Source organism: Winogradskyella marina, from assembly GCF_015645385.1.
GTDB lineage: Bacteria > Bacteroidota > Bacteroidia > Flavobacteriales > Flavobacteriaceae > Winogradskyella > Winogradskyella marina.
Window position 1 is genome coordinate 173,014 of record NZ_JADOET010000005.1, and the last position, 57,671, is coordinate 230,684.

The window sequence follows — 57,671 nt, forward strand, 5'->3', positions numbered from 1 at the left end:
CTGGCCAAAGTCCTAAAGGAATAAAGGCTGCAACCGTTGTTGCTGTAGAAATAATGATAGGAAAGGCGATTTCTCCAATTCCTTTTTTAGCCGCTTCAATGCGACTCATGCCTTCATCTTCCATTAAACGATAGACGTTTTCAACCACCACAATACCATTATCTACCAACATACCAAGTCCCATAATAAGTCCAAAAAGCACCATGGTATTTAAACTATATCCAATCATACCTAAAATCATTAGCGACATAAACATAGACATTGGGATAGCGAACCCAACAAATAGGGCGTTTTTAAATCCTAAAAAGAACATTAAAACGGTTACAACCAAAATAACACCAAAGATGATGTTGTTGACTAAGTCATCAACCTGTCCGATAGTAACTGATGATTGATCGTTTGTGATACTTACTTCTAAATCTTGTGGGAACTCATTTTCAATGGCATCTTGCACAATGACTTGTATTTGCTCAGAAGCAGCAACCATGTTTTTACCAGCACGTTTCTTAACGTCTAGCATCACTACAGGTTTACCAGATTTTCTTGCAAATGTTGTATGGTCCTCTTCTTTAAAAGACACCGAAGCAACATCTCTTAAATATATAGGATTGTTGTTATCCGATTTCACTACAAAATTTTCGAGTTCAGATGGTTTTTCAATTTCTCCTATAATTCTTATCGTACGTCGTTGTCCACTTGCTTTTAAGTTTCCGGCAGATTGTGTAACATTTCCATTACTAATAGCACCAAGAATATCATTAAATGTCACCTTTGCTGCCATCATTTTATAGATGTCTACTGCAACTTCTACTTCTTTTTCTTGAGCACCACGAATATCTGCTTTTTTAATTTCTTGTAAATCTTCTATTTCATCCTGAAGATACTCAGCATAGTCCTTTAGTTTTTCAATAGGATAATCACCAGAGATATTAATGTTTAAGATTGGCATTTCTTCAGAAAGGCTCAACTCAAAAACATCTGGCTCTACTTTAGCTCCGTTAAATGTTGGCCAATCTTCGCCAGCTGTTTCAGAATCAATTTCGTCTTTAACCTTTTGCTTGGCTTGTTCTACAGAAATATTTTCATCAAATTCTATGATAACCATAGAATAATCTTCTTGAGACGTTGAGGTGATTTCTACAACATTACTAACGGTTTTTAGTTTGTCTTCAACAGGATCTGTGATAAGTTTTTCAATATCTTCAGCTGTGTTCCCAGGGTAGATAGTGCTGACGTATATTTTAGTCTCATTGACCTCTGGAAAAGATTCTCTAGGCATGTCGAAAAATGCAGAAATTCCCAAATAGAAAAAGACAGCAATAAGGACATACATGGTGGTTTTATTGTTAATTGCCCATGATGACCATGCAAATTCCTTTTCGGTATTTTTTTTGTTAGTATTAGTCATTAGATGTTAGTCTTTAGTCGTTAGATAAAAGTTGTTTCGCTTTAATCTTTAGAATTGTTGGTTGCTATTTAATATACTAGAAGCATTATTCTTCTATCTGTAAAACTTCAACAGATTGTCCGTCTCTTACACTTCTTGCTCCTTCTTTGATTATTTCGGCTCCATCTTCAAGTCCTTTTAAGACTTCAATAATATCATCTTGGGTTTTTCCAGTTTCAATAATAATACGCTTTGCTGTTCCTATATTGTTATTGTTTCTTTCTACGACAACATAGACATATTGTTCGCCTTCTGAATTTTCTGAAACGACACTTTGCGGAATTAATATGGCACTTTCGCTTGTGTAATCATTGATTTTTAAACGCGCAGATAAGTTTGGTTTAATTGTTTTGTCTGCATTTGGAATGCCAACTTCAACTTTAAAAGTTCGGTTTGCTGGATTTATAAAATCTCCAGCCTGACGAATTTTAGTTTCTAATGTTTTTCCTAAAACAGGAATATTTACACTTACATGTTTTCCTTTGGTAACATCGGAAACGTAACGCTCTGGTACTTCTGTTTCAATATACATATTGTCTAAATTTACAATACGCATTAATGGTGATTGACCTGCAGCAACAACACTTCCTTGTTCTGTAATAATATCGTCGATAGTTCCAGAAAAAGGTGCTTTTACTGTGGTTTTAGCAATTTGTTGCTGTAATTGATTTACGGCTTCTTCTTGCGACTCATAAGTAGATTTTGATTGTAAAAATTGAATTTCACTACCAATATTCTGTTCCCAAAGACGTTGTTGACGCTCGTATGTGGTTTTAGCTAATTCTGCCTGAATTTTTAATTGTGCCAATTGTTGACTTAAGCCACCATCATCAATCTTGGCGAGTGTTTGCCCTTTAGAAACTTTCTGGCCTTCCTTAACAAATACTTGGGTTAAAATGCCGTTGTATTCTGGTGTAATGGTTAAAAGATCTTTAGTTGTAACATTTCCTTGTAGTTCTAATACGTGATTAAAAACTTCAGTTTTAGCTTTAAAAGATGTAATCAATGGTACATGTTTTACGGTATCTAAGGTTTGTATTTTTTCATCTAAGCGCTTTATTTTGTCGTTAATGGCTTGTTGTTCTGCAACAAGTTCTCCTCGTTTTACTCTTATGGTTTCAAGGTTGCCATTTTCTATGACGCTTTCTACAGAATTCTTCTTTTCGCCTGAGCACGAAACCGTAAAAATTGCTATGATTAATAGTGGAAATATATATTTCATTTTTAATAGTGATTTATTAATTATTGATTGGTGTATTTAAAACGGTTTCTAATGCAGCTTTAGAGTTGACGACATCTAACATGGCTTGTAGTAACTCTTGTTGTGCAGTATATAATTGTGTTTGTGCTTGTCTGAGTTCAAAACTAGAGCCAATACCTTCAAAAAATTTGGTTTGGTTTTTAGTTTCAATACGTTCGGCTAAGGCGAGGTTTTGTTTTTTATTTTCGTAATCCTCAATGGCAAACTGATAGTCATTTTTAGCAGAAGCGATTTCTAGTTTTATGCGCTGTTCTGTTTCTGTTAATTCTGTTTTAGCTTTTTCTAAATTAATCTTAGCACGCTGTGTGGATGCATTTCGCATGCCTGAGCTAAAAATTGGGATATTTAGGCTAATGCCAAACACAGAGGACCCAAACCAGTCTTGACTTTTCTTTGTAAACGTAAATTCATCTGCATATGCAGAATAGCCACCATTTATAAATGCGTTTAAGGTTGGTAATGCTTTGCTTTTTTCAAGTTTTAACAATAATTCTTTAGAGGTTTTATCGTTTTTAGCGATTAAGTAATCTATGGTGCTTTCTGGATTATTTTCAGATTCTAACATGGATAAAGTGATGTTTTGATCTGTCAATGTTTCTAAATTATCCTTTAACACTATAGCATTGTAAATATCTAAACCTAAAGTGATATTCAACATTTGATAAGCCAACGTTTTTAGTCTTTGAACATTATTTAAATTACTTTTTACTCCAGATAACGTAATTTGTAGTTGCTCAACACTTTCTTCTTCACCTAACCCATTTTCGTAAATTTTTTGAGTTTCAAAGAGGTTTTTATCAAGTACTTCAATGTTTCGTTCAAAGATTTTAATACTTTCTTCTGCTAATAGAACATTCCCGTAAGCTTCAATTACTGCTTTTCTGATTTCTAAGTCGGTTTTTACTTTCGCGTTTTTCGAGATTTCTAAAAATACTTTAGCAGATTGTAAACCTACAATATAAGAGCCGTCGAATATCTTTTGATTTAGGGTCGCAAAGCCAGTCATGCTTTGTTTAGTTCCAAAAATGATTTCTGAAAATTCGCCAGGTTGACCACCAAAAAACTCAGCAGGAATCACTTGAACCTGTTGTTTTAAGTTGTTCTGGTAATCTAAACTAGCACTAATTTGAGGTAATCCGGTCGCTGTTGTTTCCCATTTTTGCTGTTCAGCAGCTTCAATATCGCGAGTAGCATTTATGGCAGTTCTATTGTGTTCCAAAGCATAGTCAATAGCTTCTTCTAGCGAAAGACTTATAGGTTGTTCTTGTGAAAAGCCTATTTGAAAAATAATAAAACCTATTAATAATGGAATTGCTTTTTTCATAGGTTATTTTAGATTGGTATTAAGTTGTTTAAGTGTTTTTAGCCCTTCTGAAGAACAGATGCCTCTTAAATGGTATTCTATATAATTATTCATTAACATGGACATTGAGAAATTTTCAAGCGGAAAAACATCCTGATCTTTTAAGGAGACCATACTATTAAAATAGAGTCGTGCTATAAAATCGATGTCAATAGAGCTTCTATAAAGGTTTTTTGCAACTCCGCGTTCTAAATTTTGAGTTACACAACCTATCATTTTGTCAAATTGCATACGTTTTAATGTACTGTAAATTTTTGGGTAATATTTTTGAAGCTGATATTGAGGTGATGATTTTTCATCTTTTAAATGGATTAATACAAACTTTTTGATTTCATAAATCTCCTCAATTGGGTTTTTGTCTGACTCGCAAATACAATCAATGCCATAAGAAATACGTTCAAAAACACGCATTACAGTAGCCTCAACGAGTTTAGTTTTATTCTTAAAATGCTGATAAATGGTTTTTTTAGAAATACCCATTTCATTAGCAATATCATCCATGGTAACGCTCTTAAACCCTAAGTTTAAGAACATGTCAGATGATTTTATTATGATTTTGTCTTTCATTTTTTGGTATTTCGCAATATGGTAATCTATATTATGATCGCGCAAAATTACGCCAGGAAACTTTAAAAACCAAAAAAGTTTCCAAAGTTTTATAGGTTTTTTAACAGGCTTAACATTAGCTTAAAATATGTTTAAAACATTATTTTTGCCTTATGCAACATATCGAACAGTATCAAAAGCCATTTCTAAAGTATTTAGAACGTTTTACAGTAGAGCGAGAGCCAAAGAATTTATACAGTCCTATTAATTATATATTGGAACTAGGTGGTAAACGCTTACGACCAATTTTAACCTTAATGACAGCTGAAGTATTTGATGAACATGCTGAAAAAGCTATGGATGCCGCTTTGTCTATTGAGGTTTTTCATAATTTCTCTTTAGTCCATGATGATATTATGGATGATGCACCTTTAAGAAGAGGACAGCAAACGGTTCATGAAAAATGGAACTTAAATACAGGAATCCTTTCTGGTGATGCCATGTTAATTTTGGCGTATCAATTATTTGAGAATTATGACGCTGAAACATTTCGAGATTTAGCAAAATTATTTAGTAAAACAGCATTAGAGGTTTGTGAAGGACAACAATATGATATCGATTTTGAAACACGAGATGATGTTACCATTCCCGAATACCTTAAAATGATTGAATATAAAACAGCGGTTTTAGTGGGAGCTGCCATGAAAATGGGTGCCATTGTTGCAAAAGCATCAGAAGCAGATCAAAATTCTATTTATGAATTTGGTAGGTTCTTAGGAATTGCTTTTCAGTTACAAGACGATTATTTAGATGCGTTTGGAAACCCTGAAACTTTTGGTAAACAAGTAGGAGGCGATATTATTGAAAACAAAAAGACGTATTTGTACCTAAAAACTATAGAACTTGGTTCTAATGACGACGTTTTAAATTTAAAGACCTTTATGTCTAATTTAGAGCTTCCTAACAGTAATAAAGTTGAAAAAGTAAAAGCCTTATTCCATAAAACTGGTGCTGCGGAAGCTACTCAAAATGCTGTTAAGGACTACACTAATAAAGCTTTTGAAGTTTTAGAAACCTTACATATTTCTGATGATAAAAAGCAATCCCTTAGATTATTTGGAGAGCAATTAATGAATAGACGTGTTTAATTTCTAATGAATTTACCATCAAACTTTGAAGATTTAATTGTTGAAGCAGAAGGCTTACAACTTTATAAGAAACTCATCATACAGCTCAATAAAGATTTATTGTATGCTAATATCGATTTAGAGTTTGATGAAGAAACATTGCCAACAAGTTTAAAACTCGTATTTCAGGAAACGGTTTTTTATCTTATAAATTCTAAATTTTCGGACTACCTTAACTTACTTTATATTGTAGATGTACCCGAAGCAAAAATTAAAGCATTAGATGGCAGTGATGTTTTAAAACTCTCTGAAGACGTGACGTTTATTATTTTGCAACGTGAATGGCAAAAAGTATGGTATAAATCTAAATATTCTTAGAATAATTTATATCGGATAAAATTATCCTATATAAAATAATAATTGTACCTTTGTCATCTAAATAATATTAAAAGATGTTTTCTAAAGCATGTGAATACGGTATAAAAGCGGCAATATTTATTGCTATTAATTCTTCTGAAAACAGACGTGTAAGTCCTAAAGAAATTGCAGAAGAGATTGATTCTCCACAAGCTTTTACGGCTAAAATACTACAAGCCTTAGTTAGACATAATATGATAAAATCGGTTAGAGGAGCACAAGGTGGTTTTGAAATCGATAAAGACAAAATTGCAACCACCAAACTATCTCAAATTGTTTATGCTATTGATGGTGACAAGATTTATAATGGTTGTGGCCTTGGATTACATACTTGCGATGAAAACCATCCGTGTCCTGTACACGATAAGTTTAAAGTTGTTAGAGATGAACTTAAAGATATGTTAGAAAACACAAGTTTAGAGCAGTTGGCATTAGATATAAAATCTGGAGTCTCATTTTTAAAGGTGTAAAAAAAATTTAATTATAAATAGGATAAAATTATCCGAAATAAAAAAACGATATGGAAGTACTAGAAAAAAACACAAAAAAGGAAATAGGCCAATATGTTGCCGAAGATTTTAGAACCGCAGCAATTTTCTCTAAACACAAAATTGATTTTTGTTGCCAAGGCAATAGAACAGTAGAGGAGGCTTGTGATAAAAAAGGTATTGATAGCAATCAGTTAATCGAGGAGTTAAATCGCGTTTTAAATTCTAAAGGAGGAGAAACTATTGATTATAAATCTTGGCCGTTAGATTTGTTAGCCGAGTATATTGAGAAAAAACACCATAGATACGTAGAAGAAAAAATACCAGTGTTACGTCAGTTTTTAGATAAGTTATGTAAAGTACATGGAAGCCGTCATCCAGAATTATTTAAAATTAATGAACTGTTTGTGGCGTCTGCTGGCGAATTAGCATCGCACATGAAAAAAGAAGAACTCATTCTTTTTCCATTCATAAAAAAGATGGTAAAAGCTAAAATAGAAAATGGAGCGGTACAATCACCTCAATTTGGTACGGTTGAAAATCCAATAGCCACGATGATGGAAGAACACGATAACGAAGGTGCTCGTTTTAGAGAGATTGATGCACTTACTAATAATTACAATCCGCCTGCAGATGCTTGTAATACGTATAAAGTGACGTTTGCAATGCTAGAAGAGTTTGAAAAGGATTTGCATTTACACATTCATTTAGAGAATAATATTTTATTTCCTGAAGCCATAAAGTTAGAAGAGCAGTTTGGATAATAGTAACCCTTAGTTAATTTTCAAATTAGAGAAAATCCTGAGATGTTATATCAGAACATTTTGGGATTTTTATCTTGTAATAAGTATATTTCTAAATCGTAACCTATAACGATGCCAAAAAAGTTAGTCCTCGTATGTTTAATCAATTTTCTAATTGCAGCCTTAATGGGTTTGGCTTTGCGTTTCTCGTTTTTAGAATCTATTGGTTTAAATTATAGGTTTTTAACGCATGCGCATTCTCATGTTGCCATGTTAGGTTGGGTATATTTAATGTTATTTACGCTCTTTGTTCATTATTTTATTCCAGATAAACCCAAAAGCTTTACACGTTTGTTTTGGCTAACCGAGTTTGCTGTTGTTGGGATGATGATTAGTTTTCCTATTCAGGGTTATGGGGCGATATCTATAGCATTTTCAACACTACACATTTTTTGCAGTTACTATTTTGTATATCTCATTTGGAAACACCAAAGGGCAAACACTACAGTAACTCAAAAACTACTGAAATTGGCACTTGTGTTTATGAGTGTTTCTACATTAGGTGTTTGGTGTCTAGGACCAGCAGTTTCAATACTAGGATCAGCTTCTGCATTTTACCAAATTGCAATTCAATTCTTTTTACATTTTCAGTTTAATGGTTGGTTTTTAATTGGAGTTATAGCGGTGTTTTTTCATATTTTAAACATTGAAGACTCTAAAACGTTTCGGCATTTTTTTGCCTTGTTGATGACTTCAACGGTGTTGACATTTGCTTTGCCAGTGCAGTGGTTTGCACCTCATACGAGCTTAATGTGGATTAATGGTTTGGGGGTTATACTTCAAGTTTTAGCACTTTTAAAATTCTTTCAGCTTATAAAACAGAAGCTAAACGTATTGGATAAACCTAAAAACATGTTCGTGTTTTATATGTGTTGTTTTGCATTGGTTTGTTTTATTCTTAAAGTTGTATTTCAATCCTTATCCATTTTGCCAGAATTTTCGCAAGTTGTTTTTAATCATCACAATTTTGTAATTGGTTTTATACACTTGCTTATGTTGGGGGTAATTTCTGGATTTCTATTTGCTTTTATGTTAAAAAGTAATTTATTCAGTACGTCTAAAACCTTAGATTTTGGTATTTATAGTTTTCTTTTAGGCTTTGTTTTAACCGAATTATTGTTGTTAATTCAAGGTGTTATGTTTTATTTAGGACGCGGTATTATTCCAAATTATTACAGCTTACTTTTTCTATTTAGTATCTTACTGCCTTTAGGCATCAGCTTCTTATTAATTAATATTAGTAAACATAAAAATTATGCATCAAAAACCACAAAAACGACATAAAGCATTGCAGCCCTTGAGTAGAGAACATCATCATGGCTTATTGTTATCTTGGAAAATTAGAGCAGGATTTAGTAAAGACGTCGATCCAAAACGCATTAGAGCTTATGCAGATTGGTTTTTTAAACATCATTTGATTCCACATTTTGAACTAGAAGAAATGCACATTTTTCCTATTCTAACCAATGATGAAAACGACTTAGTGAAACGTGCTTTAGCAGATCACAGACGGTTAAAACGTTTGTTTGAAGAACGCGAAGATGACATCAAGACTTTAAGTAAAATTGAAGAAGAGTTAGATAAACATATTCGGTTTGAAGAACGTGTTTTGTTTCCTGAAATTCAAAACGTAGCAACAGAAGAAGAGTTTCTTCAAATTGAAAAAATCCATCAGCCAGAACAATTTACAGATAACGAAAAGGATGTCTTTTGGAAGTAGTAATTTTAATATATGATTAATATCATTTTTCTTAATAATAAGATTCGGTAACTTTAGAGACAAGTTCGATTATTATGAAAAAGGTACTTTTACTTACGGATTTTTCTAAGAATGCTACAAATGCAATTTCTTATGCGATGCAGTTTTTTGCCTCCAAAACATGTACATTTTACATTATGTACGTGCATAAAGTAGGTGGTTATGTGTCGGACGATTTGTTAATGTCTCCAAAAAATTCTATTCATGATTCTATAACAGAAAAACCAAAAACGAAATTAAAAGCTTTAATCGAAGCGTTGAAAACTGATAATAAAACCAAAGATTATCAGTTTGAATATGTTATAGATTATGACGTGTTTACAGATGCCATTAATCAAGCTGTGACTAAATATGCAATAGATTTTGTGGTTATGGGAAGTAATGGTGCATCTAATGTTAAAGAGGTTATTTTTGGCAGTAATACGATTAACGTCATCAAAAAAGTGAACTGCAAAACTTTAGTCATTCCAAATAATTTTAGCTTTTTACCTGTTAATGAGTTTTTGGTTTCTCTAAATGCAGACGATGTTATAGACACTGATTTACTAGAAAATATAATAGATTTTATAGAGGGTTTCAAATTGAAACTTCATGTCCTGAGAATAACTTCAGAAAGTGAACAACCTAATCTCGCTTTGAAAGATAAAGAAAGACTAGCACTTTTAGATTCTAAGTATCACCTTATTGAACATGTTCCGGTAGATTACGCAGTGTCTAGTTATCTGCAAACCAATACCATTGATATAACTGCTTTTATAAAAAAAGATAAATCCTTTTTAAATCGTTTATTTAATGATTCACCAAGTAAAGAATTAACGTCTCGAATGAAGTTGCCGTTATTAGTACTACACTGTCATTAGTTTAGTATTGATGTTAAATATTAACACCTAATAAAATTATGATAAAGTCCTTAAATAGAGAAGAATGTGAGTTGGTATTAGGCCGAAGTTACATAGGTCATTTGGCATATATATATCAAAATAGACCTTTTGTTGTGCCAATAACCTATTTTTATTCAGAAAAGGACAATAGGATTATTTGTTATTCTGGTGATGGTCATAAAATAAATGCATTACGTCAACAAAAGGCAGTAGCATTAGAGGTAACAGAAATAACAACCATAACCAATTGGAAATCTGTTGTTGCTCATGGTCAGTATATAGAACTTGAACGCAGTAGTGCCAAAGCCTTATTACACGAGTTTTCTTTGGGTGTAAAAGATGTTGTAATGCGAAAAGAATTACGCGATTTAGATTTTATTAGTGAGTTTTCAGCGAAAATAGAATCTGACGAAACACCTATTGTTTTTGTTATCGAAATTAAAGAACTCACAGGGAAATTGAAACATGATTAAGTGGTTTTTCCTAAGTTAAAAAACTAAAGCCACTACTTTTTAATCATCAAACGTCGTTTTAAATAGACTTGGTTTAATAGTGATCATTACCCAAGCCCAATTGTTGGTATTGTCTTTATTGCCCGCTTTTAAAACCTCCATGGTTTCTGTTGCAAACATCTGCGAATAGCCGGCATTAAAACTGATGTCTTTTGTCCATTTATAGCCTATAATTAAATCCAATTCGGTTCCTAAGCTATTACTCATTTCATTATTTGTATTATCAATAACCGTAGCAGCAGAAGAAAATAGATGAGGTACTAATGTTGCAGAAAACTTATCTTTCTGATAGCCAAATGTGGCATTTATATCTAATAGACCAACGGAATTAGTATGATTTCCAACATAAAAATAATCCATTAAGCCATTAAACTTGTGGTTGGTGCCAAACCAAGGATTGAATGATTTTAATGTGTTTTCTGTTGCGTTCATATCTGTTCCAGAAAGATACTCTGCACCTAAACCTATTTTAAATTTAGCGTTAATTTTGTAAGATGCATTGGCTGCAACATTAAAAGCACTGAGTTCTGTATCGGCAATTTTCCCTGTTTGAAAATAGACTGAAGCATCGGCATTAAATTTGTCTTTTTCAAAGGTAAACCGAGAACCAATGGTTTGATTATAATCCACCTTCTGTTCATTATTAGTATCCTCATAGGCTAAGCCATTATTCAATAGTAAAAAACTTAATCCTACGGCATCTATAGATGTGTGATACCATACATATTGAAACGCTTTATAATTATTTACAGTGTAGTTTGTTTCAAATAGTGTTTCTGCCGTTTCATTCATTGCCAAACCTAAATCTAAACGATTATTAGCGTTGGGTTTATAAGTTACAATTAAAGCATCATGACTTCTAGCTTGTTGTGCCCAACCAACACTACCAAATAATCTTTGGTCGTCATAATTAATTTCTTGCCGTCCTAATTTTAGTGATAATTTTGAATTGAATAGCAATTGCGCCCAGGCTTCATGTACTGTAATTCCGTTTTTGTCTGTCAGCGATGTTGTTGTTACATCTCCCCAAACACGCACATTCTGAAATGCTACGTATGCGTTTAATTTATCGCTTTTGTAATTAAAATTTAATCGCGTGCGTTGTGATATAAATGATGCTGCATCAATGTCATTTGGGATTAAGGTTTTGTAACCATGTCTATATTCAAAACGAGGTCTTAGTTCTGTAGACATTTCAAATTCTTGGGTGTAGGAGGTCATTACAACTCCCAGAAATAGGATTGTTAGAATGGTTTTCATAATAATTTTGGTTGTTATATCTACAAGGTTTTGACTTCGACTACGCTTAGCCGCCATAAAACCTCATAGGATGCTTATTTGGTTAGCTCCAGAATGGTTTCAATAGTTTCTTTGTTATTAACACCTAACCCTTCTTGTTGGTGTTTTAGTTCGCCTCGAGAATTAAACACACTAATAATATTTGAATGTGAAAAATCTATAGGAGAAATCTCTTTGTATTTTACAGAAAGGACATTAGCAAATTCGCGAACACCACTATCTGTACCTTGTAAAAATGTCCACTGTTCACCATCCATCGCGTTTTCAATAGCAAAAGCTTTTAAGCGTTCTGGTGTGTCTGTTTCCGGATCAATAGATACTAATGCAAATTGTACATTTTTAATATTTTCAGCTGGAATTTGAGCTTCAATATTTCGCATGTCGGCTACTAATCTTGGGCAAGCCGCTTTACAAGACGTGTAAATCATTACCATGACTAAAGTTTTTCCTTTTAAATCTTCGAGTACAATTTCATTACCTTCTTCCGTATGCCATTTACTGGTTAAGTTAAAAATGGATTCCTCTGAAATTTCATTGGTTTCTAATGCTTTTGAATCGTTTTCAAGTTGTTTTAAATCCATTTTACACACAGGACAAGTGCCTATTTCATCATAAGTTTTGTCGCCTTCACATTGCATAGGGCATTGATAAGCGGCCAATTCGTGTTCGGTGTTTTTAGAGTGGTCAGATTTACAAGATGTTACAACGACCAGTAGTAAAAACGTTGATAGTATTAGTCTTATATGTTTACTCACGTTTTTCATAGTAATTACCTTTTCGTGATTTTTATTTACAATTATCATTTCGTTTCTTCTTTAATATCTTGAACACAGCGAAAGCCTAAGTTTTTCATGGCGTATTTAGCTTTTAAGCTGCCTCTTGTGGCATAGCGCATAAAGGCTGCATAATTCATTAAATCGGTTGCATTTATAGCTGCACTTCCACAAAATAGGTTGTTGTCATTATCCATGTCTTTACGAGACTCACCTGTTATTAAAACCGAATTAAAATCTAGCGTCCACTCCCAAACCAAACCGTGTAAATCGTAAACTCCCCAAGCATTCTTAGGGGTTTCGCCAACGCTATTTTCTTTTGTTCTTGGCGCTTCGTACCAGGCTAGTATTTTTTCGTTATAAGATGGTTTTATGCGTGCATCTTTTGTGGTTTCGTCTGCCATGGCAACATATTCCCATTCGTCTACTGTTGGTAAACGTTTGTCTTGGCATTCGCAGTAAGCTTTGGCGGCAAACCATGATACATAATTAACCGGACTTTTAGGATTGATAGCGTCGTTGGGTTCTAAATCGTTTTTCCAATTAGTTAAATAACTTTTGTCTGCAAAAAGCTTTACAACTTTAGATTTTGTCCACTTTGGATTCTCTTTAAGAAATTGCTGATATGCTTCAATAGTTACAGGATAGATATCCATTTTAAAATCCTGGACTTCCACAACTGTAGAGTCTCGGCCGTATAAAGGAATGTATCGGCTACCTTCAATGACAGCCATATCTTTAGCTTGCCCAAACATAAAGGACTGTATCGCCAAGCTTACTAAGAACAAACTAAAGATTTTGGTTGTCATAACTTTGAGTTTATTGGTTTTTTACTTTTTCAACCATTTCTTTGGTGACTACTTCTTTAGAGTTTCCCCAACTGTTATAGACGTAAGTTAAAACGTTAGCTACATCGTCTGAAGAAATCATTTGCTTGGTCATTACACTGTTATATGTGTCTCCATTAACTGTAATTTCACCACTTAATCCATTGACTACAACACCAATCGCACGATTTACATCTGCATTTAAGTAATCTGAATTAGCCAAGGGTGGAAATGCATTAGGAATACCTTGACCTTCTGATTGGTGACATGCAAAGCAGGTTTGCATATATACTTGTTTACCAAATTTCATTTGTTCATCAAATGATTTTGCCGGAATTTCAGATTCTACAATTTCGTCAGTTGTTGGCATGTTTTGTATACCAGGACCTTCAGGCAAATAAATTCCTTCTCGTATCTCACCAGAATAAATTTTCTTGTCCTCTTCACCTTCAACATTTAAGATGCCTAAAGCTCCTTTATTAAAGGCTCTAAAAATGGAATGATCTACTAAAACTAATGAACCTGGTACATCTACACGAAACTCTACAATAGATGCTCCACCTGCAGGTATCAATGTAGTTTGAATGTTTTCATTTATTAATTCACCACCTTCTACATGTACTTTATCAAATATCTCACCAATTACATGGAAAGAAGAGACTAAGTTAGGACCTCCATTACCCACATAAAGTCTAACAGTTTCACCAACTTTAGCGGTTAATGCATTATCTCCAGTTAATCCATCGACGCTTCCATTAAACACAACGTAATCGGCTTTTTCGTCAACTGCTTTCTGCATATCAAAAGGTTGTAATCCACGTTCACCATTTTTGCCTTTGGTGTAAAAATCACCTTGCATAACGTAATATTCTTTATCTACTGGTGGTAATCCGCCTTCTGGCTCAACAAGAATTAATCCGTACATACCGTTGGCAATGTGCATACCAACTGGTGCTGTAGCACAATGGTAAACGTAAAGTCCAGGATTTAAGGTTTTAAATGAAAATGTTTTTTCGTGTCCTGGTGCTACAAATGAAGATTCTGCTCCACCACCTGGCCCTGTAACCGCATGTAAATCGATGTTGTGAGGTAATTTATTATCTGGATGGTTAGATAATGTAAATTCCACTTCGTCACCAACGCGTGTTCTTATAAAGCTTCCAGGTACAGAACCACCAAAAGTCCAATACATGTATTTTACACCTCCTGTTAATTCGCCCTCTTGTTCAAGAATTTCCATATTAACAATGAGCTTTTTGGCTTTTCGTCTTCCTACTGGTGTTGGTACATTAGGAGGACTTGTTAATTCTGCGATCATTTCTCTACTTACAGGAATTTCTGCGGTATTAGATCCTTCTTTTTTAGCGTTCTCTTTGCAAGATGTAAAAGATAATATTCCAATTAAAAGAATACTTAAGGCTAGTTTAAAATGTTTCATTTTGATGTGGTTTTAGTGTTTAATTCTCTTTCAAAATTTAATTAAGATGTTTTTATCCTAATTGAATTCAAAAGTAATTTAGTCTGTACTATAAAATCATGACATTTGTCATATCACTTTTAAAAAATACAAAAAAATTAACAGTTGTTAAACAAAGGATACGATATTATGTGAGTTCATCAATAAATAAATAGAAGGATGTGAAATAGAAGGATGTGGTGTTGTAAATGAAATCTACCGAAAAACAAAAGACAGATTCACATAAAAATTACATCCTTGTCTGGGAACGTTATTCCAATCTGCGTAGGTGGAATAGTTGGTGTCTAACATATTTTCAACACCGTATTTAAGGATTGTTTTTCCGAGTTTATGATAAAATACATTGCCTAAATTAAGATTCAAAATAGCATAATCTGCCGTTTCATTTTCGCCGTACAAACGACTATAATTACTTTGGTTACCGTTACCATCTAATTGTAATGCAGCATTGAATTTTGGTGTGTTATAATTGAATTCAGCAAAATATGAAACCGGTTTTATAAGTGGTAGGTTTTCGCCATTATTACCTTTTCCGTAGTTATAGCCAATGGTTCCGTTTACGGTAAAACGTTTAGATATTTTATAACTACTATTAAGATACGAGCTAAAAATAGAAGCATGGTCTAAAGCCGTATAAACGCGTACACCATTGGCTCCAATGGTCATTGAACTTACATTTGGTGTTAATTCTCCAATAATATAATCCATTATATAGAAGTATGAGGTTTCTAAGCCTATTTCAAAATCATTGAATTTTTGTTTGAAGTTAAGGTTGACATCTAAGGCTTTTTCATCTTTTAAATTTGGGTTGCCTATATAATCGTAATTATCAAAACTGTTAAATAAATAAAAGCCATAACCTTCACTAACCGAAGGTGCACGTTCACCATAACCTAAACCCAAAGATAGGTTGTAATTATCTTTTTTAAGTTGATAGGTTGACGCTAAACTAATGAGGAATCGGTCGTTTTGTTCATCTACATTGCCATGAAAAATCTCAAGACTTTGAACTCCGACGTCTTTAGCTATTTCGCTACTATGATACCCTAATCTTAACGAAGAGGCCAGTGTTTCATGCTCACTAAAATGAAAGTCATCTTTTATAAAAATACCAGAATACAAGGTTCTAATATCTGGCCATGTATACATAAACATATCTGGTTCTTCGGGATTATTTGAAAACATGGTCATTTCTGCTAGAGACTTGTTATAAAATCCATTTAGGTTAAGTGTAAAGTGATGTTGGTTTTTGATGAGTGCCGCTTTACTGTAAAATCCATACGTATCACTCCAGCCTGGCATATCCATTCTTATCGGAACTATAGGTCGCTTAGTGTCGTCCATAATATGAGTTATGGTATTGAAATACAATTTGGTTTCTAAAGACTTGAATACTTTACCCTCAGATTTATAGTAATGGGTTAATGATGTAATTAATGCTTCTGCTAAAGATACATCCATTGGTAAGGCAGGGTAACCGACATCTGTGGCTTTATCATAAATAAGATTGACATCTATGCTTTGAGTATCAGAAAATTTGTAACCCGATTTTAGAGACATATTATATTTTTCGAACTGAGAGTACAAGATTTCTTTGGTGTTTCCTGCATCGTAATTATCAGATTTTCTATAAACCCCATCTGCATTAATAAAAAATGAATGGCCTGTGTATCCTAAATCTAAACCAGTAGCTTTATAATTACCGTTGGTTTCATATCCTAAGTCTAATCCTGATTTATAACCAGAACCATTGAATTTAGGTGTTGGTAATTTTAAGTCGATCCCACCACCTATTGAGTGACCATGTTCTGTGCCTTCTTGTCCAGAACCAATGGCTACTTTTTCGAGATTAGAGACATCCACATAAGAAGTTATTGGGTCCATTTTATCTGTACAGGCACCAAAAATTTGCATGCCATCAATCGTAACCACTAAACGTTCACTAGCCATATTATTAAGTGTTGGTTCCCAAGCATAATTACCACGTTTTATCATGGTTATTTTGTTTGATTTTTCCAAGTAATTATCAATGCTAGATAATGTTTTTTCTTGTCTATGGTTACTTAATTTACGTCTAGATAGTACTAGAACTTCATCAAGTTTTGTAGTATCGTTTTTAATCGTGTTCATTTCTTCTTGTGCAAATCCAAAAGAAGACATTAAAACACCTATCATGATAGTTATTAGCGTTTTCATGGCTAAAGGTTTTAGCGTTTTAAATTATTAAGAAAATAGCTTTTGCTACTGTTGGTGATTTTTTACCAACAGTTTCCTTTTTTGATCCCGAAAATTGTTAGTGGGAAAGACGAACGACGGCTACGTATTTTGGGAATATATCTGTCATATTAAGCGCAGTTGAATTGTACTTATAAAAATACATTGGTTATGGTTTTTCAACTGCACTCAATAAAAACAGTGAGGCAGACATTAGAATTCCAATTCTAAATACAAGCTGCTAGATTCATTATTCTCTGTAACGTCTTCACCTTTTAAAACAGTGCCGTTTTCGTTTAAGAGTTTTAAGTTCAGTTTCCAATAACCCGTCATGGTTAACGATACATCTCCATAGTAGAAATTATCTGCATTATTGTACGTAAGATCTGTATTATTTGGTGAGCTATGGTTTCCCATGCCTGGCATACGTGGGTCTAAAGCAATGGTGTAATCTTCCACAACCGGAAACGCCATCATATTTTCCATTTTAAAGAGACCAACCTTCATCGTGTTTATAGCAATAGTTGGGTCTTTTGGTTCAATTAATGCGAGAATATATTTAGTATCATCACTTCCCATAAAACTTACTGAATTTTGATTTTCATATTGCATTACGCTAATAGTTTCTGTGACGGAATAATCTATGCCATCTATCGTATAATTGAGTGTTAATGACCAGCCAGAACCATCTTCATAAGTCATTTGGTAAATTATAAAACCTTCGTAAACCGTGTCTTTTCCTAATGCTTTTGTAATAACAGATTTAGGACAAGAATGCTGCATCGTTGGCATTTGCATTACGGGCATCCACGATAGTGTTGCATTTTCAATATAGGTGTCTGTGGTATTGTTTTTAATTCGAAGACTAACCTGATTATATCCGGTTTCAAATTGTCCTTTCTCGTTGTAAAGTTCTATAGTTTCGTTACCGTTAATTATGGTTTGAATTAGTTCTAAACCTTCAACTTCATTAATTTGTGTTGCGTCGTTATCGTCGTCTGTTGAGCATGAAAAGAATAAGGCTATAAAGGCGATTGGTAATATATATTTAAATTTCATCTGAATGTTTTTGAGTTGTTTTTGAATGTAATTATCCTGTTTGAAACCCTTTTGGGTTTCAAGAAAAGAATTTTGCGCATTGGTAGCGCATCATAAAAACTAGCTTAAATTTGGTGGAGGGGTTTCGATGTCGTAAAAGCCAGAAAAAGGCTGTTTTAATCTATAATAGAAAGTGTTTTGAAAGCTTGAAATTTTAGAAAAATCATTAACAGTATGTTCTAAAGTTGAATTGAGAACAAAGGCATCTAAACCTGTTTTATCAACTAAATTCATTGGTGTATCTGAATTAGAATCCGTGTTGTTTTGAGTTAATTGTTTTGTTAATTGGCATTTACCATTACAACCTTTTTGATTACCTTTTTGAATACAAAGTGTTTTAGCGATAAAATCTTGGTTAATCACAAAATCGGTTACAATAACCACGTTGTTTATAGTGTTCATCATTAAAACGAACGTTAAAAACAAGGCCGTAGCTTTATATATAACCTTTAATATCATAACGCTAAATTCGGACTAATTTGTCTTTAATTATATGATTTATGTCAGCTAACCTTAAATTTTAAAATATTGAAAGTAGGTAGCGGTTAAGCGTTTTAAGGTTGTGACTTTTTTCTTAAGTTCTAAAGCATTTTCTACATCTTTTATATCTGTAATTTCTTCTAAAATAGGAATTAATACAACATGAAGTTGGTCGTGTGCTTCGCCTTCCATATCGCAGCTTTTAATAATATAACTTGTTTGTTTTGAAAGTGCTTCGCCCAAAATTTTTCCACTCGATGATGAATCGTTTTTTAATATGGAGTCGATACGTTTCATACCAATATGTGTTTCTTTATTGGCTATCCATTTTTCGTTATTGTTTAGGGTTAAACCTTCAATTTGAATAGCTTCAGGTTCAACTTTGGCGGTTTCGTTTTTACAACCAAAGGTTAGGATTATAAAAAGGATGATAATGCTATTTTTCATGATCATAATTTTAAAAAATAAAATGTTTTTTGACTAAAAATCTTTTTTCTTCGACTTGAATACAATGCGTAAAACGGGCATCACAACCCAAATGGTTAACATTATAAAGGATATAATAAAACCAAAACTGGTACCAAAAAATTGTTTAAAAACAGCGCCAGTGTATCCTAATAATGCGGAAATGTCCAATTTTAATAAGATTAAAGTTCTCGATAAATCTATAGGATTTAGCATTGTTCCTATTAAAGACAACTTGTCTAATGGGTAATCTTCAAATAGAATTAAGGTCATTAAAAACAAGCCATCATAAATTACAGCGAGAAATAGCCAAAGTAAAATAGCGTAACCAAATCCTTTAATTTTATTCTCGTTAGTTAAGGCAATATTAAAAGCTAAAGCGGTAAAAATTAAGGTTAAAAATGTACCTGTAACAAGTAGAAGTGAAAAATCCCAAATGGCACTACTTTCAAATAAACCGTAAAACACAAATGGAATGCCTAAACCTAAAATTAAACTCATAGATAAGGATAAAGCGACACCTAAATATTGACCTAAAAATATGGACGACCGTTTTACAGGTTGAGCCAAAAGTAACTCTGTAAATTCTTGCGAATTATAATAATACATCACGCCAAAAATGGTGCCTATTAATGGCACTAAAACAATGATGACGTTCATTAATGTAATCACTGCTTTTGATAAATCATTATTTAGAAACAATAACACAACACCCAACAATAAATAGAAGGCGAAGTAGACGTAACTCCAGCGGCTACGCATCAAATCGTAAAAACTATATTTTAATATCTTAAGCATGGTTATCGGATAATATAGACGCAATCGCATGTTCAAAATCGGGTTGATTGGTCTTGGTTTTTAATTTTTGAATGCTGCCTTTAAAGTAAATTTTACCTTCGAGAATGAATACGATCTCATCGGATATTTCTTCAACAAAACTCATAATATGAGATGTTATAAGCACCGTTTTTCCTTTAGCTTTTTCAACTTTTATTAAATCTTTTAATCTAATGAGTGAAATAGGATCTAAGCCTGTGGTTGGTTCGTCTAAAATAATTAATGGACTATCGAACATAAACGTTAAAACAAGGTTCACTTTTTGCTTGGTTCCACCAGAAAGGTTACCTAATTTTTTTTCTAGAAAAGGTTCTAGTTTAAAAAGGTCAATTAAACGCTGGTCTTCATCGGTTTGTTTCCGTAAATCCTTAATCATTTTAATTAATTCTTTAACTTTAAGGTTACTCGGAAAGTTGGCAATCTGTGGTAGGTAGTCAATTTTATGTCTGTAATCAGAATTCTTTTTTATGTTTTCGCCATGTACCGTAATGTTTCCTTTATCTGGAATCACCATTCCCAAAACGGATTTTATCAACGTCGTTTTGCCAGAGCCGTTTGGTCCGAGTACCGCAAATATTCCACCTTCGTGAATGTGTAAATCAACACCACTTAATACTTGGTTTTTTCCGAATTTTTTATGTAAATTTTCTATGGTTACCATGTCAGTTTTTTTATTTGTGGGTTGTTGTCCAATAAATCATCTGGTGTAAAAACAGGCGATACTTTTTCAGAAAAATCGATGATATCTATAAACATACTGCGTAGCAAAATGATAGTTTCTGGGGTGCGGTTTACGATATAGGAAAACAGTTTTACGGGTCTGTAAGGCACATCTCCAATGCCATTTTTATCTAAATCGTAACCTGTATAATTACTCCAGTAATTTCTATCAAATGCATTGTCATTAACCTTACTATTATACGCAATGTCAAAGGAATTATATAAAAAATTGTTCTCTGTGAAAATATTGGTGTAACAAGCGCCTTTTACCTTAACAGCCCAACCATTTTCTTTAAATGTATTATGCTTGTAGCTGATACGATTAGAACCTTCTACATTAATCCCAATGGTGTTGTCCTCAAAGGTATTACCTTCAATTTCGGCATCATTAATTTCTTTGAGTAATAGGCCATAAGAAGCTGTTCCCCAATTTTCTTTAAACGTATTGTTGAACATTTTGATACGTTTTGAAAACATCACTGCGACACCAGCTCCGTTGTTTTCAAACGTGTTGTCTTGGTAGGTGTCATCGTTAGAAAACATAAAGTGTAAACCGTAACGTACATTTAAAGTACTTTCATTGTTCTTAATCGTACAAAAATCAGAAAACTCTAAATAAATGCCATCCCGAACATGTTGCACAAAATTATGTTCAATTTCTACATTTTTACTATACCACAATTGAATCCCATTGCCTGAATTATATTCCTCAACAGCTTCTCCAACAATCTTATTATGAAATATTTTACCGTATCTGGATTTTTCGATATAAATCCCAAAGAATAGTTTTTCTAAAACCAAGTTCTGAATTAAAAAATGTTTACTGTTTTTAACACGAATAGCGGCATAATCTTCAGTATAGCTATTACCAACATTTTTAATAAATAAACCGTCAACAGTAACACTATCAGAAATTATGGTTATGATTTCGCCTTTTAACTCTCCATCAATAACAGGATAATTTTTGCCGATTATAGTTAAGGGTTTATCCACAATTACGTTGTGTTCTTTGTATGTTCCGTTTTTAACAACAATGGTATCGAAACTTTTAGCGTTCGCAATACCTTTTTTTAATGTTGAATTAGGGCAGGTTTTGCAAACCTCTATAGTTTGGGCAATAGTTGAGTTGGCCATAAAAATGGCAGCTATTAAAAAGATGATGTGTTTCATACTACTAGTCGTTATGTTTGGCTAGTAAGGTTTCCCAAGTGTATAAATCGCCTCCTTTTTCTGCTTTAAATTTTTCAGCATCAGCCTTATCTTTAAAGGCAGAAAGAAATGCTCCCATAGGGCTAGGAATATTTTCACTTATTAGAAAGGTTGCTTTTGTAGCATCAATTAAAGTTTCGGGTTCCGTGTAATTATTAGATAAGTAGAGTTCAATGTCAGCGGTATCAAAATCATTCATGAAGTTGATCATACATTCTGTAGCATCAAATTTATAGACTTTTCCTTTTTTTGTTACAATTTCTGCGGCGTGGGTCTTGTCTACAATAGTCATTGAGCAAAAGTGGCAACCATCGCTTCCGTAAATTATCGGTTCGGGTTTTGCATTACAATTAAATAACAATAGTAATACTGTAATGCTAGAATAGTGTTTTAGTGTTTTCATGCCTTTAGTGATTTTAAATTACTGTATTATTTACTGTGTTGTTGGTTTTAAGCTTGCTTTTCTGCCTAACCAAAAAGCAACTAGTGTTAGAGCCATACCAACAAACATAAGATATCCGCCTATGTGTGGCCATGAATCTACATCAAAGTTTAGTAATTTTTGATAGCCAATTAACGGTGGTTTGTAACTCATTGGTGTTCCATCTGGATTGGTTACTTTAATAATAGCATGCGGGTCTAAGTTACTACCATAGTCTATTAACCAGTTGTTAAAATCGTACATACCTAAAACACCTAATACAGACATTAATGCAAACCAACCTAAAAAGTATTTATAGCTTATTTTTTCAAAAAAGCCCATTACACCAATGATTCCACCAAGAATAACCATGCCTATAATAACTTTAGGAAACACTGAGAACTCCCACATTTCTTCGGGCTTAGGAATCGTTTTCATGCCAATATAGTGGTTTAAACCATCTATATTTTGAAGGTCAAATTCTTGTACGCCTTTTATACCTTGAATATAAATATTCATTCCCAATGGTTCAGGATATTGTGGAGCACCTAGCATGATGTTCCATAAGGGAAATTTAAAAAGCCCTAACAACAATAAGGATCCTATTACCATTATAATTCCAGCCTTTTTCATAATATGAAATAGTTTTAATTAACCATTTAGGTAATAGTGTTTTAAAAAGAAAGGCGAGAGCGATATGTCAACTCTCGCCTTATATTAGGAAAATAAACACTAAAACAAAATCCTCCTAAATCCTTGTAATTAATTATTCACCTAAAGACCAGGACAATTCAATGTTTGAATCAGCAGGAGATACACGCACATAGCCTTGCATTTCTTGGTGTAACGCAGAACAGAAATCTGTGCAATAGAATGGCCAAACACCAACTCTTTCTGGTTCCCAAGTTAAAGTCCTGGTTTGTCCTGGTGCAATTAATAATTCAGCATTTCTAGCGCCAATCATAGCAAAACCATGAGGGACATCAAAATCTTGTTCTAAGTTAGTAACATGGAAAAATACTTTATCGCCAACCTTAACACCTTCAATATTATCTGGTGAAAAGTGACTACGTATCATCGTCATATAAACATGAACATTTTTACCATCTCTAACAATTTTAGTTTCAGCATCACTTAATGCTTTTCTAGGGTGTTCGTTTTCTGTTAATTTAAATATTTTTCGAGAGTTGTTTTTTACAATTTCTGCCGGAATTGCTGCGGCATAATGTGGTTCACCATGGGTAGGGAAATCTAAAAGTAATTCCATTTTTTCTCCAGAAATATCATATAACTGAGCAGAGTGTTCCATTTCTGGACCAGTTGGTAAATAGCGATCTTTTGTTATTTTGTTCATGGCAAACATGTACTTACCAAAAGGTTCTGCTGAGTTTCCTCCAGGAATTGTTAAGTGACCAACTGAGTAATAGGTGGGTTTTCTGTCAACAACTTCCCATGTGTCTAATTTCCATTTTACAACTTCAGAAGAAATAAAGAAGGTGGTGTATGCATTTCCTTTGCCATCAAATTCAGTATGTAAAGGACCTAAGCCTGGCTGTTCGACCACGCCTGCTAAAACATCTTCGAAATTTAAGATGGGAATACCATAGGCTTCTCCAGCAAATTTTTCGGCTTCGATGGCTGCTAACATTTTTGTAAATGAGTGTACGGTTAAGTTAGCTGATAATTTACCATTACCTACAATATACTCCCCAGAAGGATCTACATCACAACCATGTGGTGATTTTGGTGTTGGTAATAAGTATACAGCACCAGGAACATCTGACGGATTAACGACACGTACTTCTTTTTTTATAGTAGATGTTGCGGTGTGAGTAGCATCACTATGAATATTATGTGCATAATTAGCCGGCATCATTGTACCACCACCATTATTTACATATTCTTCAATTTTTTTCCAGTTGATGGCTGCAATAAAATCTTTATCGTTTTGAGACGCATTAACTTCTAAAAGTGAATTAGCTTCTTCTGTATTATAAGTAGTAAAGAAGAACCAACCATGAGATTTTCCACGTCCAGGATGTGATAAATCATAGTTAAAACCTGGCATTAGGACTTGGAATTTTATATCCATATGCCCATGTTCTGGATCTACAGATATGAACGATAAAGCCCCTTTAAAGTTTCCTTTGTAGTCTTTAATAGATATGTCTTCCTGTGGAATTGGAACAGAAAAACGTGTTCCAGCTACCACATATTCAGTATTTTCGGTAATAAAAGAAGAACTGTGGTTACCTGCACTATTTGGAACTTCAATTATTTCTTCAGTTTCAAATGTGGTTAAACTAATTCTAGCAATACGAGGTGTATTATTACCATTAATAAATACCCAACGACCATCTAATTTTCCATTAGTTTGAGAGATATCTGGGTGGTGAGAATCATCCCAAGGTACAAATCCATAAGACGTTTCTAACATCGGTTTGGTTTCTTCAGAATAACCATAACCATTGGTTGGAAATTGAGAGAAAACAGGAATCTCTTTAAACATACGTCCAGAGGGTAAGCCATAAACGGTAAGGTTACCACTATAGCCACCAGAAATAAAAGCATAGTGAGAATCATGCTCTCCAGGAGCAACATAAACTTTCTCAGCATTATTGCTAGATAGGGCTCCGGAGTTATTAGATTTACCAGAATTATTACAGCTTGTGAATGCGGCAAAAACCGCTACAATTGCCAGTGTTGATTTTAATATATTTTTCATTGTTTATAGATTTAATTAGTGTTAGCATTAATCAGTTGGTGGTAATAAAACTTTGTCTATAACGTGTACTATACCATTTCCGGTTTTAATACTTGCTAATATTCTTGCGCCACCAATCATGGGTTACCCCTATACAACTTCTACTTGAACGTAGCTGTTATTAGCTTGTCCTAATTTTTTATATTTCTTTAAAAAATCCTTAGAGTTGTTTGATTGGTTTCATAGGTGTCGTTTTTTATGATAAAAAGCTGTTCTCTATTCATCCTTCCTTTGAGTGATAAATTTTGAACATGCTTATTTCATAATTTATTATTTTAAAGTTCTAAAATATTCTAACACTGCTCTGGCATCTTCTTCGGTAAGACCTTGGTTTGCCATAGGCGCTCCATTAAATTCCATTAATAAATCTTTTGCTAAAGGGTCTTCTTTTACCATGCCTTCTGGATTTAAAATCATGTTCATTACCCATTCTGGAGATCGTCTTTTTAAGATACCTGTTGGTGCTGGGCCAATAAACTTCTTGTCTGCTTTATGGCAAGCGGTACACATTTTGTTGTAAACCTCCATGCCATGAGCAGCCATATCTTCATTAATTTCCGCATCTAATGTTATAGATGTAATTGGGCCAACTCCTTTATTAGAGAGTTCTATACGCTCAGAAGCAGCAACTTTTTTTTCGGTTTTAACTGGGGCTTTTTTTCCATAAGTAGATTCTTGTTTTTTTGAGTCATTACCGCCACAACTTAATACAGTTGCAATAGCGATTATCGATAATAATTTTAGATATTTTTTCATTGTTTTAGATTTTATTTTTGTCAAATTTAAATAGTAAGAATTAGAAATTATATGACTTTTGTCATAAATAGGATAAATTTATCCTATTTAATGATTTGCTTATTTCTTTTAGATAGAAGTAACCTAAACGTATTTAGATTGTAAAATCAGAAACCCTCAGTATAACTGAGGGTTTCGTTAAATTTATGTCAAGAAATTTTTAGTGTATATATTTTAGATTTTTTAAAACCTAAAACGGACAAAAGGCATCCAAGCTTCGGAATATATACTTTTATCTTTGTCGTAAAGGACATCATACCTAATACCAATAGTGACATTGCCACTCGAATAACCTGCTCCTATAAATAGGGCAGGATACCAGTATTCTTCATCACCAAAAGAAGTATATCTATCGTCAAATTTGCGGCTCACATGTAGTTGTTCAAATTCTGTTGAAATCTGAACTTCGCGATACGGATTGAATAGACCAATAAGACTTCCTCCTAAAACAGTAGATTTAAACACATCTTTTTGGCTGCTATATGAGAAGTTAAGACCAATACCAGTGGCGACGTAAGGGTTAAATCTGTAAAGTGCATTTGGTGCTAAAGATCCGCTAAAAAAGCCATCGCCAAAATTTAAACCAATACCTCCTCCATATTCTACGTGGCTCCAAAAACTATTCTTATTTGCAGTATGTTCTTGAGCGAATGATAATAATGCAGAAAAACATATTAAAAATGTACATAGTGATAATTTAATTCTGCGAAAATCCTTCAAATTTGTCATAGCTTTATTTGTTCTATTCAATATGTTATAAATATAATAAAACCTTATCTATATTTAGTAAAAGTTGTATTTTTGACTAAATTATGTTGAAACGACAACGTCTCAAAAAGTAAAATGGATAAATATTCCTTTCTCAACGCGGCACATACAGCATATTTTGCTGATTTATACGACCAATACTTAAAAAACCCAGATTCTGTAGAGCCTAGTTGGCGCGCCTTTTTTCAAGGTTACGACTTCGGATCAGAACGCTATGGCTCAGATAATGAGGTTTATGAAATAGAACCTGGACAGGTTTGTATTCCACCTGAAGTACCAGAACAACTTCAAAATGAGTTTAAAGTATTAAAACTTATTGATGGCTATAGAAGTCGAGGCCATTTGTTTACTAAAACAAATCCGGTTAGAGCACGACGTAAATATGCGCCTACACTCGGGGTTGAAAACTTCGGATTATCACAAGACGATTTACAAACCAATTTCTCAGCAGGTGAGGTTTTAGGTTTAGGATCTGCTACTTTACAAGATATTATAGACCATTTAGAAACTATTTATTGTGAGTCTATTGGTATTGAGTATATGTATATTAGACAACCTGAAGAGATTCAGTGGATTCAGAAAAAGCTCAATATTAATAACAATCATCCGGAACTCTCTGCAGATCAGAGAAAAGTTATTTTAAAGAAATTGAATGAAGCCGTTTCTTTCGAAAACTTTTTGCATACTAAATATGTAGGTCAGAAACGTTTTTCTTTAGAAGGAGGTGAAGCTTTAATACCTGCTTTAGATGCTTTAATTGAGAGTGCTTCTGGCTATGATGTAAAAGAATTTGTAATGGGAATGGCTCATCGCGGCCGTTTAAGTACCTTAACAAATATCTTTGGTAAATCTGCAAAAGACATTTTTAGTGAGTTTGATGGTAAAGATTACGAACAAGAAGTTTTTGATGGTGATGTAAAATACCATTTAGGTTGGACGAGCGATCGTGTAACGGATTCTGGCAAAAAAATAAATTTAAATATAGCACCAAACCCTTCGCACTTAGAAACCGTTGGAGCTGTAGTTGAAGGTATTGTTAGAGCTAAACAAGACGATAAATATTCAGATAATCCCTCTCAAGTATTACCAATCATCGTTCATGGTGATGCTGCCATTGCAGGACAAGGTTTAGTCTATGAACTAGTGCAAATGGCACAATTGGAGGGGTATAAAACCAACGGCACAATTCATATAGTTGTTAATAATCAAATAGGATTTACGACTAACTATTTAGATGCACGTTCTAGTACGTATTGTACAGATGTTGGAAAAGTAACACTATCTCCTGTATTACATGTTAATGCAGATGACGCTGAAGCTGTAGTGCACGCCGCATTATTTGCCTTACATTTTAGAATGAAATTTAAGCGCGATGTCTTTATTGATATGCTTGGTTATAGAAAATATGGGCATAATGAAGGTGATGAGCCTAAGTTTACACAACCATTATTATATAAAGCGATTGCTAAACATAAAAACCCGAGAGATATTTATGCAGAACGTTTGTTGAAAGAAGGTGTTATTGACAAGGATTATGTTTCCAAAATTGAAAAAGAGTACAAAGATAGATTAGAAGAAAAGCTTGAAGATTCACGTAAAGTAAAGAAAACAGAGATTACACCATTCATGCAAAACGAATGGAACAACTTTACAACAGCGCAAGAAGATAAGATGATGCAGCCTGTAGATACAGCATATCCTAAAGCGTCGCTTAAGAAAATTGCACAAACGATCTCTAATTTACCTGACGACAAGAAATTTATTAGAAAAATTCAGCGTTTAGTAGAATCAAGACAAACGATGTTCGATGAAGATCGTTTAGATTGGGCTATGGCAGAGCATTTAGCTTATGGTTCTATTTTATTAGATGGTAATGATGTTAGAATTTCAGGACAAGATGTGGAGCGTGGTACGTTTTCACACCGTCATGCAGTAGTAAAAGTAGAAGATAGTGAAGAAGAAATAGTTCTTCATAATAAAATTAGCGATAATCAAGGGAAATTCTATATCTATAACTCATTGTTATCCGAATATGGAGTGGTTGGTTTTGATTATGGTTATGCTATGGCAAGCCCTAATACATTAACTATTTGGGAAGCACAATTTGGCGACTTTAGTAATGGCGCACAAATAATGTTAGATCAATATATTTCTGCAGCAGAAGATAAGTGGAAATTACAAAACGGATTGGTGATGTTATTACCTCATGGTTATGAAGGCCAAGGTGCAGAACATTCATCAGGACGTATGGAACGCTATTTACAATTATGTGCTAAGGACAATATGTTTGTAGCAGATTGTACAACACCAGCAAACATGTTCCATTTATTACGAAGACAGGTAAAAGCAGATTACAGAAAGCCATTGATTGTATTTACTCCAAAGAGTTTATTACGTCATCCAAAAGTGGTTTCTACTGTAGATGAATTTGTAAATGGAAGTTTCCAAATGCTTATTGACGATGCCACTGCAAAGGCAGATAAAATAAAGTCTTTAGTCTTTGTAACAGGTAAGTTTTATTACGATTTATTAGAAGAGCGTGAAAACCTAGAAAGAGATGATGTTGCTTTAGTGAGAATTGAACAATTATTCCCTTTGCCAGCCGATGGTATGCGAGCTATAATTGAAAAATATAAAAATGCAGAAGAAATAGTTTGGGCTCAAGAAGAGCCAAGAAATATGGGAGCTTATGGGCATATGTTAATGCATTTTGATGAAGCTAAACAGTTTAGAGTTGTAAGTAGAAGACCTTATGGTGCTCCTGCAGCAGGTAGTTCTGTACGTTCTAAAAAACGACATAAAGAAGTTATTGATTATGTTTTTGATAAAACAAAAGATAATAAAAGAAAGTAAAATTAGAGTATCACACAAGGTGCGATAAAAATAAAAACAACGTAAAACCATAGGTTATAAATAAAACGATATGATTTTAGAAATGAAAGTGCCTTCGCCAGGCGAATCAATTACTGAGGTAGAAATTGCAGAATGGTTAGTGCAAGATGGTGACTATGTAGAAAAAGACCAAGCCATTGCTGAGGTAGATAGCGACAAAGCAACTTTAGAGTTGCCAGCAGAAGCTAGTGGAACAATCACACTCAAAGCCGAAGAAGGTGACGCTGTTGCTGTAGGAGCCGTTGTGTGTTTAATCGATACAAGTGCTGAAAAACCTGAAGGTGATGCTCCTTCAACCTACGAAAGTGGCGATGAAGGTGGTGGTGACAAGAATGTTGCAGATGATTTAAAGAAAGAGCAAGAGCAAACACCAAATACTGGTGAAAAAGCTGAGAATCCTGCGCAAAAAACATATGCATCAGGTACGGCAAGTCCTGCAGCTAAGAAAGTATTAGCTGAAAAAGGAATTGACGCTACTGCAGTTTCTGGTACAGGAAAAGACGGTAGAATCACTAAAGATGATGCTGTAAAAGCAGTGCCATCAATGGGAACTCCAACGGGTGGAAACAGAGGTTCTACACATAGCAAAATGTCAATGTTGCGTCGTAAAGTTGCTGAACGTTTAGTTGAAGCTAAAAATACAACAGCGATGTTAACCACATTTAATGAGGTTAATATGACACCAATATTTGAATTGCGTAAACAATACAAAGAAGATTTTAAGGCAAAACATGGCGTAAGTCTTGGGTTTATGAGTTTCTTTTCTTTAGCTGTAGTAAGAGCACTAGAAATGTATCCTGCAGTAAACTCTATGATCGATGGTAAGCAAATGTTAACTTACGATTTTGTAGATATTAGTATAGCCGTTTCTGGACCAAAAGGATTAATGGTACCGGTCATTAGAAATGCTGAAAACTTAACATTTAGAGGTATAGAATCTGAAGTAAAACGTTTAGCACTTAGAGCTAGAGATGGTGAAATTACTGTAGATGAAATGACAGGTGGTACGTTTACCATTACTAATGGAGGTGTTTTTGGTAGTATGTTATCGACGCCAATTATCAATCCACCACAAAGTGGAATTTTAGGAATGCATAATATTATTGAACGTCCTATAGCAGTAGATGGTAAAGTAGAAATACATCCTATGATGTACGTTGCTTTGTCTTATGACCATAGAATTATTGATGGTAAAGAGTCAGTAGGATTCTTAGTAGCCGTAAAAGAAGCATTAGAAAATCCAGAAGAATTATTGATGGATAATAATGTAAAGAAAGCTCTAGAGATGTAAATCTAGAACTCAATAAAAAAAGCGCAATCTCATTGAGATTGCGCTTTTTTTTTTGCTCCTAATAGAGCACCTAACTAAATTAACTAAAGAAATTAACAGCAATATTGGCTGAGATAACAATTATTGAACTAACAATTAATAAGATCATAAACACTTTGTCACTTTTTGAGGTAGGTTCATTTTTCATTGCTTCCATATTCTTATTGTGTTTTATATAAACTCTGAATTAATTAATAATCCAGAGTTTATAAGATTTATTTGTATTGATTAATAGCTGATGTAAAGTTGCAAATAATTATAACACAATACAATACGTGACTTTACGTATTTTTTAAATTTCTTTAAAAGAAAAAGGCCTTGAACAAAAGTTCAAGGCCAATTAATCCCTAAGAATTAATCAATCCTAATTTTTTAGAATTAACTAATAGCAAATTTATATGTTACAACCCCTACATTTGTAACATGAAGTAAAGGTCTGAAAAAATATAATATAAAACTATACGTAACTTTACGTATATTTTGAAAAATATTTTGAATTATGTATCAAAAAACGCTGAATTCTCTTTAGCCCATATTAATAGACTATTTTGTTTCCGCTCTAGTTTTAGTTTTTTTATGATGTTGCTCTTATGTTTTTCTACTGTTCTTGGTGAGATTAAAAGTAGTTCCGCGATTTCTACTCCAGTTTTGTTTTGTGAGATGAGCTTAATAATTCCTTTTTCGTGATTTGTTAATGAGTCAAAATTCTCAGGTAACTCATTTAGTTCTAAATATTTTAATAATTCTGGACTAAAGTAAGAATTGTCCTTTATAACAGCAGCAATGCAGTTTTCAATTTCTTCAAGTGCAAATTCTTTTAAGACATAACCATAAATATCCATTGTTTTTGCATCATAATATGTCTTTTCATCTTTTTCAAACGTAATAAGAACTATTTTGGTTGGTAGTTTTTCATTTTTGCATTTTTCAGCAATTTGTAAACCTGAAAGAAAAGGCATTTTTATATCTAGGATGGCAATGTCTGGTGTATGAGCTTTTATAAGTGTTAAAGCTTCTTTTCCATTTTTTGCACACGCTAAAACATTATATTTTTTTTCAATTAAAAAATCGTGCAGACCTTTTAGGACCAAGGGATGGTCATCTGCTATAATGATAGTAGGATTCATTTTTTGCTATTAATGATTTTAAAGGTACTAAGAATCTTTATCATATGAAATTTCTTATACTTATTTAATTATAAAGTCATATTATAACTTTAAATACAAGTATTTTTTCTCATAATCTATGATGCCTTTACCTTTTTTTAAGATATCTGCTCCAATAATGCCATCAACAGGATCTGCATTATGATTAACTAAACCTGTATTAACATGCGATAAATTAAAAAGGATTAATGCCACACGTTTTCTTTTCCATTTTCCAACTTTAATAGCATTAGATGTAGAGATTTGCGTCAACATGTCAGATGCTCCTGCGCCAACGGCTTTTATTTCAGAGTCTTTTACGTTGAGGTTAAAACGTTCAATAGCTTCAAAACCAACACAGCTGCTCGATGCTCCTGTGTCTAAAATAAAACGCCCTTTGACACCGTTAATAGTGGCTTTTATTTCAAAATGATTGGTTTTTGTAAGCTTTAATTTCACCTTAGAATAGCCTTTTTCTATAAGGAAGTCCTTTAACGTTTCCATGTTTTTCGTTTAAATATTAATAACCAACTTAAGAATGCAATTATCAAGCCTAAGATGATATAGAGTATGAGATAATCACTGTTTGAAGCTTTCGGTTCTGTTAAGTCACCAAAATAGACAAAAGCACTCCAATAATAAGGCGATTTTTTTATGTTAGAAATATCAGGATTTTTTAAATACGTTAATTTAGAGTCTTGATTAGCTGCAAACGCAGATTCCGTTTTTTTAAGGTCGCTATAAAAACTAGACATTAATTGAGACGTGGATAAGTCATTTATTTTCCAAAGCGAAACCATCAAGTTAGAAACACCTGCATATTTAAAACCACGAGCTAAATTCATACTGCCTTCGCCTTTTTGAAGCATTCCAACTCCTGTTTCACACCCACTTAAAACAACTAAATCGTTGGTTAAATCGAGTGTGTATAATTCTTGTACTTGTAGTTTTGAATCTATAAAATCGATATTAGCAGGTGTTGTAAAATTGCCACTATGGGCATGCGTAGAAAGATGTAAAATACTATACTCATTAATTTGTGCTAGAACATCTTGCTTGGTTGCATCGTTATACATTAAAAACGCAGTATTAATTTCACTATCAATTTGTTCTGCTTCGTTTAAGGAATATGTAAGTTTTAACGGACTATTATCAAAAACAGGAAAAACACCCAACGCAGAGTTGCTAAATTGATAGGGTTTTGTTTCCAAATAAAATGCAGTACTTGTATGATAAGCTATTCGATGTTGCTTCACCAGAAATGGCATTTCTGAATAATTTGAAGTTGTTGTTTCTTGCGTTAGTAAACTTTCAAAAGGAATAAAGTTTAAAATACCATCAGCTACAATTATTAGGTTTTGGTAGTCGCTAATGGCATTCAATTTTAATAATTCATAAAGTCTAAAAGCATTATGTGTAAACTGAGAAATGTTATTATTAATGACCGAAGCATTTTCAAAATAATCTATAAATGTTGATATACTTTCTTGTTTTGAAGTAGATAAATCTATACGATTAAAATCTATATGCTCTGGTGAGAGTATAAATTGAAATAATGCATTTTTACCATAAAAATAAGTGACTAAACTCGCTTGATCTGTTTTTAATTTCGATTTTAGGTTTTTAATATTGATAGGTTTCGAATAGTTAGAAGGAAACCTTTTGCTGATGGAATCTTGCAGTTGTTTTAGCGCTGTACTTGTGGTAATAAGTCGTAATTGTAAACTATCGCGTTCTAATAATTGAGCTTTGTTTACAGGTCTATTAAGTAGTCTGTTAGTAAATTGTTGTTGCTGTTTTAGTAAGCGCTGTTCTTTTAAAAGCAGACTGTCTGTAGGCTGTTGTTCTAAAAGTGTTCTTTTGTTTGTGTACCATTTTAAGGCCAAAGCTTTATGACGTTCGGCATAGTTAAAAGCACGAACTGCATATATTGGATCTCCCTTTTCTTGAAACATGTCATATAATAAAGCAATACATTTTTCACTTCGGTCTTTATTAACGCTTGCACTGAGAATATAACTTTCTTGACTTGTTTGGTCTTGCGTTAGTAATTGAGATACATAAAAACTTAAATCGTAATACTGTAATGCATTTTCGGGTTCGGTTTGTAATGCTGCATACAAATCAAAAATATCTATAAAAGTATTTTCTGGATATAAATCGGAAGTTTTTGGTAGATCAATACCATTAAAATTAGGTAATAAAATCGCCAAGCAATTTTTTAGCTTTGCAACAGCTTTATCATTTTCGTTACGTTTAAAATGTAATTGAGCCTCTTGAAAACTGAATTGTACTCGGTTTCGTGCTGAGGTGAGCTTGTTTATTTTTAAAGGTTTTATCTGGTTAAGACAGCGGTAGGCTAATTCGTAATCTTCATTTTGTAATGCAGTTTCGTACGTAAGTTGAAGTTCTTCAATGGTCCTAGTATTAAATCCGTTAATGATAAGATCGTTTTCTAATAACAAACGTTTTTGATCCGTTTCTAAAAGCAATTCACTTTTTCGTTTTATATAATTAAGGTTGCGTTGTTGCTGTTTTTTTAAGGCTTCAATTTGTAAGCCTTTATTCACGATAGCAATGACTTGTTGGTGTTTGCTTAAAGATTGGTAGAGTTTCGCTAAATTAATATAACCAGAAATTTGCTGTTCCTTATTATTTTGCTTTTCCGCAAGTTGAAGGTAATAGCTTATAATCTGTTCTGCTTTTATATAGGCATTGGTTTTGTGATAAAGAACACCAAGAGGAATAAGGCAATAGTCTACAATATCATAAGAATAAATTTTATGCGTATTATAAAGCTGATGCGCTTTTTCATAATTGTTAATCGCTTCCTTTTTATGGTTTATTTTATTGAAGTAATAGGCTTTATTAACGAGTAAATTTATAAAGGCGTAATACTCATCTTTGGTAGTGAGTTGTGTTTCAAATTGAAGACTGCTTTTATTCAGTTCATCTAAACCTCCCTTAGTTTGGTTTTTATTAAACGTTTCTGTGGCCACATAAATAGATTCTTCCAAATCTTGAGCAAAACCAATTCCTGCAATCAACATGACTATTAATATGATGCCTTTTTTCATTTATTAATAAACGTGTTATTGTTTAAAATCAGCTTTATGGTTAATAACATAGGCTATCAATAGTTCGGTTAAATCTTCATGGTATTCATAAAATTCTAAATTGCATTTATTCCATACTTCTTCAGCTTTTTCTTCAATCAGTTCTAACTCGTTTTGTCTTTCATATCTATTTTGAGGAACAATCCCGTTTTTAAACTCTGCATTAGCTCTTTTTATAATTTCCGCTGTTTTTTTCGCTCCAATTTCCAAAAGAGCATTCACAGTTTCTTGACTAAAATCGCCACTTGAGTTAAAATAGAACTGACCAAATCCACCATTGTTTATTTCCCGTTCTAAATTTTCTACTAAAAAGAAAGTCTTTTGTGATGCATTCAGCTTTTCAATTTTTTCTCCATGCTCAGACTTTTTATTTAGATAGGTGTCAATTTCCATAACAATTAAATCTCGATTTTTATATGTCAAGATTTTTTCTAAATCAAAATTTACTTGTGCATTTGTATTGGCAATGCATAAGGATGATATGTAAAATAGCAGTTTTTTCAAGTTATGATTATTAGTGTTAAAATTTCCAAATCGCATAGAGTTGTAAATAGTTGTAATTGTCTTCAATATTAAAAATATAACGGGCTCCAAGACTTGGGCCAATTCGCGCAAAGCCAGCAGTGGCTTCAACTAAAAAGCCTTTTCTAAAATTGGTAAACGATTCGGTGAGTTCTTCATTGGTATTTATGGTATTAAAAACAGGTGCATCTGGTCCTTGGCCTTCAAACTGTTCTATAAAAATAGATTGTTCTTGTTTCTCATTAACTGAAATGGTACCAACAATTCCGGCTCCTAATCCAATGTAATTATTTACGTTGTATCGCAGTAATACTGGAATTTCCCAATCAATATTACTATAACTACTATTTGTTGTAGTGCGTTGATAAAATTCAAATCCTGCTGCTCCTTCTACAAAGCCTTCTTCAATAGTGGTATTGCCATCATAAGAATGCAAACTATTTAATAACTCAACTTGCCAATACCAGCGATACGATTTATAAGGTGAAATTGTAGCACCTAAAAAGTAGCTTTCAGAATTTCTAAGGTCTGCAAACGAGTTGTATCCTGCTTTTACTCCAATGGAAATGCCTGGTAAAAATCGGGTAGTGGAATAGTTTGTAATTATAGGATCGTTTTTATCGAAAATAATAGCGGTTCTAGATTTGGTTTTCTTTTTATGAAAATCATCAGAAAACTTAATGCGATATTTTACAAAGCCTTTGGTAGAATCATAAACTTTTACATTCTTCTGCTCACTTCCTGGTAAATAGATGTTTTTAAAGGTGAAAATGGCTTGTTTTTCAGTATAAGTAGTGTCGAGGCAACTGTATTGAACGTCGTATTTGGGGCAGATTTTTACTTTAGGATACATATCTAAAACCTCAATAGATGATTTGTCAAACATATCTGGAATATCCGTTTCTAAACGAATAGTACGTGCTGGTCCTTCGCCATTATTCTGGAATCTAATTTTGAATTTTGGACGCTTATAACGTACCAATCTATAATTCAAAAACGACGCATTCGACGACATTTTATTTGGGTCGTGAGAGGTTACAATTTCCATTTCCATGTCTTTTACATGGTGATTATCATAACTATCATCTGGTACATAAACACCTCTTACAGAAATAATAGCTGAGGTATCTTTTAGCATTTCTTTAGTGGTTTTTAAACTGTAAAAGACATGCCGTTCTTCATTGGGTTTCATGTTGTCAAAACTGAGTTGGCTCGAATTTCGATAGGCAAACTTAGCATCATCTAAAGTCTTTGGTAAATTCTTTCGAACTGTTGTGTCTTGCTGTTGGGTTTTTAGTGTTAGTAGATCATCTTCGGCTGAGGCATAATACACATCAGAATCAAACTTTGAAGAAAATACAAGATCCTCATTTATTTCGCGCTCATTGTGATAGGCTCGCGTTTCTATAAGGTTGAAGTTATCTGCTTTGAATTTCGCTTCGTTATAAAACAGGAAGAATTTTCCGTTGGTTGTATAAGATTTAGTGTTTTTATAACTGAAAACCACTACAATATCTTCATTTGGTATAGGTTCTCTATTTCGCTGAAGGTTTAAGGCGCTATCCATTGAAGCTTCATCTTTATAATCTTCGTTGGCATTATTAACCTTTATTTTTTTAGGTCGTGTTGTTGGTGGTTTTCCGGTATCGTAATTATTGGTAGCCCATAATCTTACGGTATAATCTCCGTTGTTTTTATACGTTTTTTTAGGTGCTGCCTCTTTGCTAAACGTGCCATCTCCAAATTCCCAAAAATTGGTGTAAAACGCTTTTGGTGCGCCAGCAATTTGATTGAGTTCTGGGGCGTCTGCCTTAAATTCAATTTCATTTCCAAGACTTTTGTGCTCAATGTTAGCAGTTCTCCGTATGGTATCCGTCGCAACGTTGTTTTGGGCAAAACCAAAAACGGAAACGCTAAAAGTGATATAAAATAGGATTGTAGGTTTCATGTCGTGTATAAATTTTTCAAAGGTGGCGAGGTTAACGTTCAATCATTTTTTTTGGATGATATAATTTTAAAACAGGCCTGTTTGATAGCATTAAATTTAAGCATTAAAAATTAAGCTCATTTACAGATAGCACAAAAAGTCAGAAAAATTAATTTCTGACTTTTTTTAACTAAGTAGGTCAATTTGACTTATGGTAAACCATTCATCAATGCTGTCAACGAAGCTTCCGAGCCTACTGTAGTCTCCCCTAAATAAAAAGTTATAATAGCGTTTTCTTCTATAGTTACTGGTTTTATAGCGTATACCCATTCGCCTTCAGATTCAGATACAAATATGACATGACACTCTAAACCAATAGGGATTTGTCCGTAATGCTCACTGAAAATATTTAAAGTGGCATCGTAAGTATCTAATTGTGCTAAGGCTGGTAATTCACCATCGTAAGACAAATAAATAGCACTGTTTTGATTGTCGTAACCTGCAGGTGGTTGCACTTGGATTGTTGTTTTTGGTCGTGGATCGTTATAGAACTTATCTACATTTGTCCAACCAAAACCGTCAATAATTCCATAATAGTTTTCGCCTTCTAAAAATAAGCCTCCATCTCCATTCGCGTTTTCTTCATTTTCATCCCAAGCTAAGTTACCGTCAGCGTCTATTTCACCTGTCCAAAGTGTCATATCTGGATCTGGACCACCTGTTAAATCCGTAGGAATCATTAATTGGAAACCACAATTGGTGTCTAAAATTGTTCCATTTTGTGTTGCTTCTACAAAGAATTCTCCACCTGTAATTATTAAGGTCTTATCACCATTTGGTAATTTTCCCATAGTAGGTTTGTTGGTGGTTAACATGCTGCCTTTTTCAAAAATTTCAACATATTCTAATGTGACGTCTCCAGTTACTGGATTACCATTGTCTGTTAGGCAGTTGGTATTAATACTAATTTCAACACCATTTTCTGAGGTTAAAGAAATATAACCATCATCTGCATCAAAATTAAACATTTGAGTATGGTTGTCCATGGCAATGTCTCTGATGTCGGCAAATTCTTGGGCTGTAGGTGGCACATCATTTTGAAATCCATCATCTGCATCATCAGGGTTGCAACTAGTGGTGAGTATTGAGGTCATTAATAATAGGGCAAAAAGGCTGAATACGTTTTTACTTAAAATACGTTTCGTACTTGTTTTAATGTAAATGGTTTTACTTGTTTTCATAATTTTAAAATTTATGGTTATCTATCGTTATATAAACAGGGGTATAAAAGTGTTACCCTGTTTTTAAATTTTTCTTTTATAAATTTTTACTTGCAATAACTTTATAAGTTATAATGTCTCCTGTGGCAGCTAAAGAAATCATTCTTTTAGCAGCAGATTGAGATGATGCAAAGCCTTCTGATTTACCAAAATTGCTTTGAACTTTCCAGAAGTAAAGTCGTTTTGATGTGTCTTTTGCTTCAGATCGTAAAACCTTATAGCTTTTAATTTGCTTTTCTACAATAATATCGCCAGCGCTGAATAAACTAATCATGCGTTTTGCAGCTTCTACGTTTAATGATGTACCTTTACTTATTCCGTTTTTAGTAATAACTTTCCAATCATAAACTTCTATGATGTTGTCTGTTGTAATTTCTAATGATGTGTCATTAGTTGGGATCGTGTTTTTTGTTGTAGCGTTTAAAGTTGTAAATCCTAATACTACGGTTGCGAAAATTAAAATTGTACGTTTCATAATTGAGGGATTTTAATTACTGTTTTGTTCAGTTTTGTTGCACTGTTACACCCTTATATCAAAAGACCTTTTAAATTGTTACCCTTATTTTTATATTTTTTATAAAAAAAAAGCTACTTCGATTAGGAAGTAGCCTATTTATAAGGGTTTATATGGTGTAATTATTGTTTAATTATTTTCTTTTGATAGGTTTTTCCATCAATTATAACCGTCGTAATATATATGCCAGTAGGCCATTTTTTTACAGTAACAGTTTCTTTTTCTGATGATATTTTATTAGAATAAACCTCAATGCCTTTAACATTTTTTATGCTAACTGCTTTTGTTGCCGTTGAACTAAAATTACTAAAATCTAGAGTTAATTCTTCTTTTGCAGGATTCGGAAATGTTGAAAAGTTAACTGGTGCTTCCTCTCTGATGTCCATCTGATCATCTCCAAACGTTAAACTGTATTTGTAAACTTCATCGACCTCTTGAGGATTGCCTATAACAACGATATCGCGTTTACAGCAAGTGACCTCAAAAAAGATTTCTGTTGAGTCCCATGGTGAACCTACAGCTAATTTAAATTTATAGATTTTTCCAGGTCTTAAATGATATCCAGGTGGTAAAAAGTCGACAATATTAATATTGTTTGGTGCTTGGGTTATTGGCGTTACCCATGCAGAATGTAATACTAAGGTATCAGTCCAAGATACAGGGTTGAATTCAGTTAATTCTACATAATAACGGTCTTCACAGCTACTGAGCGATCCATCTACTAATAAATTATCTACCAAGCATAATTCCGTTACATCTAATGAACCATATTTCGAAGGGTATTGGTTTACAGCATTTGGATATCTAAATTTTGCAACTGCAGTAGCTCCCATGTTTGGTCTACAATCTTGACAATTAAATAATTGATGGTAACTTTGGTAGGTGTGCGATAACGGATTTGCTCCAAGTTTTCTGTCAATTCCAGTAATTACGAATTCACAATCATATATAGCTAGACTTTCTAAATGATTCTTAATTTTATTACTAACACTAAACTCATGTATTAAACTATTACTCGAGTTATATAGATTTATCTTATAATCTGGATAATTAATACTTCCATGGTTTTTACTAATTAGTAATCTATTATTAATATCTATATCTACAAAGCCTTTTGAATATTGAAAGATACTACTTCCTCCAGAGTTTAAATATTTAACTCTAAAGTCTACGAATGGATAAGAGGTAGACGTGTTAGCATTGTAAAACACCTCCCAATTAGATCGTAAGGCAATTTGATTATTGTCTCTTTCAAATCGACTTCCATATTCTGTATAATGAGAATATTGAGAAGATAAATTAAAATTACTAAACGGGCTAAAAGTAGGATTGTAAGTATAGCGTTTAATATGTAATTCTGATGCGGTAATACTACCTAATGAATATCCTACTACAAATTTTGAATCTTTCATATCCATTTGTATACTAAATGGACTTGAATTAGAAATTTTTGGAACATTGCTTATTGGCAAATACCCTTTATAAATCATATTTCTAAAAACCTTAACTTTTGCAAGTGTACCTTCAACACATCCAATTAGGACATCTCCATTTGGTGCAACTTCAATATCTGTTACGTTAGTATTATTAGCAACTTCAATTCGCGATCCTATTAAGGCACCTGCTGTGTTGTATTTTTTTAGATAAGTTTTAAAGGTGGTGCTTCCTGGAGATGTTCGGTCTACATATAAAACGTAAACATTGTTGTTGTGATCTAACCTTACCCTTGTGAATCCATGATAAGTTGAAATAAGTACTTGTGGAGATGTGGCTGCAAAGGTATTGCCGTTATAAATTTTTAAATAATTGGCGCAATCTTCACCACTTAACCAATAGGCAGAAGCATAAAAGGCTTTGTTTTTGTCAGAGGTAGAACTTACCCAATTGCTTATTGAAGCAGCCACAGAACTAGTTTGTACTCCCGGAGTTAGCTCTCCTTGTGCATTTGCAAACCCAAAAAAGGATATGAGCATTAGCACGATGATTCTTTGAATAGAATTTTTCATAATAAAAGATTTAGTTATTAATAAATGGATACCTTACCCATCTATTAATACATCAAAAGCTTTTGAAATTTGTTACCTTATTGTTGCAAAGTTTTTTTTAAATTCGTTGAAAATAAAGGGTTCATGAGCGAAAAAAAATTACACGAAGACCAGAAGTACATTGATGGCTTAGCCGAAAACAATACCTTTATTATTCAGGCTATCTATGATAAGTTTGCACCTAAGGTGATTAATTATATAAAACAGAATAGTGGAGATGCTTATGATGCGCAAGATGTTATTCAAGAAACTATTATTACCATATATAACCAAGCTAAACAAAAAAAGCTGCAATTAACCTGTCCGTTTGAGGCCTATTTTTTCTTGCTCTGTAAACGAAAATGGTTTAATCAACTAAAGAAAAGTAGTCGAAAAGAGGTAACAATTAATGAAGAGGTGTTATCTAAAGATGACGATGCGCAAGTATTATCTTTTGAAACCTCAATTTTTGAACATAAACAAGCCCTATTTAATGAGATGTTTCAACACTTAGGAGATGCTTGTAAAGATTTGCTAAAAGCGACCTTTAAAATTAAATCGATGGAAGAAGTCGCTAAAAGTCTAAACATTTCCTATGCTTATGCACGAAAGAAAAAATCCTTATGCATAGGACAGTTGACCAAATTAGTACAAGCCTCGCCAAAATTTAACCAACTTAATTATTAAAGTTATGGAAGAACAAGATTATTTACAGTTTGAAGCTTATCTCACAGGAGATTTATCTCAGGACGATCTGCTTGTTTTTAACGAGCGATTGCAATCCGATGCTCAATTTAAAAAAGCCTTTGAGGTTTATAAAGATATGTCTGCTCATTTAGAGCATGAAATTATGAATGAACAAGAAATATCTGACTTTAAAGCTAATTTAGATGTTATATCTAACAAGCATTTCAACACAACAGAAAACAGTGACAACACGATTGAGACCTCACAAAAGTCGAGTTTTTACAAATATGCTATGGCTGCATCTGTGGTTATTTTATTAGGCTTCTTTATTTTCAACCAGTTTGGCAAGCCTAAATATGAAGATTACAATACGTTTGATCCTATAAGTTTAACGGTGAGAAGCTCAGAAGATGCTAATTTTAGTACAGCAGAGCAAAGTTTTAATGCTCAAAATTATGAAGACGCCATCAAAGCATTCAACACCATTTTAGAAAACGATTTTTCTAATTTAGAAATACAACTCTATAAAAGTATGGCTTTGGTGGAAACAGATCAGTTTCAAGAAGCAGATATGTTACTAAACAAACTAACCAATGGAAATACAGCGTATAGAAATAAAGCCAAATGGATATTAGCTTTAAGTTATTTAAAACAAGATAAAACAGCAGCGAGTATAAAAGTTCTTCAAACGATTCCTGAGGATGCTGAAGATTATACATCTGCTCAAGACTTATTGGATAAGTTGGATTAAAATTTTTAAATGTAAAACGATACCAAAGTCTTATTCACTTTAACATAAATACTAAATTGAAAGTCATCAAATCCAAGATGACTTTTTTACTTTTGCAACATGATTATTACAGATACACATACCCATTTATATAGCGATGCTTTTGATGTTGACAGAGCAGAAATGATACAACGTGCCATTGATGCTAATGTGACACGATTTTTTATTCCTGCAATAGACTCTACGCATACTGAATCTATGCTTCAACTCGAAAAAGATTTCCCAGAGCATGTTTTTTTAATGATGGGTTTGCATCCAACCTCTGTAAAAGATAATTACAAAGAAGAGTTACGTCTTGTAGATGATTTACTAGCAAAACGAAAATTTTGTGCCATTGGAGAAATAGGAATCGATTTATACTGGGACACATCAACACTAGAAATTCAGATTGAAGCTTTCAGGCATCAAATAAATTTAGCAAAACAATATCAGTTGCCTATCGTTATTCATTGTAGAGAGGCTTTCGATGAAATTTTTGAGGTTTTAGAAGCAGAAAAATCCGATGATTTATTTGGGGTTTTTCATTGTTTCACTGGCACTTTAGAACAAGCCCATAAAGCCATTTCTTATAATATGAAATTAGGCATAGGTGGAGTGGTTACTTTTAAGAATGGTAAAATAGATCAATTTATTAATCAAATAGACCTGAAGCACATTGTTCTAGAAACCGATTCGCCCTATTTAGCACCAAAACCATATAGAGGAAAACGAAATGAAAGTTCCTATATATATAAGGTGTTAGAAAAAATGTCGCAACTTTACGGAAAGAGTGAAGCAGAAATTGCAGCTATTACTACTGAAAATTCAAAAACTATATTCGGAATTTAAATGACAAAACAACCACATATTTTACTCATTTATACAGGAGGTACTATTGGTATGGTAAAAGATGCGGATAGTGGAGCGTTAAAAGCATTCGATTTTAATAGTTTACTTGTTAAAATTCCAGAATTACGTTTATTAGACTGTACTATTGATACCATTTCATTTGAAGAACCTATAGATTCATCCAACATGAATCCTAAATATTGGGGTGATATTGCAACTATTATAGGTGATAACTATTCTAAATTTGATGGTTTTGTGGTTTTACACGGTAGCGATACTATGAGTTATTCCGCATCTGCGCTTAGTTTTATGTTAGAAAACTTGGCAAAACCTGTAATTTTCACAGGCTCACAATTACCTATTGGAGATTTGCGTACAGACGCGAAAGAAAATCTAATTACGTCTATACAAATGGCATCCTTGCAAATTGAAGGTGTACCAGTAATAAGAGAAGTAGGTCTTTATTTTGAATACAAATTATATAGAGGAAATAGAACCACAAAACTAAATGCCGAACATTTTGAAGCCTTTGAGTCACTCAATTATCCGCATTTGGCAGAATCTGGGGTCCATCTAAAGGTAAATTATAAGCAATTGTGGGAACCGACTCCAAATAGTGAATTGATTTTACGCACTGCAATGGATACTAATATAGGAGTGCTAAAATTATTTCCAGGAATTTCTAGACCACTTTGTGAAGCCATATTAACGAGTAAATTAATAAAAGGACTTATTATAGAAACTTATGGTGCTGGTAATGCCACAAGCGAACCTTGGTTTATAAGCTTATTGAAAGCTGCTATAGCTAATGGATTGCATGTAATTAATGTTACCCAATGTGCTGGAGGCAGCGTAAACATGGGGCAATACGAAACGAGTTCGCAATTAAAATTAATAGGTGTGATTTCTGGAAAAGACATTACTACCGAAGCTGCAGTTGCCAAATTAATGTATCTTTTAGGAGAAAATGTTGCAAAAAATAAATTCAAGACTATTTTTGAAACGTCCCTAAGAGGGGAAATGTCCTAAAAATAAAAGAAAATAACACTTTTAATTTTAGTGTTTGAAGATTTTTTTGTTATTTGGCACAATGTAATTTGAAATAAATTTAGAGAGAGGTGGCCGAGTGGTCGAAGGCGCACGCCTGGAAAGTGTGTATACCTCAAAAGGGTATCGAGGGTTCGAATCCCTTCCTCTCTGCTGATATTTATCGCAAGAGTTACATATTTTTTTTTACCTTTAACACTTTAACTAATAAAATTAAGAATTAGAACAAATGAAAAGACTATTTTCTATCCTTGCCATAACATGTTTAATGGCTATCGGAACTGTTAGCGCCAATGCAACAACATTCGCAACCACAACAGCAACTGTAACAACTGTAACTCAAGATGACACTGCGTCTGAAGATTTGAGTTTCCATCAAGAATTAAAGAAACGTTTTATCGAAGGTGGTCCAGGTTTTATGGGCATTGTACTATTATGTTTAATTCTTGGATTAGCGATTGCTATTGAAAGAATTATCTTTTTGAACCTATCGACTACAAACACTAAAAAATTAACTCAAAATGTAGAAGATGCACTTAACTCAGGTGGTGTTGAAGCTGCAAAGGAAGTTTGTAGAAATACAAAAGGACCTGTTGCTTCTATATTCTATCAAGGTTTAGACAGAGCCGATGAAGATATCGATGCTGCTGAAAAAGCTGTAGTAGCTTACGGTGGTGTTCAAATGGGACAATTAGAAAAGAATGTATCTTGGATTTCATTATTTATCGCACTGGCACCAATGCTTGGTTTCATGGGTACAGTAATTGGTATGATTCAAGCCTTTGATAAAATTGAAGCCGCTGGTGATATGCAACCTTCTTTAGTAGCAGGTGGTATTAAAGTAGCACTTTTAACAACGGTATTTGGACTTATCGTAGCGATTATACTTCAAATCTTTTATAATTACATCATTGCTAAAATTGATAGTATTGTAAATGATATGGAAGATGCATCAATCACATTGATGGACTTATTAGTAAGACACAAAAAATAAAAATTAATTATGCACAAAATATTTAAAATAGTAGCCGCACTCCTTGCTTTATTTGGTATCATTTCTCTTGTGAGAATTTTAGCTGCCGGAAACGAAGCCATGGAAACGGGTGAAAAAGCAGGTCTATTTGAGCCTATGGCTTGGACAGCTTACATTATATTAGGATTGGTTGTGCTGTTTGTAGTGGTTTTTGTTTTAAAGAATCTCTTTACAAATACAGCGTCCTTAAAAAGTACCTTAATTGGTGTTGGTGCATTTGCAGCAGTATTAATTATTGCGTACGTAATTTCTGGAGGAGATATAACACCTTACAAAAATGGTGACGAAATGGCAACAGCTGGAGAGTCACATATGGTAGGAGCAGGCCTAATAGCATTTTATATACTATTAGCAGTTGCTGCAATAACCATGATGTTTTCAGGAGTTAAAAAAGTAATCAGTAAATAATATAAAATGGCAAAAAGAGCAGCACCCGAAGTAAATGCAGGATCAATGGCTGACATTGCCTTCTTATTACTCATATTTTTCTTAGTAACAACAACTATTGAGAAAGACAAAGGATTATTAAGAAGTTTGCCACCTATTGATGACACCGAAGTTGAACCGCCAGTTATTAAACAAAAAAATCTATTTACGGTTAACATTAACCGTAACAACCAACTCTTAGTTGAAGAGGAAGAAATTCCAATTACAGAACTAAGACAAGCGACCATAGATTTTTTAGATAATGGAGGTGGAACAAACCAAGCTGGTGAGTCATGTGATTATTGTAAAGGAGAACGTTCAGAGGCTTCCTCTGATCATCCTGACAAAGCAATTATCTCAATGAAACACGATAGAGAAACTACTTATGAGAAGTACATAGAAGTACAAAATGAGTTAGTTGCAGCTTATAACTTTTTAAGAGAGCGTGAGGCAACGAGACTATATAGTCAGTATTACCCTAATGCAGAAAAAGTATTTACTGCAATGCTTGAAGAGAAGGAGAAAAATCAATTTAGTAAGGATGAAGTACTTAATGAACGTATAGAAACCATTAAGAAGTTATTCCCAATGAAATTGTCAGAAGCAGAACCAGATAAAAAATAAAACGTAACAAATATGTCTAAGTTTAGAAAAAAAGATAAAGGAGGCTTGCCAGCAATTTCAACGGCATCACTTCCAGATATTGTATTTATGTTGCTTTTCTTTTTTATGGTTGCAACTGTAATGAGAGACAGTTCGCTAATGGTTGAAAACCAAATGCCAAATGCAGATCAAGTAGAAAAGCTTAAAAAAGATAGAACTATTTTTATCTTTGCAGGTAAACCTAGTAGTCAGTATAAGCAATTTGGGCAAGAACCTAGAATTCAATTTAATGATGCGTTTATTACTGTAGAAGATGTTCAGTCTTCGGTAAGTCAAGGTATTGTTGAAATGAATGAAGAATTGCAAAGTAAAGTAGTTATTGGCCTTAAAGTTGATAAAAATACCAACGCTGGTTTAGTATCAGATATTAAGCAAGAACTACGTAAGGCGAATGCATTAAAAGTAATGTATATCTCCAATAATCAAAAAGTAGAATAATATAATATCTTAATTTTATATATAAAGCGTCCTGAGCAATCAGGACGTTTTTTTGTTTAATAGCTATTAAAGATTTTGTAGCTTTATCACTAGGCTAGGTACGCATGAAATATATTATTACCGATAAAATTAAGTATTTGGATTGCAATACTAGCATTTAAAATAAATAGATATCACCGCATGAAAAGTTATCTTTTACTTTTACTGTCCTTACTCGGCTATTTTGGGTTTTCTCAACAAGATAACACAGATACCAACGTTCTCTATGAAAATTATAGAGAGGACCAATTTTATGCTTCTGTTACTTACAACATACTAAATAAAAAACCAGACGGTATTTCTCAAAGTGGTTTTTCCTCTGGATTTCACTTTGGTTTTATTAGAGATATGCCAATTAACAACAAACGAAATGTGGCAATTGGTCTAGGTATTGGTGCTTCAACGAATTCGTATAACCAAAGAAACGTATTAATTGAAGATATTGACAACACCATTAACTTCACTAATATAGACGAAGGTGATTATAATGTATCTAAAAATAAGTTTACAACATATTTAGTTGAGGTTCCTTTAGAAATTAGATGGAGAACATCTAATGCTAGTGATTATAACTTTTGGCGTATTTATACCGGATTTAAAGTAGGTTATTTGCTGTATAATTCTTCTAATTTTAAAAGTGAAGTTACAGATGTGAAACTTAGTAATAGTGATGGGTTTAATACGATTCAATATGGTTTAACCTTGAGTGCTGGTTATAGCACATGGAATTTTCATGTATATTATGGTTTAAACTCTATCTTTGATAATAATATTCAGTTTGAAGGTGAACAAATAGATATGAAATCTTTAAAAATTGGCTTGATTTTTTATATTCTATAACCAATAATTAAGCAAAATAAGTTGTGGCACTAAACCTGTAAAAACCCCTAAAATTAATTCTTGAGACGTATGCGCTTTTAGGTGTAAGCGGGAAGTTGCAATAGCACCTAGAATAATCATCATTAGCGCAATAGTGCCATTAATATTAATGTGATAATGCAAACTTATTGCCACGGCAAACATTAAAAAGCCTGAAGCTGCAATCATGTGAATGCTAGCCTTAATTTTAAAGACAGCGAGTATAAAACAGGTTAAGGTTGAGAATAAAATGCCTAAAAAGAAGAAATAAAGCTCTATTATTTCATCTGGTGTAAGTACACGTAACAAAATCAATACTAAAATAATACAGTTAATAAACAGTGGTATTAAGCGTTCTTTAGTGCTTTTTAGATATATAGAATTAACTTTATTAATTGTTTTTAATAGAAAGAATAACAGAATCGGTAGAATGATTGTAAGAATAACAATCGAAAATATTTTCGCATTTCTTACTGGAACTGGAATAAAACGAGGTGTTTTAGAAAAATAAAAAAGGATACCCAATAATGGCATTATTAATGGGTGAAAAACAAACGATATACTTTTTAAAATAAAATCTTTCATCCAAACTTCCTAAAGTTCTTTTCTTAAACGTGCCACAGGAATATCTAATTGCTCTCTGTATTTTGCTACGGTTCGTCTAGCAATTGGATAGCCTTTTTCTTTTAAGATTTTAGAAAGTGCTTCGTCAGTTAAAGGTTTCTTTTTACTTTCTTCGTCTATAACTGTTTCTAGAATTTTTTTAATTTCTCGTGTAGAGACTTCTTCACCTTGATCGTTGGTCATAGATTCTGAGAAGAATTCTTTAATCAATTTGGTGCCATAAGGTGTATCTACATATTTACTATTAGCAACACGAGATATTGTTGAAACATCCATTTCTATTTCGTCTGCAATATCCTTTAAAATCATGGGACGCAAATTGCGCTCATCACCCGTTAAGAAATATTCTTTTTGATAATGCATAATAGAACTCATGGTTACAAATAACGTCTGTTGACGTTGCCTAACGGCTTCAATAAACCATTTTGCAGCATCTAACTTTTGTTTAATGAACATGACAGCATCCTTTTGAGATTTAGACTTTTCCTTAGTCTCTTTATACCCTTTAAGCATGTTGTTATATTCTCGGGACACGTGTAGTTCTGGTGCATTTCTACCGTTTAATGTCAACTCTAATTCGCCATCTACAATTTTTATCGCAAAATCTGGAACAATATGCTCTACAATTTTATTATTACCAGCATACGATCCACCTGGTTTCGGATTTAAACGTTCGACTTCTTCAATGGCATCTTTTAATTGTTCTTCGTCAATATTGAACTTTTGCATTAATTTTTTATAATGCTTTTTAGTAAATTGTTCAAAGGCTTTATCTATAATGTGTGTTGCCAACTCTACATCTGGATGCTGTTCTTTTCGATGCAACTGAATACTTAAACACTCTTGAAGATTTCGAGCACCAACTCCTGCAGGATCTAATTGATGTACAATACCTAAGACCTTTTCAACGTCCTCTTCTGTAGTGTATACATTCTGAGTGAAGGCTAAGTCGTCAGTAATATCAGCTAATGAGCGACGTATATAACCGCTTTCATCTACACTTCCGACTAAGAAATAAGCAATTTCTTCTTCTTGGTCAGATAAACGAAACGTGTTTAATTGATTGATTAAATGTTGAGTAAACGATGTTCCTGCAGCATATGGTACAGTTTTTTCTTCGTCATCTGCGCTGTAATTGCTGGCTCGAGTACGATAATCTGGGATTTCATCGTCACTTAGATACTCGTCAATATTAATTTCTTCAGTGTCTATGGTTTCATTGTCGTCATACTCTGTTTCTGAATTATCAAATTCATCAAAATTGTCCTCAGAAGCTTCCGATTCTTTTCCTGTATCTAAGGCAGGGTTTTCCTCTAACTCTTGCTTTAAACGTTGTTCAAACGCTTGTGTAGGTAGCTGAATCAACTTCATAAGCTGAATCTGCTGTGGAGACAACTTTTGTGAAAGTTTAAACTGTAAAAACTGTTTTAAGGACATAAAATTTCTGTTGACTATAAATGTAATAAAACTATTTGATTTCTACCTATTTGTCACACTGAGCGTAACCGAAGTGTCAATTAAATGAGTTTTTAAGGACTTAGACTGCGCTCAGCCAAACATTTATTTTAAAACTCTGCATTCTGAGGTGTTCTAGGATAAGGAATTACATCTCTAATATTTCCCATACCTGTAGCAAACATAACTAATCGCTCAAAGCCTAATCCAAAACCAGAGTGTACAGCGGTTCCGTATTTACGTAGGTCTAAATACCACCATAATTCTTCTTCAGGTATATCTAAGGCTTTCATCTTTTCTTTTAAAACCTCTAAACGTTCTTCACGTTGCGATCCTCCGACCATTTCACCAATGCCTGGGAACAAAATATCCATGGCTCTTACGGTTTTACCATCGTCATTTAAACGCATGTAAAACGCTTTAATGTCTGCAGGATAATCGAATAAAATTACAGGACATTTAAAGTGCTTTTCTACTAAGAAACGTTCGTGTTCAGATTGTAGGTCTGCTCCCCATTCTGTAATAATATAATTGAATTTTTTCTTTTTGTTAGGCTTAGAATTTTTTAGAATATCAATAGCTTCAGTATAGCTAACACGCTTAAAGTTATTATCGACTACGAACTTAATTTTTTCAATTAAATTCATAGGGCTTCGCTCTGCTTGCGGTAATTTCTTTTCGGCGTCTTGTAAACGTTTGTCTAAAAATTCTAAATCCTCTTTATTATGTTCTAAGACATAGCCTAGAACAGATTTCATAAAATCTTCAGCCAAATCCATATTACCTGCCAAATCCATGAATGCAACTTCTGGTTCAATCATCCAGAACTCTGCAAGGTGACGTGTTGTATTAGAGTTTTCGGCCCTAAAAGTTGGTCCAAAAGTATACACTTTCCCTAAAGACATGGCGTAAGTTTCAGCTTCGAGTTGTCCAGAAACGGTTAAATTAGTTTCCTTCCCGAAGAAGTCTTCTTTATAATTTACAGATCCATCTTCATTTAATGGTGGGTTTTTTGCATCTAAATTTGAAACTTTAAACATCTCACCAGCTCCTTCTGCATCACTACCTGTTATAATAGGTGTGTGCATGTAGTTGAAACCGTTTTCATTAAAATATTTATGAACCGCAAAAGATAAAGACGAGCGTAAACGCATTACAGCGCTAAACGTATTTGTTCTGGTGCGTAAATGTGCGTTTTCTCTCAAGAATTCAAATGAGTGCTTTTTAGGTTGAATAGGGTAGGTTTCAGGATCAGAATCCCCTAAAACCTCTAAAGTTTTTACAACTATTTCTACAGATTGCCCCTTGCCTTGGCTTTCAACTAATTCTCCTGTAACGTGTAATGCTGCTCCTGTGGTGACACGCTTTAAAAGTGCTTCGTCAAAATTTTCAAAATCGACAACACATTGAATATTATTAATGGTAGAACCGTCATTTAAAGCGATAAATCGATTAGCTCTAAACGTTCTTACCCAACCTTTAATTGAAACATCTTGTAAGGTGACATCTTGTGATAATAATTGTGCTACAGTTTTTGAATTCATTTTATAAATAATTTTTGAATGCTAAAATATGTTTTTAATCTTTTTGTTCTTTATGGTCGTCATCAGTATCCTCTGATGCAATAATATTAATAGAAGGTTCTCTTAACACTTCTTTATTAGCAATATTTCGTTCTAAAGATAATAATAGTGAAGGTAATAACAGCAAGTTAGATAGCATTGCAAATAGTAAGGTTATAGAAACCAAAGCTCCTAACGCTACTGTTCCACCAAAACTTGAAATGGTAAATACCGAGAATCCGAAGAATAATACAATAGAGGTATAAATCATACTCACTCCAGTTTCTCTAAGTGCACCATAGACGGATTTTCTTATTTTCCAGTTGTTGGCTTGTAGCTCTTGTCTGTATTTTGCCAAAAAGTGAATGGTATCGTCTACAGAAATACCAAAGGCAATACTAAATACCAAAATGGTTGAAGGTTTTATAGGTACACCAACATAACCCATTATACCAGCAGTTACTAAAAGTGGTAATAGATTTGGAATTAACGATACAATTATCATTCTAAATGAACGGAACAAATACGCCATAAATAACGCAATAAGTATAATGGCAAGCGTTAATGAAATGGCTAAATTTTTAACCAGATATTTGGTTCCTTTTTGAAACACTAAAGCTTTTCCTGTAATAATAACGTCATAGCGCTCTTTCGGAAATAGCTTGTTTATTTCATCTTGAAGATCTTCTTGAATACGCTCCATTTTATTAGTACCAACATCTTTCATAAATGTTGTGATACGTGCATATTGCCCGGTGCTATCCACAAAATTGCTAAGCATATCTACATTAGAAGATGAGTTTTTAGCATAAGACAAGATGAAACTATTTTCTTGACTTGTTGGTAGTTGGTAGTATTTCGGATTTCCGTTGTAATAGGCTTGCTTGCTATATTTTACCAAACTGACTACTGAAATTGGTCGCGATAATTCCGGAATGTCGTAAATTAATTCTTCAAGCTCATCCATACGTTTTAAAGTCGCTAATTTCATAACGCCTTTTTTACGTTTGGTATCTATCATAATTTCTAATGGCATAATACCATTAAATTCAGATTCAAAAAACCGAATATCTTTAAAAAATTCTGTGTCTTGAGGCATATCTTCAATGAGACTACCAGAAATTTTAATCTGATGAATACCAATAATACTTGCTATAAGTAAGATGAGTGTTGTAATATAAATAGTGATTTTTTTGTTCTTCACCATGGATTCCATCCAACCTACAAAAGCACCAATCCATTGTTTGTTTAAATGTTCGAGGTGGCGTTTTTTAGGATAAGGTAAGAACGTGTACATTATAGGAATAATGAGTAAACACAATATAAAAATTGCCAGAATACTCAAGGATGCTACAATACCAAATTCTTTGAGTAAGGTGCTTTCTGTGAGCATAAATGTAGCAAAACCAGATGCTGTGGTTACATTGGTCATTAAAGTTGCATTACCCACTTTGGTAATGACACGTTGTAAGGATTTTACTTTGTTTCCATGCGATTTTACTTCGTGCTGAAACTTATTGATTAAGAAAATACAATTCGGTATTCCGATGACAATTATGAGGGGTGGAATTAATGCGGTAAGCACAGTGATTTCATAACCGAGTAAGCCTAAAATCCCAAAGGTCCACATCACTCCAATACACACTACAATAAGTGAAATAAAAGTTGCTCTAAAAGATCTAAAGAAGAAGAAGAAAATTAATGACGTTACAAATAGTGCTCCTCCAATAAAAATAGGGATTTCATCTATAATACTTTGTGAGTTTAACGTTCGGATATAAGGCATTCCAGAAACCCGTACATCGAGTCCTGTTTTTGCTTCATAGTCATCAATTTTTACTTGTAAGTGGTCTAAAATAAATGCTTTTCTTGCAGGTGTATTTATAATATCTTTCTTTAAATAGAGAGCGGTTCTAATGGTTTTAGTTTCCGCATTAAATAAAAAGTTATCATAAAAAGGGTACTGCTCAAAAAGTTCTTTTTGTAGTTGACTAAGCTCTGCACTACTCGTAATAGAATCGGTGATGAATGGCTCTAAATCAAATTTTACTTTTTCAGTGTTTTTAACTAACTTCTGAAGGTCTTTTATGGACAATACGGCATCAACTTCGTCATAACCTTTAAATGAATCGGCTAACGCATTCCAATCATTCAGTTGTTTAACTGAAAACAATGTAGAATCCTTTACACCCAATACAACAAGGTTACCTTCTTCACCAAAAATTTCTAAAAATTGGTTGTAAATAAGGTTGACTTCGTGATCGTCTGGTAATAAGTTTGCTTCGGTAGACGAAAAACGCATGTGTTTCCATTGAGAACTGAAAAACAAGGTTGCCAAAATAATGGCAATAAGCATAAAAATTTTATTACGTAGAATTAGTCTCGCAATAGCATCCCAAAAACCTGTGGTAAAAAGTTTTAACATGTTTTAGTAACTTCCTCAGAGTAAGCTCATAAGGTATTAATTGAAATCGTTCTTTAGTTTTGAATTTATGACCTCATGAGCATTAAGCGCGTTGAGTGCCAAAAATAAGCGGTAAAGGTAGAAAAAACCTAAGGAATTGTTGGTTAATTAACAGTAATATAATTTACCTTATAGTGAAATATTAAAGGTAAACTTAAAGGCCAAGTTATCTTCAAAATTAGGTAAGTGATAACCGCCATATCTATACGCAAAACTAAGCCCAAAACCGAAGATTAACTTGTTGATTTCAAAGCCAGATTCTGAATAGAGTTTATCAAGAGTATTAAACTGAATACCTTGATGTCTGTCAGTGTTATTCATATCTCCAATCGCATAACGTGATATGAGTACCAGTTGCGGTTTAAATCGGTTGGAAATATTAAAGGGTTTGAAGGTATGCTTTACTTGTAACGTTGAAAATTTATCGCTAAAAAACTCATTAAAATACATGGTTTCGAAACTGTTTAATCCGGCTACTGAAAAACGCTGTAAAATGGTTTCTTTCCGAATGTTATTTGGGTAAGCATGATACAAATGTGTAATAGGTGTGTTTCCTCCTGCAATTCCTGCTACGAGAGCAAGTCTTGTTATAGAAGAATTCTTGTGTTCGAATTGTTGTATAGTTCTGAAATTGAGTTTTGAAAAATTAAAGTCACTTCCAAAAACAGATTTATAGGCCTTCGTATATTGAAGTGTAAATTTAGGATAGCCATCTTTAGTTTCTATGAGTTTACCATTTGTCTCAGCGAACGAACTAAAGGGACTCCATTGTAAACTAACTTTAGAAGTACTAAGGTCGTAACTACTGAAAGAGTTGTTGTTTATTAAAAAGTTATAACTATAGGTCGGATCTATTTTTGAAATCGCTAATTGAGTTTCAGAAAGTAAATGGTTAGAGAATTTATGCTGTAGTGAAATTGATTTTGTAATATGTCTATGAAATAAATCAATGTTTAATAGACGTGGTTCAAAAAAGGTAAAAAAGCGTTTGTCGGTTAAAAATTTTGAACTTCCAGTTTCTTGTAAATCATCAACATAAGTGAGGTTAATCCAGGTGTCTGAAGCTTCATTTACTCTAAAACCTCCACCAATTTTATATTTAAGCGCTTTGTCTTTAAAACCATATACCAAATAACCATCTAAGCGGTAGTGTTCAGAAAATCGATCATTTGTAATACCTCCTAATCCACTTCTAAAACCTTCGTATTGATTAAATTTAACAAGGTATTTTAAATCTAAATTAAAGTAATTAAAGGGTAGGTATCCATTGCCAATGTTTTTAATAAACGCTGCTCTCTTAATAGAGTCCTGTACTGTTTTTGTAGAATCTGTTTTGTTTACGTGTGGTTGCTGTGCATTGCTGTAAGATGCAAGCGTTATAATTAAAACGACAAACAGGTGCTTTCGCATTTAGGATGTTTAAATTGTGTTATTATAAAAAGAGACTGTCTAAAAAGTTAAATAAAATAATTTTGTCATGCTCAATATGACATTATAGATTACTTTTTAGACAGTCTTATATTTTTTTAAGTGTTGGGACTACACTGTCATTATTTCTTTTTCCTTAATGTCTAGAGTTTCATCAATCTTCTTTACATAAGCATCGGTTAGTTTTTGGATATCTAACTCGGCATTCTTTTGTAAATCTTCAGAAACATCAGAATCTTTAATGTCGTGATTGGCATCCTTACGAGCACTTCTTACACTAATTTTAGCATCTTCAGCTTCTACTTTGGCTTGTTTTGCAAGATTGCGTCGTCTTTCTTCAGTTAATGGCGGTACATTTATAATAATAAAGTCACCATTATTCATAGGGTTAAAACCAAGATTAGCCAACATAATTCCACGTTCAATTTCTTGAAGCATATTTTTTTCCCATGGCTGAACCGTTATCGTTCGCCCATCTGGAGTATTGACATTAGCAACTTGACTCAACGGTGTTTGAGAGCCATAATAATCTACCATTACACTACCTAACATCGCAGGACTAGCTTTACCTGCTCTAATATTAGTTAATTGTTTTGTTAAATGCGTCATAGCAGCATCCATGGATTCTTTTGCAGTATCGATTATAAATTTAATGTCTTCGTTCATTGTGTTAACTATTTAAGTGAGAGTTATCAAAGTTTAAGCCAAGATTTAAATATTGACTTCTGTTCCTATATTTTCTCCAGAAACTACTTTTAATAAGTTTCCTTTTTTATTCATATCAAAAACAATAATTGGCAATTCATTTTCTTGACTTAAAGTAAAAGCCGTTGTATCCATAACTTTTAGACCTTTAAGTAAAACATCTTTAAAAGAAATCTGATTAAATTTAACGGCTGAACTATCTTTTTCCGGATCGGCAGAATAAATCCCATCGACACGTGTGCCTTTTAAAATGACATCTGCTTCAATTTCTATTGCCCGTAACACAGCTGCAGAGTCTGTTGTAAAATATGGGTTTCCTGTCCCACCACCAAAAATAACAACACGACCTTTATTCAAATGACTCATTGCTTTTCGTCTAATAAACGGTTCTGCAACTTCGTTAATTTTAATCGCTGTTTGTAAACGGGTTTTAATACCTGTATCTTCTAATGCGTTTTGTAAGGCTAAACCATTTATTACTGTTGCTAACATTCCCATATGGTCGCCTTGTACACGATCCATACCATTCATAGCACCTGCAACTCCTCTAAAAATGTTACCACCACCAATGACTATAGCAACTTGGACACCTAATTCTGTAAGTTCTTTAATTTCCTTAGCGTATTCTGTAAGTCGCTCTGGATCTATACCATATTGACGGTTTCCCATTAAGGCTTCTCCAGATAGTTTTAGTAGTACTCTTTTGTATTTCATTAGTTAGTTTCTATTGCTGTTTGATGGTGTAATGTTAGTTACCAAGTCTTAATATAACTAAATTAACTTGGTTGATTTCATTGAATGATTTAATGCAGAGCAAAGCTACGTAATTATTAGCTTCTGTAAAAGTGAAAAAATTGCTAAAAAAAAAGTCATTATTCAAATGATGAATAATGACTTTTAAAGTTATATCGTTGTTTGCATTGATCCGTGTTCACTAAACATTTTAGTGAAGTTGAACTTAGCAAATTGATTATCCTACTGTAGCGCGTTTGAAACCAGTAACAGTAACATCTCCATAAGAAGCAACGTAATCAGCAACAGTTTGCTTTTCGTCTTTAATAAACTTCTGATCTAATAAACATTGTTCTTGATCTAAAGTTGTGTTATCAGAAATAAAACGCTC

Annotated in this window: 56 protein-coding genes and 1 tRNA gene (2 of these 57 only partly in view); 20 read left to right on the forward strand and 37 right to left on the reverse strand. The window is 33.2% G+C overall.

The window, feature by feature from the left end:
• The 4 genes from ITJ86_RS08010 to ITJ86_RS08025 form a co-directional block, all read right to left on the reverse strand.
• A protein-coding gene (locus ITJ86_RS08010; protein WP_195871116.1) for an efflux RND transporter permease subunit crosses the window boundary here: on the reverse strand, positions 1–1,408 show its 5' end (the start). The gene continues 2,135 nt to the left of window position 1, outside the view; the window shows 1,408 of its 3,543 coding nt (coding positions 1–1,408); the start codon lies at positions 1,406–1,408; its stop codon lies beyond the left edge, outside the window.
• Between the two features lie 85 nt (positions 1,409–1,493).
• A complete protein-coding gene (locus ITJ86_RS08015; RefSeq protein ID WP_195871117.1) occupies positions 1,494–2,669 on the reverse strand; it encodes an efflux RND transporter periplasmic adaptor subunit in 1,176 nt (391 codons plus the stop codon).
• A 16-nt stretch (positions 2,670–2,685) separates the two neighbouring features.
• A complete protein-coding gene (locus ITJ86_RS08020) occupies positions 2,686–4,032 on the reverse strand; it encodes a TolC family protein (RefSeq protein ID WP_195871118.1) in 1,347 nt (448 codons plus the stop codon).
• A gap of 3 nt (positions 4,033–4,035) precedes the next feature.
• Positions 4,036–4,638, reverse strand: a complete 603-nt coding sequence (locus ITJ86_RS08025; protein ID WP_195871119.1) for a TetR/AcrR family transcriptional regulator — start codon at positions 4,636–4,638, stop codon at positions 4,036–4,038.
• Positions 4,639–4,790: 152 nt separating this feature from the next.
• Here ITJ86_RS08025 and ITJ86_RS08030 point away from each other — a divergent pair, with 152 nt between their 5' ends.
• From ITJ86_RS08030 to ITJ86_RS08065, 8 genes are all read left to right on the forward strand, one after another.
• Positions 4,791–5,765 carry a polyprenyl synthetase family protein gene (locus ITJ86_RS08030; RefSeq protein ID WP_195871120.1) on the forward strand — a complete coding sequence of 325 codons (975 nt, stop codon included), beginning with the start codon at positions 4,791–4,793 and terminating at the stop codon, positions 5,763–5,765.
• 6 nt (positions 5,766–5,771) lie between these two features.
• Positions 5,772–6,122, forward strand: a complete 351-nt coding sequence (locus ITJ86_RS08035; RefSeq protein ID WP_195871121.1) for a hypothetical protein — start codon at positions 5,772–5,774, stop codon at positions 6,120–6,122.
• 74 nt (positions 6,123–6,196) lie between these two features.
• Entirely contained in the window at positions 6,197–6,631 is a 435-nt protein-coding gene (locus ITJ86_RS08040; RefSeq protein ID WP_195871122.1) for an RrF2 family transcriptional regulator, read from the forward strand.
• A gap of 50 nt (positions 6,632–6,681) precedes the next feature.
• Positions 6,682–7,413 (forward strand): iron-sulfur cluster repair di-iron protein, encoded by a 732-nt coding sequence (gene ric / locus ITJ86_RS08045; RefSeq protein ID WP_195871123.1) that lies wholly within the window; start codon positions 6,682–6,684, stop codon positions 7,411–7,413.
• Positions 7,414–7,524: 111 nt separating this feature from the next.
• Positions 7,525–8,736 carry a hypothetical protein gene (locus tag ITJ86_RS08050; RefSeq protein ID WP_195871124.1) on the forward strand — a complete coding sequence of 404 codons (1,212 nt, stop codon included), beginning with the start codon at positions 7,525–7,527 and terminating at the stop codon, positions 8,734–8,736.
• On the forward strand, positions 8,708–9,172 hold the full coding sequence (locus tag ITJ86_RS08055) for a hemerythrin domain-containing protein (protein ID WP_195871125.1): 465 nt from the start codon (positions 8,708–8,710) through the stop codon (positions 9,170–9,172). Before ITJ86_RS08050 ends, ITJ86_RS08055 begins: the two co-directional genes overlap by 29 nt.
• A 74-nt stretch (positions 9,173–9,246) precedes the next feature.
• Positions 9,247–10,071 carry a universal stress protein gene (locus ITJ86_RS08060; protein ID WP_195871126.1) on the forward strand — a complete coding sequence of 275 codons (825 nt, stop codon included), beginning with the start codon at positions 9,247–9,249 and terminating at the stop codon, positions 10,069–10,071.
• Positions 10,072–10,109: 38 nt separating this feature from the next.
• Positions 10,110–10,565: a pyridoxamine 5'-phosphate oxidase family protein gene (locus ITJ86_RS08065; protein ID WP_195871127.1), complete on the forward strand. Its 456-nt coding sequence runs from the start codon at positions 10,110–10,112 to the stop codon at positions 10,563–10,565.
• 39 nt (positions 10,566–10,604) lie between these two features.
• On the opposite strand, the gene ITJ86_RS08070 is transcribed toward ITJ86_RS08065, so the two are convergent.
• The 17 genes from ITJ86_RS08070 to ITJ86_RS08150 all read right to left on the reverse strand — a co-directional run bounded on the left by ITJ86_RS08070 (position 10,605) and on the right by ITJ86_RS08150 (position 26,712).
• Positions 10,605–11,864, reverse strand: a complete 1,260-nt coding sequence (locus tag ITJ86_RS08070) for an alginate export family protein (protein WP_195871128.1) — start codon at positions 11,862–11,864, stop codon at positions 10,605–10,607.
• 74 nt (positions 11,865–11,938) lie between these two features.
• On the reverse strand, positions 11,939–12,562 hold the full coding sequence (locus ITJ86_RS08075; protein WP_262897300.1) for an SCO family protein: 624 nt from the start codon (positions 12,560–12,562) through the stop codon (positions 11,939–11,941).
• 140 nt (positions 12,563–12,702) lie between these two features.
• Positions 12,703–13,485 (reverse strand): formylglycine-generating enzyme family protein, encoded by a 783-nt coding sequence (locus tag ITJ86_RS08080; protein ID WP_195871129.1) that lies wholly within the window; start codon positions 13,483–13,485, stop codon positions 12,703–12,705.
• 10 nt (positions 13,486–13,495) lie between these two features.
• Positions 13,496–14,941, reverse strand: a complete 1,446-nt coding sequence (gene nirK / locus ITJ86_RS08085) for a copper-containing nitrite reductase (protein WP_195871130.1) — start codon at positions 14,939–14,941, stop codon at positions 13,496–13,498.
• A 234-nt stretch (positions 14,942–15,175) separates the two neighbouring features.
• Entirely contained in the window at positions 15,176–17,176 is a 2,001-nt protein-coding gene (locus ITJ86_RS08090) for a TonB-dependent receptor plug domain-containing protein (protein ID WP_195871131.1), read from the reverse strand.
• 231 nt (positions 17,177–17,407) lie between these two features.
• A complete protein-coding gene (locus ITJ86_RS08095) occupies positions 17,408–18,253 on the reverse strand; it encodes a hypothetical protein (RefSeq protein WP_195871132.1) in 846 nt (281 codons plus the stop codon).
• A gap of 99 nt (positions 18,254–18,352) precedes the next feature.
• The gene (locus ITJ86_RS08100; RefSeq protein ID WP_195871133.1) at positions 18,353–18,697 is read right to left on the reverse strand and encodes a hypothetical protein; all 345 of its coding nucleotides are present in this window, start codon (positions 18,695–18,697) and stop codon (positions 18,353–18,355) included.
• Between the two features lie 108 nt (positions 18,698–18,805).
• Positions 18,806–19,219 (reverse strand): hypothetical protein, encoded by a 414-nt coding sequence (locus ITJ86_RS08105; RefSeq protein ID WP_230080250.1) that lies wholly within the window; start codon positions 19,217–19,219, stop codon positions 18,806–18,808.
• Positions 19,220–19,252: 33 nt separating this feature from the next.
• The gene (locus ITJ86_RS08110; protein ID WP_195871135.1) at positions 19,253–20,035 is read right to left on the reverse strand and encodes an ABC transporter permease; all 783 of its coding nucleotides are present in this window, start codon (positions 20,033–20,035) and stop codon (positions 19,253–19,255) included.
• On the reverse strand, positions 20,028–20,735 hold the full coding sequence (locus ITJ86_RS08115; protein WP_195871136.1) for an ABC transporter ATP-binding protein: 708 nt from the start codon (positions 20,733–20,735) through the stop codon (positions 20,028–20,030). Before ITJ86_RS08115 ends, ITJ86_RS08110 begins: the two co-directional genes overlap by 8 nt.
• Positions 20,729–21,964, reverse strand: coding sequence for a nitrous oxide reductase family maturation protein NosD (locus ITJ86_RS08120; protein ID WP_230080251.1), 1,236 nt, complete (start codon positions 21,962–21,964; stop codon positions 20,729–20,731). The genes ITJ86_RS08115 and ITJ86_RS08120 overlap by 7 nt, the downstream gene beginning before the upstream one ends.
• Before the next feature lie 4 nt (positions 21,965–21,968).
• Positions 21,969–22,406, reverse strand: coding sequence for a nitrous oxide reductase accessory protein NosL (locus ITJ86_RS08125; protein WP_195871137.1), 438 nt, complete (start codon positions 22,404–22,406; stop codon positions 21,969–21,971).
• 30 nt (positions 22,407–22,436) lie between these two features.
• A complete protein-coding gene (locus tag ITJ86_RS08130) occupies positions 22,437–23,057 on the reverse strand; it encodes a hypothetical protein (RefSeq protein WP_195871138.1) in 621 nt (206 codons plus the stop codon).
• Positions 23,058–23,190: 133 nt separating this feature from the next.
• A complete protein-coding gene (nosZ, locus tag ITJ86_RS08135) occupies positions 23,191–25,149 on the reverse strand; it encodes a Sec-dependent nitrous-oxide reductase (protein ID WP_195871139.1) in 1,959 nt (652 codons plus the stop codon).
• Positions 25,150–25,176: 27 nt separating this feature from the next.
• Positions 25,177–25,269: a fasciclin domain-containing protein gene (locus tag ITJ86_RS17530; RefSeq protein ID WP_317190620.1), complete on the reverse strand. Its 93-nt coding sequence runs from the start codon at positions 25,267–25,269 to the stop codon at positions 25,177–25,179.
• A 189-nt stretch (positions 25,270–25,458) separates the two neighbouring features.
• Positions 25,459–25,944, reverse strand: a complete 486-nt coding sequence (locus tag ITJ86_RS08145; protein ID WP_195871140.1) for a c-type cytochrome — start codon at positions 25,942–25,944, stop codon at positions 25,459–25,461.
• Positions 25,945–26,166: 222 nt separating this feature from the next.
• Positions 26,167–26,712: an alpha-ketoglutarate decarboxylase gene (locus ITJ86_RS08150; RefSeq protein ID WP_195871141.1), complete on the reverse strand. Its 546-nt coding sequence runs from the start codon at positions 26,710–26,712 to the stop codon at positions 26,167–26,169.
• A 114-nt stretch (positions 26,713–26,826) separates the two neighbouring features.
• Between ITJ86_RS08150 and ITJ86_RS08155 the strand changes: the two genes are divergently transcribed.
• Both ITJ86_RS08155 and odhB read left to right on the forward strand, forming a co-directional pair.
• Positions 26,827–29,604 carry a 2-oxoglutarate dehydrogenase E1 component gene (locus tag ITJ86_RS08155; RefSeq protein ID WP_195871142.1) on the forward strand — a complete coding sequence of 926 codons (2,778 nt, stop codon included), beginning with the start codon at positions 26,827–26,829 and terminating at the stop codon, positions 29,602–29,604.
• 70 nt (positions 29,605–29,674) lie between these two features.
• Positions 29,675–30,934 (forward strand): 2-oxoglutarate dehydrogenase complex dihydrolipoyllysine-residue succinyltransferase, encoded by a 1,260-nt coding sequence (gene odhB, locus ITJ86_RS08160; RefSeq protein WP_195871143.1) that lies wholly within the window; start codon positions 29,675–29,677, stop codon positions 30,932–30,934.
• 536 nt (positions 30,935–31,470) lie between these two features.
• On the opposite strand, the gene ITJ86_RS08165 is transcribed toward odhB, so the two are convergent.
• From ITJ86_RS08165 to ITJ86_RS08200, 8 genes are all read right to left on the reverse strand, one after another.
• On the reverse strand, positions 31,471–32,100 hold the full coding sequence (locus tag ITJ86_RS08165; protein ID WP_195871144.1) for a response regulator: 630 nt from the start codon (positions 32,098–32,100) through the stop codon (positions 31,471–31,473).
• An 81-nt stretch (positions 32,101–32,181) separates the two neighbouring features.
• Positions 32,182–32,622 (reverse strand): retropepsin-like aspartic protease, encoded by a 441-nt coding sequence (locus ITJ86_RS08170; protein WP_195871145.1) that lies wholly within the window; start codon positions 32,620–32,622, stop codon positions 32,182–32,184.
• Complete coding sequence (locus tag ITJ86_RS08175) at positions 32,610–35,195, reverse strand: CHAT domain-containing protein (RefSeq protein WP_195871146.1); 2,586 nt, start codon at positions 35,193–35,195, stop codon at positions 32,610–32,612. The genes ITJ86_RS08170 and ITJ86_RS08175 overlap by 13 nt, the downstream gene beginning before the upstream one ends.
• A 15-nt stretch (positions 35,196–35,210) precedes the next feature.
• The gene (locus tag ITJ86_RS08180) at positions 35,211–35,738 is read right to left on the reverse strand and encodes a DMP19 family protein (protein WP_195871147.1); all 528 of its coding nucleotides are present in this window, start codon (positions 35,736–35,738) and stop codon (positions 35,211–35,213) included.
• A gap of 16 nt (positions 35,739–35,754) precedes the next feature.
• Positions 35,755–37,704, reverse strand: coding sequence for a PKD domain-containing protein (locus tag ITJ86_RS08185; RefSeq protein ID WP_195871148.1), 1,950 nt, complete (start codon positions 37,702–37,704; stop codon positions 35,755–35,757).
• A 188-nt stretch (positions 37,705–37,892) separates the two neighbouring features.
• Complete coding sequence (locus ITJ86_RS08190) at positions 37,893–38,924, reverse strand: hypothetical protein (RefSeq protein ID WP_195871149.1); 1,032 nt, start codon at positions 38,922–38,924, stop codon at positions 37,893–37,895.
• A gap of 76 nt (positions 38,925–39,000) precedes the next feature.
• Positions 39,001–39,438 (reverse strand): hypothetical protein, encoded by a 438-nt coding sequence (locus ITJ86_RS08195; protein ID WP_195871150.1) that lies wholly within the window; start codon positions 39,436–39,438, stop codon positions 39,001–39,003.
• Between the two features lie 161 nt (positions 39,439–39,599).
• Positions 39,600–41,483: a T9SS type A sorting domain-containing protein gene (locus tag ITJ86_RS08200; protein WP_195871151.1), complete on the reverse strand. Its 1,884-nt coding sequence runs from the start codon at positions 41,481–41,483 to the stop codon at positions 39,600–39,602.
• Between the two features lie 123 nt (positions 41,484–41,606).
• Between ITJ86_RS08200 and ITJ86_RS08205 the strand changes: the two genes are divergently transcribed.
• From ITJ86_RS08205 to ITJ86_RS08250, 10 genes are all read left to right on the forward strand, one after another.
• Positions 41,607–42,188, forward strand: a complete 582-nt coding sequence (locus ITJ86_RS08205; RefSeq protein WP_195871152.1) for an RNA polymerase sigma factor — start codon at positions 41,607–41,609, stop codon at positions 42,186–42,188.
• Between the two features lie 4 nt (positions 42,189–42,192).
• Complete coding sequence (locus tag ITJ86_RS08210) at positions 42,193–42,939, forward strand: tetratricopeptide repeat protein (RefSeq protein ID WP_195871153.1); 747 nt, start codon at positions 42,193–42,195, stop codon at positions 42,937–42,939.
• A gap of 99 nt (positions 42,940–43,038) precedes the next feature.
• Complete coding sequence (locus ITJ86_RS08215) at positions 43,039–43,806, forward strand: TatD family hydrolase (protein ID WP_195871154.1); 768 nt, start codon at positions 43,039–43,041, stop codon at positions 43,804–43,806.
• Positions 43,807–44,835: an asparaginase gene (locus ITJ86_RS08220; RefSeq protein ID WP_195871155.1), complete on the forward strand. Its 1,029-nt coding sequence runs from the start codon at positions 43,807–43,809 to the stop codon at positions 44,833–44,835.
• 83 nt (positions 44,836–44,918) lie between these two features.
• Positions 44,919–45,006: transfer RNA gene (locus ITJ86_RS08225), tRNA-Ser, on the forward strand.
• A gap of 76 nt (positions 45,007–45,082) precedes the next feature.
• The gene (locus ITJ86_RS08230; protein WP_195871156.1) at positions 45,083–45,847 is read left to right on the forward strand and encodes a MotA/TolQ/ExbB proton channel family protein; all 765 of its coding nucleotides are present in this window, start codon (positions 45,083–45,085) and stop codon (positions 45,845–45,847) included.
• 9 nt (positions 45,848–45,856) lie between these two features.
• A complete protein-coding gene (locus ITJ86_RS08235; RefSeq protein ID WP_195871157.1) occupies positions 45,857–46,294 on the forward strand; it encodes a hypothetical protein in 438 nt (145 codons plus the stop codon).
• Between the two features lie 6 nt (positions 46,295–46,300).
• A complete protein-coding gene (locus ITJ86_RS08240; protein WP_195871158.1) occupies positions 46,301–46,936 on the forward strand; it encodes an ExbD/TolR family protein in 636 nt (211 codons plus the stop codon).
• A gap of 12 nt (positions 46,937–46,948) precedes the next feature.
• Positions 46,949–47,413 carry an ExbD/TolR family protein gene (locus ITJ86_RS08245; RefSeq protein ID WP_195871159.1) on the forward strand — a complete coding sequence of 155 codons (465 nt, stop codon included), beginning with the start codon at positions 46,949–46,951 and terminating at the stop codon, positions 47,411–47,413.
• Between the two features lie 180 nt (positions 47,414–47,593).
• The gene (locus ITJ86_RS08250) at positions 47,594–48,292 is read left to right on the forward strand and encodes a porin family protein (RefSeq protein ID WP_195871160.1); all 699 of its coding nucleotides are present in this window, start codon (positions 47,594–47,596) and stop codon (positions 48,290–48,292) included.
• On the opposite strand, the gene ITJ86_RS08255 is transcribed toward ITJ86_RS08250, so the two are convergent.
• From ITJ86_RS08255 to tsf, 8 genes are all read right to left on the reverse strand, one after another.
• On the reverse strand, positions 48,287–48,895 hold the full coding sequence (locus ITJ86_RS08255; RefSeq protein ID WP_195871161.1) for a hypothetical protein: 609 nt from the start codon (positions 48,893–48,895) through the stop codon (positions 48,287–48,289). The genes ITJ86_RS08250 and ITJ86_RS08255 overlap by 6 nt on opposite strands.
• 9 nt (positions 48,896–48,904) lie before the next feature.
• On the reverse strand, positions 48,905–50,371 hold the full coding sequence (gene rpoN / locus ITJ86_RS08260) for an RNA polymerase factor sigma-54 (protein WP_195871162.1): 1,467 nt from the start codon (positions 50,369–50,371) through the stop codon (positions 48,905–48,907).
• A 128-nt stretch (positions 50,372–50,499) separates the two neighbouring features.
• Positions 50,500–51,933: an asparagine--tRNA ligase gene (gene asnS, locus ITJ86_RS08265; protein ID WP_195871163.1), complete on the reverse strand. Its 1,434-nt coding sequence runs from the start codon at positions 51,931–51,933 to the stop codon at positions 50,500–50,502.
• Positions 51,934–51,967: 34 nt separating this feature from the next.
• Positions 51,968–54,376 (reverse strand): efflux RND transporter permease subunit, encoded by a 2,409-nt coding sequence (locus tag ITJ86_RS08270; RefSeq protein ID WP_195871164.1) that lies wholly within the window; start codon positions 54,374–54,376, stop codon positions 51,968–51,970.
• 168 nt (positions 54,377–54,544) lie between these two features.
• Entirely contained in the window at positions 54,545–55,825 is a 1,281-nt protein-coding gene (locus ITJ86_RS08275; RefSeq protein ID WP_195871165.1) for a DUF5686 family protein, read from the reverse strand.
• A 129-nt stretch (positions 55,826–55,954) separates the two neighbouring features.
• Positions 55,955–56,509, reverse strand: a complete 555-nt coding sequence (gene frr, locus ITJ86_RS08280) for a ribosome recycling factor (RefSeq protein ID WP_195871166.1) — start codon at positions 56,507–56,509, stop codon at positions 55,955–55,957.
• A gap of 45 nt (positions 56,510–56,554) precedes the next feature.
• Positions 56,555–57,262 carry a UMP kinase gene (gene pyrH / locus ITJ86_RS08285; protein ID WP_195871167.1) on the reverse strand — a complete coding sequence of 236 codons (708 nt, stop codon included), beginning with the start codon at positions 57,260–57,262 and terminating at the stop codon, positions 56,555–56,557.
• A 256-nt stretch (positions 57,263–57,518) separates the two neighbouring features.
• Positions 57,519–57,671, reverse strand: the 3' end of a protein-coding gene (tsf, locus tag ITJ86_RS08290; protein ID WP_195871168.1) for a translation elongation factor Ts. 822 nt of this gene lie beyond the right edge of the window; the window shows 153 of its 975 coding nt (coding positions 823–975); its start codon lies off the right edge, out of view — the gene reads right to left on this strand; the stop codon is at positions 57,519–57,521.

Bases quoted from the DNA above. Each gene is read 5' to 3' on its own strand.
- ITJ86_RS08215 (WP_195871154.1), top strand. From the start codon at position 43,039: ATGATTATTACAGATACACATACCCATTTATATAGCGATGCTTTTGAT.
- ITJ86_RS08240 (WP_195871158.1), top strand. From the start codon at position 46,301: ATGGCAAAAAGAGCAGCACCCGAAGTAAATGCAGGATCAATGGCTGAC.
- pyrH (WP_195871167.1), bottom strand. From the start codon at position 57,262: ATGAAATACAAAAGAGTACTACTAAAACTATCTGGAGAAGCCTTAATG.
- nirK (WP_195871130.1), bottom strand. From the start codon at position 14,941: ATGAAACATTTTAAACTAGCCTTAAGTATTCTTTTAATTGGAATATTA.
- ITJ86_RS08205 (WP_195871152.1), top strand. From the start codon at position 41,607: ATGAGCGAAAAAAAATTACACGAAGACCAGAAGTACATTGATGGCTTA.
- ITJ86_RS08195 (WP_195871150.1), bottom strand. From the start codon at position 39,438: ATGAAACGTACAATTTTAATTTTCGCAACCGTAGTATTAGGATTTACA.
- ITJ86_RS08065 (WP_195871127.1), top strand. From the start codon at position 10,110: ATGATAAAGTCCTTAAATAGAGAAGAATGTGAGTTGGTATTAGGCCGA.
- ITJ86_RS08245 (WP_195871159.1), top strand. From the start codon at position 46,949: ATGTCTAAGTTTAGAAAAAAAGATAAAGGAGGCTTGCCAGCAATTTCA.
- ITJ86_RS08100 (WP_195871133.1), bottom strand. From the start codon at position 18,697: ATGATGAACACTATAAACAACGTGGTTATTGTAACCGATTTTGTGATT.
- ITJ86_RS08145 (WP_195871140.1), bottom strand. From the start codon at position 25,944: ATGAAAAAATATCTAAAATTATTATCGATAATCGCTATTGCAACTGTA.
- ITJ86_RS08150 (WP_195871141.1), bottom strand. From the start codon at position 26,712: ATGACAAATTTGAAGGATTTTCGCAGAATTAAATTATCACTATGTACA.
- ITJ86_RS08210 (WP_195871153.1), top strand. From the start codon at position 42,193: ATGGAAGAACAAGATTATTTACAGTTTGAAGCTTATCTCACAGGAGAT.
- ITJ86_RS08130 (WP_195871138.1), bottom strand. From the start codon at position 23,057: ATGAAAAAGGCTGGAATTATAATGGTAATAGGATCCTTATTGTTGTTA.
- ITJ86_RS08025 (WP_195871119.1), bottom strand. From the start codon at position 4,638: ATGAAAGACAAAATCATAATAAAATCATCTGACATGTTCTTAAACTTA.
- ITJ86_RS08105 (WP_230080250.1), bottom strand. From the start codon at position 19,219: ATGAAAAATAGCATTATCATCCTTTTTATAATCCTAACCTTTGGTTGT.
- asnS (WP_195871163.1), bottom strand. From the start codon at position 51,933: ATGAATTCAAAAACTGTAGCACAATTATTATCACAAGATGTCACCTTA.
- ITJ86_RS08055 (WP_195871125.1), top strand. From the start codon at position 8,708: ATGCATCAAAAACCACAAAAACGACATAAAGCATTGCAGCCCTTGAGT.
- ITJ86_RS08170 (WP_195871145.1), bottom strand. From the start codon at position 32,622: ATGGAAACGTTAAAGGACTTCCTTATAGAAAAAGGCTATTCTAAGGTG.
- ITJ86_RS08015 (WP_195871117.1), bottom strand. From the start codon at position 2,669: ATGAAATATATATTTCCACTATTAATCATAGCAATTTTTACGGTTTCG.
- ITJ86_RS08040 (WP_195871122.1), top strand. From the start codon at position 6,197: ATGTTTTCTAAAGCATGTGAATACGGTATAAAAGCGGCAATATTTATT.
- ITJ86_RS08190 (WP_195871149.1), bottom strand. From the start codon at position 38,924: ATGAAAACAAGTAAAACCATTTACATTAAAACAAGTACGAAACGTATT.
- rpoN (WP_195871162.1), bottom strand. From the start codon at position 50,371: ATGTCCTTAAAACAGTTTTTACAGTTTAAACTTTCACAAAAGTTGTCT.
- ITJ86_RS17530 (WP_317190620.1), bottom strand. From the start codon at position 25,269: ATGATTGGTGGCGCAAGAATATTAGCAAGTATTAAAACCGGAAATGGT.
- ITJ86_RS08270 (WP_195871164.1), bottom strand. From the start codon at position 54,376: ATGTTAAAACTTTTTACCACAGGTTTTTGGGATGCTATTGCGAGACTA.
- nosZ (WP_195871139.1), bottom strand. From the start codon at position 25,149: ATGAAAAATATATTAAAATCAACACTGGCAATTGTAGCGGTTTTTGCC.
- ITJ86_RS08175 (WP_195871146.1), bottom strand. From the start codon at position 35,195: ATGAAAAAAGGCATCATATTAATAGTCATGTTGATTGCAGGAATTGGT.
- ITJ86_RS08120 (WP_230080251.1), bottom strand. From the start codon at position 21,964: ATGAAACACATCATCTTTTTAATAGCTGCCATTTTTATGGCCAACTCA.
- ITJ86_RS08200 (WP_195871151.1), bottom strand. From the start codon at position 41,483: ATGAAAAATTCTATTCAAAGAATCATCGTGCTAATGCTCATATCCTTT.
- ITJ86_RS08255 (WP_195871161.1), bottom strand. From the start codon at position 48,895: ATGAAAGATTTTATTTTAAAAAGTATATCGTTTGTTTTTCACCCATTA.
- ITJ86_RS08155 (WP_195871142.1), top strand. From the start codon at position 26,827: ATGGATAAATATTCCTTTCTCAACGCGGCACATACAGCATATTTTGCT.
- ITJ86_RS08275 (WP_195871165.1), bottom strand. From the start codon at position 55,825: ATGCGAAAGCACCTGTTTGTCGTTTTAATTATAACGCTTGCATCTTAC.
- ITJ86_RS08230 (WP_195871156.1), top strand. From the start codon at position 45,083: ATGAAAAGACTATTTTCTATCCTTGCCATAACATGTTTAATGGCTATC.
- ITJ86_RS08185 (WP_195871148.1), bottom strand. From the start codon at position 37,704: ATGAAACCTACAATCCTATTTTATATCACTTTTAGCGTTTCCGTTTTT.
- ITJ86_RS08125 (WP_195871137.1), bottom strand. From the start codon at position 22,406: ATGAAAACACTAAAACACTATTCTAGCATTACAGTATTACTATTGTTA.
- ITJ86_RS08080 (WP_195871129.1), bottom strand. From the start codon at position 13,485: ATGACAACCAAAATCTTTAGTTTGTTCTTAGTAAGCTTGGCGATACAG.
- ITJ86_RS08095 (WP_195871132.1), bottom strand. From the start codon at position 18,253: ATGAAATTTAAATATATATTACCAATCGCCTTTATAGCCTTATTCTTT.
- ITJ86_RS08035 (WP_195871121.1), top strand. From the start codon at position 5,772: ATGAATTTACCATCAAACTTTGAAGATTTAATTGTTGAAGCAGAAGGC.
- ITJ86_RS08030 (WP_195871120.1), top strand. From the start codon at position 4,791: ATGCAACATATCGAACAGTATCAAAAGCCATTTCTAAAGTATTTAGAA.
- ric (WP_195871123.1), top strand. From the start codon at position 6,682: ATGGAAGTACTAGAAAAAAACACAAAAAAGGAAATAGGCCAATATGTT.
- ITJ86_RS08020 (WP_195871118.1), bottom strand. From the start codon at position 4,032: ATGAAAAAAGCAATTCCATTATTAATAGGTTTTATTATTTTTCAAATA.
- frr (WP_195871166.1), bottom strand. From the start codon at position 56,509: ATGAACGAAGACATTAAATTTATAATCGATACTGCAAAAGAATCCATG.
- ITJ86_RS08250 (WP_195871160.1), top strand. From the start codon at position 47,594: ATGAAAAGTTATCTTTTACTTTTACTGTCCTTACTCGGCTATTTTGGG.
- ITJ86_RS08070 (WP_195871128.1), bottom strand. From the start codon at position 11,864: ATGAAAACCATTCTAACAATCCTATTTCTGGGAGTTGTAATGACCTCC.
- ITJ86_RS08165 (WP_195871144.1), bottom strand. From the start codon at position 32,100: ATGAATCCTACTATCATTATAGCAGATGACCATCCCTTGGTCCTAAAA.
- ITJ86_RS08090 (WP_195871131.1), bottom strand. From the start codon at position 17,176: ATGAAAACGCTAATAACTATCATGATAGGTGTTTTAATGTCTTCTTTT.
- ITJ86_RS08110 (WP_195871135.1), bottom strand. From the start codon at position 20,035: ATGCTTAAGATATTAAAATATAGTTTTTACGATTTGATGCGTAGCCGC.
- ITJ86_RS08220 (WP_195871155.1), top strand. From the start codon at position 43,807: ATGACAAAACAACCACATATTTTACTCATTTATACAGGAGGTACTATT.
- ITJ86_RS08235 (WP_195871157.1), top strand. From the start codon at position 45,857: ATGCACAAAATATTTAAAATAGTAGCCGCACTCCTTGCTTTATTTGGT.
- odhB (WP_195871143.1), top strand. From the start codon at position 29,675: ATGATTTTAGAAATGAAAGTGCCTTCGCCAGGCGAATCAATTACTGAG.
- ITJ86_RS08060 (WP_195871126.1), top strand. From the start codon at position 9,247: ATGAAAAAGGTACTTTTACTTACGGATTTTTCTAAGAATGCTACAAAT.
- ITJ86_RS08115 (WP_195871136.1), bottom strand. From the start codon at position 20,735: ATGGTAACCATAGAAAATTTACATAAAAAATTCGGAAAAAACCAAGTA.
- ITJ86_RS08050 (WP_195871124.1), top strand. From the start codon at position 7,525: ATGCCAAAAAAGTTAGTCCTCGTATGTTTAATCAATTTTCTAATTGCA.